The organism is Azospirillum rugosum (assembly GCF_017876155.1).
Classification (GTDB): Bacteria; Pseudomonadota; Alphaproteobacteria; order Azospirillales; family Azospirillaceae; genus Azospirillum; species Azospirillum rugosum.
On record NZ_JAGINP010000007.1, the window covers coordinates 227,879 to 285,549 of the forward strand.

A 57,671-nucleotide genomic window follows, 5' to 3' on the forward strand; every position below is an offset into this window, starting at 1 on the left:
GGAGATGGCGCCGCGCCTGCCGACCCTGTCCGGCGAGCGGGTGAGGGGCGAGCTGTCGCGCCTCCTGGCCGCGCCCGACCCCGGTTCGGCGTGGCGGCTGATGATCGAGCACGGAATCATGGCGCACCTGCTGCCGGAGGCGACGGAGACCGCGCGGCTGGACCGCCTCGTCCGGCTGGAGCATGACCTTGGCGAACCACTGGACGCCGTCCGCCGCTTCGCCGCCGTTCTGGCGATCGACCACGCGGGCGCTCTGCGGGTGTCGGAAGCGCTGCGCCTGTCCAACGCCGACCGCGACCGCCTCGCCGCCCTGGTCGAACCGCCCATGCCCGTCTCGCCGTCCGACGACCGGGTGAAGCACCGGCAAGCGCTCTACCGCGTGGGCGACGCGGAGCTTTACCGGGATCTGGTGCTGCTGGCGGCGGTGGACGCGCCCGGCCCGATGGCGCTGGGCGCCGTCAGGGACGCCCTCGCCACCGCCGACGACCTGCCGTCCCTGAAGCTCCCCATCGCCGGCCGTGACCTGCTGGAGATGGGCCTGCAGCGCGGCCCCGCCGTTGGCAAGCTGCTGAAGGAGGTGGAAGCCTGGTGGATCGCCGAGGACTTCCGGCCAGGACGGGAGGAGTGTTTGCGGGAGGCCACGCGTAGGTTGGGTGCAGCGTAAGCGAAACCCAACATCGCCCCATCACGGCCACTTCACCTCGGGCGGCATGCTCATCAGGATGGCTTCGGTGTTGCCGCCGGTCTTCAGGCCGAAGGTCGTTCCGCGGTCGTACAGAAGGTTGAATTCCACATAGCGCCCACGGCGGATCAGCTGGTGTTCGCGCTGCTCGGGCGTCCAGGGGTCGTTCATGCGGCGGCGGACCAGCGCCGGGTAGACCTCCAGGAAGGCCAGCCCGACGTCGCGGGTGAAGGCGAAGTCGGCCTCCCAGTCGCCCGAATCGAGGTTGTCGAAGAAAATGCCGCCGACTCCCCGCGCCTCGCCCCGGTGCGGCAGGAAGAAGTAGCGGTCGCACCATTCCTTGTAGCGCGCGTAGTAGGCCGGGTCGTGCCGGTCGCAGGCGTCGCGGAGTGCCGTGTGGAAGTCGGCGGTCTCCCGCTCGTCCGGGATCATCGGGGTCAGGTCGGCGCCGCCGCCGAACCAGCCGATGCTGGTGACGATGTGCCGCGTGTTCATGTGCGTGGCCGGCACCAGGGGGGAGCGCATATGGGCGACGAGGCTGATGCCGGAGGCCCAGAACCGGCCGTCGCCGGCGGCGCCGGGGATGTTGTTGCGGAACTCCGGGCTGAAGGTGCCGTGCACGGTGGAGACGTTGACGCCCACCTTCTCGAACACCCGCCCCTTCATCACCGACATGACGCCGCCGCCGCCCTCGCCGCCGCCCCCCTGTTCAGAATAAGGATCAGGTCGGGTCCAGGGCTTGCGCTCGAACCGGCCGGGGGGAAGGTCGGCGTGGGTGCCGGTCAGCTCGTCCTCGATCCGCTCGAACTCGGCGCAGATGCGGTCGCGCAACTCGGCGAACCACGCGGTGGCGCGGGTCCTCTGGTCCTCGGTGGGCACCGTGTGCGGAGCGGGGGCGGTCATCGGGCGCTGTCTCCAACCTTCATCGAACAAGTGTGGCGGTCTGTCGCAGGGCCTCACCCAACACCATGGCCGCGCTGAGCGCAACGTTCAGCGAGCGTGCGGGCGGCTTCAATGGTATGACGAGGCGGGCGTCCGCCGCCTCGTGCACCTCGTCCGGCACACCGGCGCTCTCGCGCCCGACCATGATCCGGTCGTCCGGGGCGAAGGCGAAGTCGGTGTAGGGCATGGCGCCGCGGGTGGTCAGCAGGACCAGCCGGCCGTTCTGCGTCCCGGATCGATAGGAAGACCAGGAGTTGTGCCGTGTCCAGTCGAGATGGTCGATGTAGTCCATGCCGGCGCGCCGCAGCTTGCGGTCGTCCAGGAGGAACCCGCAGGGCTCGATGAGATCGAGGGAGACGCCCAGCCCGGCCGCGAGTCGCATCAACGTACCCGTGTTCTGCGGGATGTCGGGTTCGAAGAGGACGAGACGCATGGCGAAGCCTTTTGAGGTTCAGAGGATTCTAATCTTGCGCCCGGGGGCGCGACAAGTTGTCCAACGACTAAGCCTTTTCAAGGCTATGCCGCGACTGTATACCGCACCCCATGCAACCGGGGCCACCCACCCCGGCAGACGTGGCGCGCCTACGCTCACCCAACGGGCGGACACGCCCGTTCAGTCGTGCTAATGATTGTTTGACGTCTCAACGGGCGCTTCGGCGCGCCGGGTATGCCTTGAGGAGAAACACGCTTATGGCTCAGACCACGCATCCGCCCGGGACGGGTGCCCACGCGGCCCCCGGCGGCGAGGGGACTTCCCGCCGTGACTTCCTCTACCTCGCCACCGGAGCCGTGGGTGCCGTCGGTGTCGCCGCCGCCGCGTGGCCGTTCATCGACAGCATGAACCCGGCCGCCGACACTCTGGCGCTCGCCTCGATCGACGTGGATTTGGCCCCGGTCGCCGAAGGTCAGGCGATCACCGTGACCTGGCGCGGCAAGCCGGTCTTCGTGCGCCACCGCACGGCCAAGGAGATCGACGAGGCCAAGAAGGTCAACCTGGGCGAGCTGCGTGACCCGGCCGCCGACGACGCCCGCGTGAAGAAGCCGGAATGGCTGATCGTCATCGGCATCTGCACGCACCTCGGCTGCGTGCCGCTGGGGCAGAAGCCGACCGACCCGCGCGGCGACTACGACGGCTGGTTCTGCCCCTGCCACGGCTCGCACTACGACACCGCTGGGCGCATCCGCAAGGGTCCGGCCCCGGCCAACCTCGTCGTTCCGCAGTACGCTTTCACGAGCGATACCGCGATCCGGCTCGGCTAAGCGGCCCTAAAGGTTCGGGAGACCCCAAGATGGCTCAGGCTCACGCCCCGCAGTTCAAGAACCCCGTCGTGAAGTGGATCGACAGCCGCCTGCCGATCTTCTCCATGCTGGATCATGAGTACAACCAGTACCCGATGCCCCGGAACGTCAACTACCTGTGGGCGTTCGGTGCGATTGCCGGCATCATGCTGGTGATCATGATCGCGACCGGCCTCGTGCTGGCCATGCAGTACGCCGCCAACACGAACATCGCCTTCGACTCGGTCGAGCGCATCATGCGCGACGTCAACTACGGCTGGCTGTTGCGCTACGTCCACGCCAACGGCGCGTCGATGTTCTTCATCGCCGTCTACATCCACATGTTCCGCGGCCTCTACTACGGCTCCTACAAGGCCCCGCGCGAAATCCTGTGGATCCTCGGCGTCCTCATCATGCTGGCGATGATGGCCACGGCCTTCATGGGCTACGTGCTGCCGTGGGGCCAGATGAGCTTCTGGGGCGCCACCGTCATCACGAACCTCTTCTCGGCCTTCCCGATCGTCGGCGACCCGATCGTCACCTGGCTGTGGGGCGGCTTCTCGGTCGACAACCCGACGCTGAACCGCTTCTTCGCGCTGCACTTCCTGCTGCCGTTCGTGCTGTTCGCGCTGGTCATCCTGCACACCGCCGCGCTGCACGTCTCCGGCTCCAACAACCCGCTGGGCATCGACCCGAAGGGCCCGCAGGACACCGTGCCGTTCAACCCGTACGTCACGATCAAGGACGGCTTCGCGGTCGTCGTGTTCCTGATCTTCTACGCGGCCTTCGTGTTCTTCGCGCCGAACTACCTCGGCCACCCGGACAACTACATCCCGGCCAACCCGCTGGTCACCCCGGCGCACATCGTGCCGGAATGGTACTTCCTGCCCTTCTATGCGATCCTGCGCGCGATCCCGGACAAGCTGGGCGGCGTGCTGGCCATGTTCGGCGCCATCGCGGTGCTGGCGGTCCTGCCGTGGCTCGACACCTCCAAGGTCCGCAGCTGCAAGTTCCGTCCGATCTACCGCCAGTTCTTCTGGATCCTGGCCATCGACGCCCTGGTGCTCGGCTACGCCGGCGCCATGCCGGCCGAAGGTGTCTGGCTGATGATTGCCCGCATCGGCACCGCCTACTACTTCTTCCACTTCCTGATCCTGCTGCCGCTGCTGGGCAAGCTGGAGCGTCCGCTGCCGCTGCCGGCCAGCATCTGCGAACCCGTTCTGAAGGGCGGCGGCCGCGTTGCCGCCGGCGCCCACGCCAAGCCGATGGAGAAGGCCTAATGCGCGCTCTGAAGTCTGCCATTCTCTCCGCGGCTCTCGCCCTGGGCCTGGCCGGCACCGCGCAGGCGTCGGAAGGGGTGCACATCCCCGAGCAGAGCTGGCCGCACAGCGGCGTCTTCGGCACCATCGACAAGGCGTCGGCGCAGCGCGGCTTCCAGGTCTACAAGGAAGTCTGCTCGGCCTGCCACTCCATGCGCCTGGTCCCGATCCGTACGCTGGGCGGCATCGGCTTCAAGGACGACGAGCTGAAGGCGCTGGCCGCCGGCTATGAGGTCCAGGCCGGCCCGAACGACGCGGGCGAGATGTTCATGCGTCCGGGCACCCCGGCCGACCGCTTCCCGTCGCCGTTCCCCAACGACAACGCCGCGCGTGCCGCCAACAACGGCGCCCTGCCGCCGGACCTGTCGCTGATCGCCAAGGCCCGCAAGGGCGGCGAGGACTACCTCTACGCCTTCCTCACGGGCTTCGAGGACACCCCGCCGGAAGGCGTGACCCTGATGCCGGGCATGAACTACAACAAGGTCTTCCCGGGCCATCAGGTGGGCATGCCCAACATCCTGCAGCCGGACGGCGTCTCCTACGCCGACGGCACCAAGGCCACGGTCGACCAGCAAGCGCGGGACGTCTCCACCTTCCTGACCTTCGCCGCGGAGCCGCACCTGGACGCGCGCAAGCAGATGGGCGTGAAGGTGATCCTGTTCCTGATCGTTCTGGCCGGCCTGATGTACGCCACCAAGCGCAAGCTCTGGAGCACGGTGCACTGAGCCCTCGCGGGTTTCGGTTGAGCATTTAGAGCTGGACAGGGCGCCCCCGGGCGCCCTGTTCTTTTTCGGGGCTGTACTTTCGGAGGGTCGGACATGGTGGACAAGCTGATCGACGAGATCGTCGATTTCTGGTTCGACGAGGCGATGAAGCCTTACTGGTTCAAGCCGTCGGCCAGCTTCGACCGCGCGGTGAGCGACACGCTGCTGCCCCATCACGAGGCCGCGGCGGCGGGCAAGCTCGACCATTGGATGGACGACGTGGACGGTTGCCTGGCGCTCTGCGTCCTGCTGGACCAGGTGCCGCGCAACGCCTTCCGCGGGTCGCCGCGCGCCTTCGCCACCGACGCCAAGGCGCTGGCGGTGGCGCGCCACGCCGTGGAGAACGGCTTCGACCTGGAGTGCAACGGGGACGAGCGGATCTTCCTCTACCTGCCCTTCGAGCACCAGGAGGATCCGGACTGCCAGCGCCTGTCCTGCGCCCTGTTCCGCGAGCGGGTCGGCGAGGCGGAGGTGGTGGATTACGCCGAACGGCACCGCGCGATCATCGAACGCTTCGGGCGCTTCCCGCACCGGAACGCCATCCTCGGCCGCGCCAGCACGGCGGAGGAGACGGAGTTCCTGAAGGAGCCGGGCTCGGCCTTCTGACGGCGCGCCCGAATGCGCTCGTCCAACCCGATGCGCTCGGCTATGGTCCGGTCCTCGTGACAGGCGCGGAGGAATGGCTCATGGGTGTGGTGGAGCGGATCTGGGTGGCGTTCGCGGCCCTGAACGGCGCCATGGCGGTGGGAACCGGCGCCTACGCCAGCCACGGCCTCGCCGGCGACCCGCGCGCCCAGGAGCTGTTCCGGCTGGCCGGCCAGTACCAGATGTGGCACGCGCTGGCCCTGGTCGGGCTGGTCGTCCTGGCACGCCGTGCCGGTGGCCCCGCCCGCTTTGCCCTGATGGCGGCCGGCTGGCTGTTCGTCGCGGGAATCCTGCTGTTCAGCGGAACGCTCTACGCGATCGCCCTGTCCGGGCCGCTTGCCATCGCCATGACGGCGCCGCTCGGCGGCACCGCCTTCATGCTGGGGTGGGTCGTGGTGGCCCTGGCGGCCCTGTTGTTCGGCCGCCGTTTCTTCGAGGAAGGCTGACCAAGCGTCAGGAGGCGGGCGCCGATTCCTCGGCGGTGGGCTCCGCCGGCGTGGCCTCGTCCTGGTTGCGGGCCGACGGGGCGCAGTACAGGCCGTGCAGCGTCGCCATGACGGTCTGCGCCTCGTGCCCGTTCAGCGAATAGTAGATGTTCTGGGCGGAACGCCGGGTGCGCACCAGCTTGTCGCGCCGCAGCCGGGCGAGGTGCTGCGACAGCGCGGACTGGCTGAGGTCGACCAAATCCTCCAACTCGCCCACCGACTTCTCCCCCTCCGCCAGATAGCAGAGGATGAGCAGCCGGCGCTCGTTGCTCATGGCCTTCAGCAGCGTGCTGGCGCGGCGCGCGTTGCTCAGAAGATCGACCGTGTTCATGAAGCTACCGTCGCTGTCGGAGTCCAGGCCTGCGTTCAACCGGAATGCGCAGGTCATCCCATGCATGAATGCGCATCGGCGTCCGCCGGCGCGTGTTCATTGCGCCCAACAGCCGGCCCGAATCATTCGTGTTCAATCATATTGAACGGTGGGCCGCGCTGTCTACCCGTGGATGTCCCGTAGGCGCAACTCTGTTCCCGGCGCGCGGAATGTTCTGTCGGCCCGGACTGCGGCGCCTTGTGCGCCTTGCCGATTGAGCCCGCCGCCATGCCGTCATAGAATCGCCGCAGACAGGGTAAGGAGACAGTGACCGATGACCGACCAGGGCGGCTCCCACCAGTTGGATGCCAAGGGTCTTCAGTGCCCGCTGCCGGTGCTCCGCGCGCGCAAGGCGCTCAAGGCCGTTCCGGCGGGCGGAACCCTCACCGTCGAAGCCACCGACCCGAGCGCGCCCAAGGATTTCGCCGCCTTCTGCGAAGCGACGGGCAACCGGCTGGTCGCCAGCACGGAGGAGGGCGGGGTCTACCGCTTCGTGATCGAGCGAGCCGCCTGATCCGTCAATCCCGTCGGGCGCGCAGAGGTGGTGCTCAGCACCCAAGGGGGGATGTGACGATAAGCCCCGGAATCAGCCTGTACTTTCATTAGCGAAGCGGGAACAATAGAGGCAGGAAATGCCTCGAACACGAACGAAAAAGACAGAAAAAGCATGTTCACCACCCTGTTCACCCACGCCGCCTGCCTGGAACACGACACAGGGCTGGGCCATCCGGAATGCGCCGACCGTCTGCGCGCCGTGCTGGCCGCGCTCGAAACCGAAGAGTTCTACATGCTCGACCGGCAGGACGCGCCGCGCGCCACCATCGAGCAGATCGCCCGCGCGCACCCGAAGGAGCATGTGGAGAGCGTCCTGGCCATGGTGCCGGAGCACGACCACGCGGGCGTCGACGCCGACACGGTCCTGTCGCCGGGGTCGGGGGAGGCCGCGCTCCGCGCCGCGGGGGCGGTGATCGCGGCGGTGGACGTGGTGGCCACCGGCCACTCGCGCAACGCCTTCTGCGCCGTTCGGCCGCCGGGGCACCACGCCGAATACGAGAAGGCGATGGGCTTCTGCCTGTTCAACAACGTCGCGGTCGGCGCCTACCACGCCCGCGCGGCGCACGGGCTGCAACGGGTGGCGGTGGTGGATTTCGACGTCCACCACGGCAACGGCACGCAGGACATCTTCCAGCGCGACCCGGACATGCTCTACTGCTCCACCCACCAGTCGCCACTCTACCCGGGCACCGGCGACGCGGCGGAGCGCGGGGAATACGGCAACTGCGTCAACGCCCCGCTGCCGGCGATGGCCGGCTCGCCGGAATTCCGGCACGCGATGACGCACATCATCCTGCCGGCCATCGACCATTTCAAACCGGACCTGCTGATGATTTCGGCCGGATTCGACGCCCATTCGCGCGATCCGCTGGCCAGCCTGCACCTGACCGACGACGACTTCACCTGGGCCACGCGCAAGCTGGGCGACATGGCGCGCACGCACTGCGGTGCCCGAATCGTGTCGGTGCTGGAAGGCGGGTACAATCTCCGTGCGCTGGCGTCGGCCTGCGCGGCCCATGTGCGCGAACTGATGTATTGTTGAAATCGCCTGTATTGTTGAAAACGGTGCGAGCTTGGCATTTCCATCCGGCTAGGCCCGTCTGTGAGCGTTCTACGCCCGCGGCGGGCCTTGCGCATTTGGGGAACGGGTCATAACTTCGGGTTTCGGCCCTCCGCGGGACCCCTTTCGGATTGACCATGGCTGACCACGCAAACATTCCCCCCGACATCGCCGCCCTCAGCTTCGAGGACGCGCTCGCCGAGTTGGAACGCATCGTGCGGCAGCTCGAGGAAGGGCGCGGCAAGCTGGACGACGCCATCTCCTCCTACGAGCGCGGCACGGCGCTGAAGCGCCATTGCGAAGCGAAGCTGCGGGAAGCGCAGGCGAAAGTCGATCGAATCACCGTCGCCGCCGACGGCTCCCTCGCCACCGAACCCGCCAGGATCGACTGACGTGCAGACCGACTTGAAAACCGCCATGGCCACCATGGCCGAGGATGTGGAACGGGCCATTTCCCACCTGATTCCCACCACCGACCTTCCCGAATCGCGGGTTCTGGAAGCGATGCGCTACGGCTGCCTGAACGGCGGCAAGCGGCTGCGCCCCTTCCTGGTCTGCCAGTCGGCGGCGCTGTTCGGGGTCAACCCGGACTGCGCGCTGCGCGTCGCCGCAGCGGTGGAGTTCGTCCATTCCTACTCGCTGGTCCACGACGACCTGCCGGCCATGGACGATTCCGACCTGCGCCGCGGCCGCCCGACCGCCCACCGCCAGTTCGACGAGGCGACGGCGATCCTGGCCGGCGACGGGCTGCTGACCTACGCCTTCGAGGTGCTGGCCGACCCGGCCACCCACGAGGATCCGAACGTGCGCTGCCAGCTCGTCTCCGCGCTCGCCAAGGCCGCGGGGCCGCACGGCATGGTCGGCGGGCAGATGCTCGACCTGATCGCCGAGCATGAGACCTTCGACCTCGGCACGACCACGCGCCTGCAGCGGATGAAGACCGGCGACATGATCGCCTTCTCCTGCGAGGCCGGCGGCATCCTGGGCAAGGCCCCGCCGCCGCAGCGCCAAGCCCTGCGCGCCTACGCCCACGACCTCGGGCTGGCCTTCCAGATCGTCGACGACCTGCTGGACGTCGAAGGGACGGAGGCCGAGACGGGCAAGTCCGTCGGCCGCGACGCGCAAGCCGGCAAGGCGACCTTCGTGTCCATCCTCGGGCGCGACCGCGCCCGCTCGCAGGCCGCGATGCTGGCCGCCCAAGCCGTGGCACACCTGGAGATCTTCGAGGGGCGTGCCGATATTCTGAAGGCGGTCGCCGACTTCGTCGTCGCGCGCCGGTCCTGAACGGAGGACGTGCAGAACGTGACCCCGACCACCAAGACGCCGCTACTCGACCTCGTCCACACCCCCGCAGACCTGCGCGCCCTTCAGCCCGAACAGCTTCGCCAGTTCGCCGACGAACTGCGCACGGAAACCATCAGCGCGGTTTCGGTGACCGGCGGGCATCTCGGGGCCGGGCTCGGCGTCGTGGAACTGACCGTGGCGCTCCATTACGTGTTCAACACGCCGGACGACCGCCTGATCTGGGACGTGGGGCACCAGTGCTACCCGCACAAGATCGTCACCGGGCGCCGCGACCGCATCCGCACCCTTCGCATGGGCGAGGGGCTGTCGGGCTTCACGAAACGGTCGGAAAGCGAATATGACCCGTTCGGCGCCGGCCACAGCTCCACCTCCATCTCGGCGGGGCTGGGCATGGCGGTGGCCCGCGACCAGCTCGGCCACAAGAACCACGTGGTCGCCGTGATCGGCGACGGCGCGATGAGCGCCGGCATGGCCTATGAAGCCATGAACAACGCGGGCTCGGCGAACACGAAGCTGATCGTCATCCTGAACGACAACGACATGTCCATCGCGCCGCCGGTCGGCGCGATGAGCGCGTACCTGTCGCGCCTGATCTCGTCGAAGCCGTACCTGTCGCTCCGCCATCTGGCCAAGGACATCGCCGACCAGCTGCCGCGCCCCCTGCGCACCGCCGCCCGCCGGGCGGAGGAGTACGCCCGCGGCATGGTGACCGGCGGCACGCTGTTCGAGGAGATGGGCTTCTACTACATCGGCCCGATCGACGGACACAACCTGGACCACCTGCTGCCCGTCTTGCAGAACGTGCGCGACGCGGAGGACGACAAGCCGGTCCTCATCCACGTCGTCACCAAGAAGGGCAAGGGCTACGGCCCGGCGGAGGCCTCCGCCGACAAGCTGCACGCCGTCGCCAAGTTCGACGTCATCACCGGGACCCAGTCCAAGCCCAAGTCCAACGCCCCCAGCTACACCCGCGTCTTCGCCAACGCCCTGATCAAGGAGGCGGAGGTCGATCCGGCGGTGCTGGCCATCACGGCCGCGATGCCGTCGGGCACCGGGCTGGACCTGTTCGGCCAGCGCTTCCCCAGCCGCTGCTTCGACGTCGGCATCGCCGAGCAGCACGCGGTCACCTTTGCCGCTGGCCTAGCGGCGGAGGGCTTCAAGCCGTTCTGCGCCATCTACTCCACCTTCCTGCAACGCGCCTACGACCAGGTGGTCCACGACGTGGTGCTGCAACACCTGCCGGTGCGCTTCGCGCTCGACCGCGCCGGGCTGGTCGGGGCGGACGGGGCGACCCACGCCGGGGCCTTCGACGTGGCCTATCTCGGCTGCCTGCCGGACATCGTCATGATGGCGGCGGCGGACGAGCTGGAACTGATGCACATGGTCGCGACCGCCGCGACCATCGAGGACCGTGCCTCCGCGTTGCGCTACCCGCGCGGCGAGGGCGTCGGGCTGGAACTGCCGGAGCGCGGCACGGTCCTGCCGATCGGCAAGGGCCGCGTGCTTCAGGAGGGCACCAAGGTGGCCATCCTGAGCTACGGTACGCGTCTGGCCGAGGCCATGAAGGCGGCGGCGGAACTGGGCGCGCGGGGGCTGTCGACGACGGTGGCCGACGCCCGCTTCGCCAAGCCGCTGGACGAGGATCTGGTGCGCCGGCTGGCGCTGGAGCACGAGGTGCTGATCACCATCGAGGAGGGCTCGGTCGGCGGATTCGGCAGCTTCGTGCTGCAATTCCTGGCGACCAAGGGGCTGCTCGACAACGGCCTGAAGATCCGTCCGATGGTGCTGCCGGACCGCTTCCAGGACCACGACAGCCCGGCCAAGCAGTACGAGGAGGCCGGCCTCAACGCCCGCCACATCGTCGCCACCGCGCTTCAGGCGCTGGGCATCGAGGCCACCGCCGCTCGGGCGTGAGCGGCGTTCCATCTGGCAGAGGATCGGTAGGAAGTGAACCGGGCGCCCGTCACCCGAGCGGTGGCGGGCGTCGGTGCCCTGTACGAAGGGCCTACCCCCATTTGAATAGCGCGCGGGGGGGTTCTTTCACTGGTGCGGCCGTTTCCTCTGTCTTACAATTCGAAAACAATAGAAAATTAACGAATTTCGCGGGGTCTGGTGTTGCGTAAGATGCCTCAAGTGTTCGCTGCGGGCGCGGGTCGCGTTCCCGAGGAGAACGGGGTGCGTCCGGCGAACGGGCTGTCGCAGGGCGGCCTGGACGGCAATCCGGATCTGCTGCGGGACATCATCGAGAATTCTCCCGCCCCCACCGCGGTGTTCGAGGGGGACGGCCTCCGGTGCGCCGTCGCCAACGCCGCGATGAGGGCCTTGGGCGCCAACGCGGGCCAGACCGAGGACGAACTTCTGGCAGGCCTGTTCCCCAGCGCCGATCCGGAAGCGGTGCGCGACGTCGCCCGGACCGGCCAGTCCCGCCACCTGCGCGTGACCGGCGTGGACCGCCGTTCCTGGGACATGGACGTCACGCCCCTGCGCGCTGACGGTGCAGGGGGCGGCGCGGGAACCGGCCGCGCCGTCATGATGGCGCTGCGCCCCGTCGTGATCGATTCGCCGGACTCGGTCGACCAGCAGGTGCGCGAGGTCAGCCACCGGGTCAAGAACACCCTTCAGCTCGTGTCCAGCCTGCTGACGCTGCAAACCCTGTCGGCCAAGGAACCGGAGATGCGCCGGGCCTTCCAGGAGGCGTGCGCGCGGATCGGCACGGTGACCCAGGCGCACCAGCGCATCCACGGCGCCACCCGCGGCAGCCTCGTCGACTTCGGCTCCTACCTGCGCGACACCGCGTCGGAGATGGAGGCCAACTTTGCGGCCGGTGGTGCCAACCGGCATGTGGTGGTCGCCGTGGAAAACGCGATGCTGCCGGTCGATTCGGTGATTCCGCTGGCGCTGATCGTCAACGAACTCGTCGGCAACGCGATCAAGTACGCCTATGCGCCGGGTGGACCAGGCATCGTGGAGATCAGCCTCCTACCGCTGCCGGAAGGCGGGCGGCGGCTGGTCATCGGCGACCACGGGCGCGGGTTGCCCCCCGGTTTCGAGGTGGCACGCGCCGACACGCTCGGCATGAAGGTGGCGCGGGCCTTCGCCGGCCAGCTGAAGGGCAAGCTGCGCGCCGAATCGAACGACCCCGGCACCCGCTTCATCATCGACCTGCCGTTCTAAGTCCTTCGCCTCTTGCCGAACGGCGCGTCCTGCGCCATGGATCATCCCGTTGATAATCGGGAGGGATCGCCATGGCGCGGGTGCGGGTGGATGTGGCGCTGGTGGAGCGCGGGCTGGCCGAAAGCCGGGCCAAGGCGCAGGCGCTGATCCTCGCCGGGCTGGTCTATTCCGACACCCGGCGCATCGACAAGGCCGGCGACCAGATCGCCGAGGACGCGCCGCTGTCCGTGAAGGGCCAGGACCATCCCTGGGTGTCGCGCGGCGGGCTGAAGCTGGTGAAGGGGCTCGACACGTTCGGCATCGACCCGACCGGCCTGACCGCCGTCGACGTCGGCGCCTCGACCGGTGGCTTCACCGATGTGCTGCTGACGCGCGGCGCTGCGAAGGTTTACGCGGTCGACGTCGGGCATGGGCAGCTGGCCTGGAAGCTGCGCAACGACCCGCGCGTCGTCGTCCTGGAAAAGACCAACGCCCGCCACCTGACCACGGCCGAAATTCCCGACCCCATCGACCTCGTGGTCTGCGACGCCAGCTTCATCGGGCTGGAGGTGGTGCTGCCCGCCGCCCTCGACCTGACGGTTCCGGGCGGGCGCCTCGTCGCGCTCATCAAGCCCCAGTTCGAGGTCGGCAAGGGCCGCGTCGGCAAGGGCGGCGTGGTGCGCGAGCCCGAACTGCACCAGGAGGTCTGCGACCGCATCCGCGCCTGGCTCGACGGGCTGCCGGGCTGGCGCGTTCTGGACATCACCGAAAGCCCGATCACCGGCCCGGAAGGAAACAAGGAGTTTCTGATCGGGGCGGTGAAGGACATCTGGATGGAACCATAAACTGTTACGAGAGCACCCATAGACCGCACTCCCGGATGAAAATTGGCCCTGCTTGCCGCCGGGGTCGCGAGCGGCATGGTGCTCGCTCTCGGGACCGCCTCCGCCGATCAGAAGTCGCCAGGGCGGCCGAGAACACACGCCGGGGCGGCGACAAGGATGACAACTGAACCGCCAGCCGGACGGAGCGCCGTATGGAAACGCGCTCCGTCCGGCCATCATCGGGGAACAGTGGCCTCCGGCGAAGAGCGTGATCCTCTCCGGAGTCGGCGGAACCTCGGGCGATGCCTCTCGTTCATTAGGGAAAGGCGATGTTCGGCGTGGGCCGTGAACGCACGCCGGATCCATTCAATGGGCGGCTCCATGGGTGGCCGGGGCGTCTCCCGGTCACCGCCCCAGCCGGAGGGAGGACCATCGTGACCTACCATGTCTCCAAAGTCGTCGATATGCCGTTCGATGACGCCGTCTCGGCTACCACCGACGCGCTCAAGGAGCACGGGTTCGGTGTGTTGACGGACATCGACGTGAGGGCGACGCTGAAGAAGAAGCTGGACGTCGACTACCGTCCCTACCGCATCCTCGGCGCCTGCAACCCGACGATGGCCTACCAGGCGCTTCAGGCGGAGGACAAGATCGGCACCATGCTGCCGTGCAACGTCATCGTCCAGCAGCGCGAGGACGGCAAGGTCGAGGTGTCCGCGGTCGATCCGGTCGCCTCCATGCAGGCCATCGACAACCCGACCCTGGCCGACGTCGCCCGTCAGGTTCAGGGCATGCTCCGGCAGGTCGTCGACGACCTCGGCAGCCGGGCATAGCCATCCAGACCCAAGAGGAGAAACGTCGTGATGGCTCATCGAGTTCGCAGCATCGTCGTCCCGCTGGCCGTGGCGACGGCCCTTATCGCCGGACCCGCGGCGGCCCAGCAGCCCCAGGCCCAACCGGCGCCGCAAGGCCAGACCACGGCGCCGATGGGCGGCCCGGGGATGGGCGGCCCCGGCATGGGCGCGAACCAGGGCATGATGCAGGGCCAGGGCATGCACCAGGGCCAGCGGGCGCAGGCCATGCCCAAGGATCCGGCCTCACGCGCGTACATGGAAAGCATGCGCAAGATGAACCGGGACATGCACCGCCCCATGACCGGCGACGCCGATCAGGACTTCGCGCGGATGATGGCGGCCCATCACCAGGGCGCCATCGACATGGCCCGTGTCCAACTCCGGTACGGCAAGGATCCAGACCTCAAGGCCATGGCCCAGAAGGTGGTCGAGGACCAGACCAAGGAGGTTCAACAGCTTCAGGATTGGATGAAACAGCATCCGGCCAAGCAGGCCAGCAGCAAGTAACGGCAGGGTTTTTCCGCGATGATGGGCGGCATGGACGGCTCGCGTTGGGCCATGGGCGGGATGGCGTCCTCTGGAGCCTGCTGCTCGTCCTCGTCGTCCTGGGGATCGCCACCCTCATCAAGTGCCTGAGACGCTGATGCCCGCGCCGCGGCATGAGCGCCGTCCCGAGCCCTCCCCGCCCGGCCTGGTCAGCCCCGGTGCGCTTTCCGGCCGACGGCGGCCAGCACCCAGGCGAGGACCAGGAATAGGACAGCCCCGCCGCCCCAGACCCGGACGTAGCCGGGCATGCCCAAACTGGGGACGAAGGCGTAGACGGCCGCAAGGACCGCCCACACGGCGGCGATGGCGACGACCAGCCAGAGTTCTTCGTTCATCTTCATGGTGGTTCTCCGGCGCTCAGTGCCCATGCCCGCCGCCGATGGCGATGATCGGCAGCGACTGGATCAGCTGGAACGCGACGATGGTGAAGACGTACATGGCGGCGACCAGCGCCGCGACCGACGCCGGACCGGTCCACGCGGGCGCAGCGCCGACGCCGCGCGCTCCGGCCCGCCAGTCGACGACCGGAGCCTCGACCGCGACCGGCGCGCAACGCGACAACAAGCTGCGCACGACGCCGTAGACGGTGACCGAAATGGCGACGGCGAAGACCGTCGCGCCGACGCCGACCAGCGCCATCAGCACCGGCCACGCCGCCGGGGCCATGCCGCCGTAGCTCACGTCGAACACCCGCCGCGGCACGCCCATGAACCCGGCGGCGATGCCCGCGGCGCCGAACACCAGCAGGCCCACGGTCACCAGCACCGGCATCCGCCGCAGCACCGTCGGACGCCAGAGCGTGCCGCCGCCGAGCGCGGGGAGGATCACCATCAGCGCCGCCAGAAAGGTCTGGGTCAGCACGCCGACCGCGAAGAAGTGGAAATAGCCGGGCACAAAGAAGGTGTCCGACAGCATCGGCGCCAGCTTCTCCTGGATCAGCACGAAGGCGAAGGTGATGCCGACCATCATGTTCACGACCGCCCAACCCATGTTCGCCATGGCCGGGTTGTCCCACGGCAGCCCGCGCATCCAGCCGAACAGGCCGGTGGCGCCGCGCGCCCGGGCGCTGGCTTCCAGCGAGGAGACGATGATGGCGAAGGCCGCCAGCGTCGGCACCGAGACGAACAGCGACAGCAGCGAGCCGACCACCCGCACGCCCTCGGACAGGTTCGGCTCCAGGAACATGTGGTACAAGGACGTCGGGGGCACGAAGACCAGGTAGGCGGCGAAGACGATCTTCGACATCCGCGCGCCGTGGATGGACGTCACGCCGGTCAGATGCTCGGTCAGCACGTACCACACCAGCACGGTGGCCATCAGCGGCAGGTAGTGCAGGTTGTGGAACAGGATGTGCCATTCCGTCCCGTGGTCGGCCGGGAACGGCCCGGCGCCGAGCGCCCACAGCACGCCCGGCAGGAAGGCGTTGGTGGCGGCGATGGCGCTGACCACCAGGAACCCCGCCCAGGCGAACAGCGCGAAACCGATCGAGGTGAACGCGTCGGCCTCGCCGCGCAGCCGGGGCTGGAGCACCGTGGCGATGCCGCTCGCCGCCGAGGCGACCAGGCCGCCGGAGAGCAGCAGGTAACCCAGCGCGAAGAACCCGACCGAACGCGGGTCGTCCGCGGCGAGTTCGGGGCTGCCGTCGTAGAGCAGCGGCGTGCCGGTGGTGGAGACCCACTCGCTGAACCCGAAGCCCGCCAGCATCAGGGCCGCGCCGAGCCACGCCAACGGGCGCAAGGCGAGGCCGCGCCCGTTCTCGGCGGCGGCGAGCACGAGCAGGAGGGCCGCCTGGATGAGGTAGAGCCAGTAGAAGAACACGGAGACGCCGTGCAGCGTCAGGATTCGGTAGGCGTCGTCGGGGAAAAGGCTGAGCGCGCGAGCGCGGGCGAGCGCGGTCACGAAGCCCCCGGCCAAGCCCAGCACCAGCGCCAGCAGGGCGGCGCCGAACAGCAGCTTGAGCAGGGCCTTGTCAGGCGTCGGCAGGGCCGTGACGCGCGCGGTCAGGCGCGAGGGAGCGCCGACGGGAGTGACGTTCGTCGAGATGGTGTCCATGATCGGTCCTCCCCGGGTCAGCCGACGACGATGCGGCCCTGCATGGCGTCGTGCGCCTGGCCGCAGTAGACGGTGCAGTACACGAGGTACTCGCCCGGCTTGGTGAAGGTGATCGTCTGCTCGGTGACGGTGTTGGGGCGCAGGCGGATGATGCGGCTGGCGGAGCCCAACTGGATCGAGGCGCCGTGCGTGATGTCGTCCGCCATCATGCGGAACCGGTACGCCTGTCCGACCTTGAGGCGCAGCACGTCGGGGCTGTAGGCGAACTTCTGCGCCATCAGGTACACGTCCACCGGCCGGCCGCCGGGTTCGTGGCTGTGGTCGTGCCCCCCGGCAGCGTGGCTGTGCGTGTCCTCGCTCCCGTGCGGGTTCACGCTGCCGTCGGGCTGCGCGTAGCGCTCGACGAAGTAGTCGTGCTCGAAGCGGAACTCCTCGGGCGCCATGCCCGCCGATCCTCCGTGGGCGCCATGACCTCCGGCCTCCGGGGGCGCCTCGGCGGTGCCATGGCCGCTGTGTCCGCCATGGGCGTCGGGTTCCGGCGTGGCGGCCTCCTTGTGGCCGCCGAAGGGGAGGGGGGCGGCGCCATAGGCCGCCCAGGCGCCGTACAGGGAGACGGCGCCGAAGCCCAGCGCGGCGACGAAGCCGCGACGGGTCGTGAAATGCCTCTCGGACATGGTGAGAGTCCTCTGATCGCGTGGTCGGAATCGCTCACGAACGCCGCCGGTCTGGCGGCGCTTGGCCGGACGTCCGACGCAGGCGTCGGGACGCTTGGCCGATCAGAGGCGGGTCTTCGGAGGGCGCGGTTCCGGCGCGATGTCCCGGGCGTTCGGGATGTATGCGGCCCACGGATGCCAGGACGTCTCGACCAACGTCATCGGGACGGCGACCGCATGGTCCGCCTGGGATTCGGCGGCCGGGCAGCATGTGGCGGCGACCGCCAGGGCGGCCTTGTGATGGTCGCCTGGAGACGGCGCCGACGGCGACGGAGCGTGATGGGAGCCGTGGTGCTCCGCCGAGCCGACCGGGGAGTCCACATGCGCCACGGCTCCGCCCGCCGCGCCCGTCAGGAGCGCGAAGGCGAACGCCAGGATGGCGAGGATGTGGCCCAACCGCTTCATGGTTTCCATCATGCCGAAGACCCGGGACCTTCCGGGCCGGCCCACTCTTAACCCACACCGTAGGTCCGGGCATTGACCCGCGTCAACCGGCTTTGCCCCTATCACACGCCCATATTACACGCCCATATCAGACGCAGGCGCCGACAGTTTCCGAACGGTCGATTTCCCCCTTGACCTTCCGGTGGCTGGAAGGTGGATCGTGAGGGGAGGCCTTCGGGCGAGGAGCGGGGCAGGGCGACATTCCGCCACACCCTCCCATCGCCCCCGGGCACGGGCGGCATCTTGTGGACCATGCCGTTGCGGACGCCGCGAAAAGCGCCTAGGTTTTCAGGAGAGGCTGGCGGGCACGGCGTGCCGCGTGGGTCTCGATCAAGGGTGAGGCAATCGCCATGTGGCGCGGAACGTGGTCGACGGCGAGGAGGGTGGTGGTGAGCCTGCTGATGCTGGCCACGCTGCTCGTCTATGCCGTGCCGAGCCACGCCTCCCTGGCGCAGCACCAGCCCCCGGCGCCCCACGAGCACGCCTTGGCCGCGGCCCACGACGATGCCGCCATCGATATGGCCGCCGATGTGGCCGGACCTGATGTGGCCGACCACGAGCACGACCCCTGCAAGGGTCGCGGCCTGCCCGACGACGGCGCCTGCTGCAGCGTGGCCCAATGCGCCACCATGCACGGCGGCCTGCCCGCGGTGTCGTTCGAACCGTTCGTCCCACACGCGGACAAGGCCAGCCATCGCGCCGCCTTCGCGACGCCGAAGGGAATCGACGTCGATCCCGCCCTGCGTCCCCCTCTCTGATCCTCTGACGCCACGAGTCCGTCCGCGCCCAACCTGAGCCTCGGCTCGGCGAAGGACGCCGGTTCCGGATTTCGTGCGCGTGGCCTTCGCGTCCCCGGCGCTCCCGCGCGGAGTCCGGCCGGGGTCGGCTCGACCCAGATGATCAGGAGGACGCCATGTCGTCTCTCACCCGCAAGATGCTTCCGGCCTTTGCGCTCGCCGCCATGATATCGGTCGCCCAGGCCCAGACCGCCCCCCAGACCGCCCCCCAAACCGCCGCCAGCCCGGACCAGGGCCAGGACCATCAGGCCCACCACCCCGGCGGCGCCACCACCACCCAGGCCCAGCCCGCTCCCGCTCCGACGCCTGCCCAGCCGCCTCAAGGCCCCCAACCCGGGATGCCCGGCAATGCGCCCATGATGGGCCATGGCATGGGCCATGGCATGGGCGGCGGCATGATGGGCCAGCCGGGCACGCAGGCGCAGGGCGGCCAGCCCGGCATGATGATGAACATGGACCAGATGCGCTCGATGATGGGGGGCATGATGGGCCAGCAGAGCGGGCAGTCTGGCATGATGGGGCCAGCCATGACGGGCACGATGATGCCCATGATGCGTCCGATGATGGGCCAGCCGGGCGGCATGGGGGCCATGGGGCTGCCGTTCGAGCACGTCGAGGGCCGCATCGCCTTCCTCAAGGCGGAGCTTGGGATCACCGACGCCCAGGCGCAGCCGTGGAACGCCTTCGCCGACGCCCTGCGGGCCAACGCCAAAGCCCACCAGGCTCAGCACGAGCGGATGGTCAAGGGGGGCATGCCCTCCTCGTGGCCGGACCGTCTGGCGCTCCAGCAGACGGCGCTGTCCGCCCATCTCGACGCCTTGAAGGCTCTCGACGCCGCCGCCAAGCCGCTCTACGCGGTGCTGACCGACGACCAGAAGAAGGCCGCCGACCGGCTTCTCTCCGGCCCCATGGGCATGATGTGAGGAGGCGGCCATGACGCACGACCACGCCCATCACAGAACGGACTCCCACACGCCGGAACCGCAGGCACGTCTGCCCTGGTACCGGACCTGGACCGGACTCGGCGCCGATCGCCCCCGAGTGGGAGGGGCGTCCGGTGCGTGAGTTCGGCTCCAGGCGCATGTGGCGGGCGGCGGCAACCGTGGTTGCCGTCTGCCTGCTGGCACTTCCGGCCGGGGCACAGACCCTGCGCGACGCGGTGGAGGGGGCGTGGCGGCTCAACCCCGAGATCCGGACTCTGGAGGCGAGGCGAGGGCAGGCGGTCGCCCAGCGTGGCGCCGGGGAGTCGCTGGTCCCGGCCGCTCCGGCCGTCACGCTGCGGAACATCACCGACGTCCTGGGCCGGAACGTCGGGCGGCGCGAGTACGAGGCCGAACTCGGCGTCCCGCTGTGGCTGCCCGGCCAGGGCACGGCGACCGTCCGCGCCGCCGACGCGCTGCTGGCGCGCACCGACGCGGAGATCGCGGCGCGCCAGTTGGCGGTGGCCGGGGAGGTCCGCGCCGCGCTGTGGCAGATCGCGCTCCTTGATCGGCGCGTCGAGCTCGCGCGCCAACGCCTCGCTGTGGCGCGCCGCCTGGAGGCCGACACGCAACGGACCTCCAGGGCCGGGGAAACCTCCGAGGCCGACCACCAGCTGGCCCGTGGCGAGGCCCTCGCCGTCGCGGCGGACGTCCGTGACGAGGAACTAACCCTGGAGGAAGCCCGACAGGCGTTCCGCGCCCTGACCGGCACCACGGTGCCGAAGGCCACGCCGGAGCCCCTGATCGGCGAGCAGCCGCTTGACCGGCACCCGACGCTCCAGGCCGCCCGCCTGGGGGTGCGGTCGGCGCAGGCGCAGAAGCAGTTGGTCGACCTCTCCACCCGCGACTACCCGGAGGTCGGCGTGCTGGCCCGCAAGGAGCGGGATGTCCGCGACGAGCGCTTCGGCACCATCGTCGGCCTGTCGCTGCGCATCCCGTTCGCGGTGGAGGCCGTGAACGCGCCGAAGCGGGCCGAGGCGGCCACCGAACTCGTCCGTTCCGAGGCCGAGCAGGCCAACGCGGAGCGCACCGTCGAGACGGAGATCCGCCAGGCCCGCCTGGCCCATCAGGCGGCCAGCGAGCGCCTGTCCATCGCCCGTGACCGCGCGGCCGCCCTGAGGGGGCGCCTGACCAACGTCGAACGCGCCCGAAAGGCGGGCGAGATCAGCCTGATCGAGTTCGTGCGCGCCCAGGAAGCGGCCTTCGCGGCCGACCTCGCCCGCACCACCGCCGAAGTCCAGGTCGGCGCCGCCCGCGCCCGTCTGAACCAGTCCCTTGGAGTTCTGCCATGATCCCCCGACGCCGTCTCGCCGCGATCGCCGTCGCCGCGAGCCTTGCCGCGCCGGTCGCGTTTCCGGCCCTCGCCCCGGCCCTCGCTCACGAGGGGCATGACCATGGCGACGCCCCAACGCCGGTTATCGCCACCATGGCCCCGACCATGGAGACGTCCTCGTCGGACTTCGAACTGGTGGCGGTCGTCCAAGGCAAGACGCTGCTCGTCCACCTGGACCGCTTCGCCACCAACGAACCCGTGTCCGGCGCGACCGTCGAGGTCAGCGCCGATGGGGAAGCCGTGACCGCCGCCCCCGTCTCCGGCGAGGAGGGCGTCTACCGCCTCGACGCCGCGTGGCTGTCGAAGCCGGGGCCGCACGAGTTGACCGTGTCGGTGACGACGGCCGACGCCGCCGACCTGCTGATCGGCACGTTGGAGGTGCCGGCGTCCGCGGTCGACGCACAGCCCGGCGGTGCCCGCGGCGTCTCCGGCGTCCTCGGTCAGGTCCGGTACGATCCCGGCCTGCTGCTGGGGGCCGTGATGGTCTTCCTGCTCGGGGTGCTGACCACCGTCGCCCTGACCCAGCGGGGCCGGGCGCGCACGGTCGCCGGGGCGGCCCTGATCGGTCTCGGCCTGCTGCTGGCCAGCGGCGCCGCCTTCGCCCACGGCGGCGAGGACCACAGCCACGGCGATGAGGCGAAGGACAAGACTCCGGGAGCAGCGGCCGCGCCGACGGCGCTGACCGGCGCCCCGGACAGCCCGCGCCGCCTGCCCGACGGCAGCCTGTACGTGCCCAAGCCGTCGCAGCGCCTGCTGTCCGTGCGCACCGCGGTCGCCAAGCCGCAGGAGGCCGCGCAGACGGTCCAGCTGATCGGCCAGATCGTCGCCGACCCGAACGGCGGCGGCAATGTTCAGGCCACCCAAAGCGGCCGCATCGAGCCGGGCGAGAGGGGGCTGCCCTATGTCGGCCAGCGGGTCGAGGCGGGCCAGGTCCTGGCCTATATCGCGCCCGCCGTGAACGTGGTCGACCGCAGCGGCATCCAGCAGCAGATCGCCACGGTCGAGCAGGAGCTTGTCATCGCCGAGTCCCGCGTCCAGCGCCTGCGGCAGCTTCAGGGCAGCGTGCCGCAGCGCGACATCGACGAGGCGGAGGCCAACCTGAACGGTCTGCGCAAGCGCCGCGCCGCGCTGTCGCCGACCCTGACCACCAAGGAAGCCCTGCGCGCGCCCATCGCCGGGGTCGTCACGGCGAACAACGTCAAGGCCGGTCAGGTCATCGAGGCGCGCGACCAGGTCCTGTTCGAGATCGTCGACCCGTCGCGCCTGATGGTCGAGGCGGTCGCCTTCGACCCGCGCGTGGCCAATGCCATCAAGGCCGCCACCGCGACCACGGCGGATGGCGTCAACCTGTCCCTGGAACTCCTCGGCTCCAGCCTGGCTCTGCGCCAACAAGCCATCCCGCTGCTGTTCCGGATCAGCAATTCGCCCCAGGGGCTCGGTGTCGGCCAGCCGGTGCGGCTCGTCGCCCAGGTGCAGGGCAAGGCGTCGGGCATCGTCCTGCCGCGGCAGAGCGTGGTGCGCAGCGCCAGCGGCCAGCCCATCGTCTGGCAGCACGAAGCGCCGCAGCGCTTCGTCGCCCGTCCGGTGCGCACGCAGGCACTGGACGGCAACACGGTGCTCGTGCTGGCGGGCGTCGAGCCGGAGGCGCGCATCGTGACCGACGGCGCCGGTCTCCTCAACCAGATCCGGTAAGGAGGCCTCCTGATGTTCAATGTTCTCGTCAACACGAGCTTGCGCAACCGGCTGCTCGTCCTGGCCGCGGCGACGCTCCTGGTGGTCTACGGGTCGTTCGTGCTGCGCGACCTGCCCATCGACGTCTTTCCGGACCTGAACAAGCCCACCGTCACCTTGATGACCGAGGCCGAGGGGCTGGCGCCGGAGGAGGTCGAGCAGCTGGTCACCTACCCGCTGGAAACCTCGATGAACGGCATGCCGGGCATCACCCGCGTGCGCTCGGTCTCCGGGGTCGGCCTGTCCATCGTCTTCGTCGAGTTCGACTGGGGCACGGACATCTACCGCAACCGCCAGCAGGTGGCCGAACGCCTCGCCATCGTCCAGGGGCAGCTGCCGCCCAACGTCCGGCCGCAGATGGGGCCGATCTCGTCCATCATGGGCGAGATCATGCTGATCGCCATGAGCGGCGACGGCGTCGGCCCGATGGAGGTCCGCGAGCTTGCCGACTGGGTGGTGCGGCCCCGGCTGCTCGCCATCCCCGGCGTCAGCCAGGTCATCCCGATCGGCGGCGAGATCCGGCAGTACCGCATAGCACCCGACCCGGCGCGCCTGCACGACCTGGAGATCGGCACGGACGTGCTGGTGGCGGTGCTGCGGCAATTCTCGGCGAACACCGGCGGCGGCTTCATCGACCAGCACAGCCAGGAGTACCTGATCCGCAACATCGGCCGGACCACCCGGCTGGAGGACCTGCGCAACCTCGTCGTCGCCTACAAGGCCGGGCAGCCGATCCTGCTGCGGCAGATCGCCGACGTGGACTTCGCCGCGCGCGTGAAGCGCGGCGACGCCGGGGTCGACGGCAAGCCAGCGGTCATCCTCTCCGTCCAGAAGCAGCCCGGCGCCGACACGACGACGCTGACGGCCGAGGTCGAGAAGGCCCTGGCCGACCTGACGCAGTTCCTGCCGAAGGGGGTGAGGGCGAACGAAATCCTGTTCAAGCAGGCCAACTTCATCGACACGTCGATCCACAACGTCACGAAGGTGCTCCAGGAGGCGGTCGTCGTTGTCGCCGTCATCCTGTTCCTGTTCCTGCTGAACGTCCGCACCACGCTCATCTCGCTGACCGCCATCCCGATCTCGATCCTGATCACCGTGCTGGTGTTCAAGGCGTTCGGCATGTCGATCAACACCATGACGCTGGGCGGCCTTGCCATCGCCATCGGCGAACTGGTGGACGATGCGGTGGTGGACGTGGAGAACATCTTCCGGCGGCTGGGCGAGAACCGCCGGGCCGCCAACCCGCGGCCGGTGCTGGAGGTGGTGGCGGGCGCCTCGCAGGAGGTCCGGTCGGGCATCGTCTACGCGACGGTCATCATCATCCTGGTGTTCGTGCCGCTGTTCGCGCTGTCCGGCATCGAAGGGCGGCTGTTCGCGCCGCTGGGCGTGGCCTACATCGTCTCCATCCTGGCGAGCCTCGTCACCGCGATCACCGTCACGCCGGTGTTGTCCTACTATCTGCTCCCGAAGCTGAAGCGGCTGGATGAGCACGACAGCTGGCTGGTGCGGCGCCTGAAGGCCGGGAACGCGCGCCTGCTGGGCTGGGCCTTCGGCAACCCGCGCACGCTGTTCGCCACCGTCGGCGTCGCCGTGGTGATCGCCGCGGCCACGGTGCCGAGCCTGCCGCGCGCCTTCCTGCCGCCCTTCAACGAGGGCACGCTGACCATCTCCATGGTCCTCAACCCCGGCATCTCCCTGGCGGAGTCCAACCGGGTCGGGCTGGCCGCGGAGAAGCTCATCATGCAGGTGCCGGAGGTGAAGTCGGTCGGGCGCCGCACCGGCCGCGCCGAGCTTGACGAGCACGCGGAAGGCGTCCACTCCAGCGAGATCGACGTCGACCTCGTGCCCTCCGCCCGCAGTCGCGCCGAAGTGCTGGCCGACGTGCGGACGCGGCTGGCGGCCCTGCCGGTGTCGGTGAACATTGGCCAGCCGATCTCGCACCGGCTCGATCACATGCTGTCCGGCGTCCGCGCCGAGATCGCTCTGAAGATCTACGGCGAAGACCTGGACACCCTGCGCAGCCTGGCCGGGCAACTCCAGCAACGGCTGGAGGGCATCCCCGGGCTCGTCGACCTCCAGATCGAGAAGCAGGTCCGCATCCCGCAGGTGCAGGTCGTCGTCGACTACGAGCGCGCCGCGCTCTACGGCGTCACCCCGGCCATGGCGACGGAGGCGCTGGAGAGCCTGTCCAACGGTCGCGTGGTGTCGGAGATCGTGGACGGCACGCGGCGCTTCGACGTCGTTCTGCGCCTGTCGGACGAAGACCGCACCACCAGCGGCCTGGCGAACCTGCTGGTCGAGACCCCGGCGGGCCGGGTGCCGCTCAGCCTTTTCGCCTCGGTCGAGGAGACCGACGGCCCGAACCAGATCCTGCGTGAGAACGGCAAGCGGCGCATCGTCATCCTCGGCAACTCCGACGGCAAGACCGACATGGCGGCGATCGTCGCCGGCATCCGCGACGTGGTCGCCCGCTCGTCGCTGCCGCCGGGCACCTTCACCAGCCTGGAGGGCACCTTCCAGGCGCAGGAGGAGGCGTCCAAGACCATCGCGGCGCTGTCGATGGTGTCGCTGGCGATGATCTTCCTGGTGCTGTACAGCCGCTACCGCTCGGCGGTTCTGGCGCTCATCATCATGGGGAACGTCCCGCTGGCGCTGATCGGCAGCGTGACGGCGCTGTGGATATCCTCTCAGCCGCTGTCGGTCGCCTCGATGATCGGCTTCATCACGCTGACCGGCATTTCGACCCGCAACGGCATCCTGAAGATCAGCCACTACATCAACCTCGTCCTGCACGAGGGCGAGAGCTTCGGCAAGGCGATGGTGGTGCGCGGCAGCCAGGAGCGGCTGACCCCGGTGCTGATGACCGCCCTGTCGGCGGGCGTGGCGCTGGTGCCGCTGATGATCGGCGCCGACGCGCCGGGCAAGGAGATCCTGCACCCGGTCGCCGTCACCATCTTTGGCGGCCTGGTCAGCGCCACCTTGCTCGACACAGTCCTGACCCCGGTCCTCTTCCTCAAGCTCGGCCGCAAGCCGCTCGACCGTCTCGTCGAGGCGCGCGACGGCTCGCTGCGCCCGGCCGAGGCGTACTGACCCACCTGTCGCCGATCCAACAAAGGAACCCGCATCGTGAAGTTGTCGACTTTTCTCCTCGCCGCCGCCCTGTTCGCCGCACCGGCCACGGCCTTCGCGCACGGGCCGAGCGTCGGCCCGCACGGCGGCCCGATGACCGACGCCGGGGCGTACCACACCGAGCTCGTGCTCAAGGGCAACGATGTCGTTCTGTACGTGACCGACGGCTCGGACCAGCCGGTAGACGTGACCGGCGCCAAGGCCGAGGCGACCATCCTGGCCAACAAGCAGACCCAGAAAGTTCCGCTTCAGCCCGCGGGCGCCAACGCCCTCAAGGGACAGGCGGCCCTGGGCGGGTCCCACGACAGCGTGAAGGTGGTCACCGCGCTGACCATGCCCGGCCAGAAGACCGTCCAGGCCCGGTTCGAAGTGGGCCACGCGGGCCACTGACCGGCACACCGCCGCTGAATCCTTGAAGAAAGGAACCGTTCCATGAAACCGAAATCCAAGAAGCCCCTGATCGTCGCCATGGGCGCTGCCCTCGTTGGGGGCGCGCTGCTCGGTGCCCCCGCCTTGCTGGGCAGCGCACCGGCGGCCGCCCAGGAGGTCGAGGTCTGGAAGTCGCCGTACTGCGGCTGCTGCGAAGGCTGGGTGAAGCACATGCAGTCGGCGGGCTTCTCCATGAAGGTCCACACCGTCGAGGATGTCGATGCGGTAAAGGTCGCCAAGGGTGTGCCGGACAACCTCGTTTCCTGCCACACCGCGGTCGTGGATGGCTACGCGATCGAGGGGCACGTGCCCGCCGGCGATGTCCGGCGCTTGCTCACCGAACGGCCCAAGGTCAAGGGATTGTCCGCTCCGGGCATGCCGCAGTCCGCGCCCGGCATGGACATGCCCGGCCAAGCCTACGACGTCATCGCCTTCGGCGCGCCGGACGGCAACAGGGTCTACGCGCACCACTGAACCGGGAGTGTGAGCCCGATCCCCTGATGAGACGACTATGCAGGCTTCCACAAAGCTGAAGGTCGGCGTCGGCGTGGCCATGGCAGCGGCGATCGCCGTGGCTGGCGTCGTCATGTTCGCCGGTCCGAAGGCGGGCGCCGACCCGACCGACGCCGCGCAGGTCGCCCGCGGCAGGGCGGTCTACGCCGAACGGTGCGCGTCGTGCCATGGGCCTCGGCTGGAGGGCCAGCCGAACTGGCAGAGCCGCAAGCCGGACGGCCGCCTGCCCGCGCCGCCCCACGACGCCTCCGGACACACGTGGCATCACCCGGACGAGGACCTCTTCAAGATCACCAAGGACGGCGTTGCGGCGTTCGCCCCGCCTGGCTACGTGAGCGACATGCCCGCATTCAGCGGCGTGTTGAGCGACGCCGACATCTGGGCCGTCCTGGCCTTCATCAAGAGCTCCTGGCCGGAAGAAACCCGGCGCCGTCACGCCGCCATGAGCGCGCGGGCGGGTAAGTGAGGAGAGGAAGGGATCGGCCTGCACCACGGACTTGACCTTCCAATCGCTGGAAGGCGGAGCATGGGTTCCACAGTCGCCGCCACACCGTGATGCCGGGTGGCGCCACGCAACACCGGGGCACCGACGCCGGGCATGCGAAGGGAGAAGCGAACATGAACGACCTGCACCACCGCCATGAGCACCCGCATCATCATGCCGGTCCCGACGACCGGGCCAAGGTGAAGGATCCCGTGTGCGGCATGATGGTCGACCCGGAGCGGACCGCGCACCACGCAGAGCATAATGGGCACACATTCCACTTCTGCTCGGCGCGCTGTCACGACACGTTCGTCGCTGCCCCGGAGCGATACCTGAAGCCGGAGGCCAGGCCCGCGGCCCCGGAGCAGGCCGGGCGGGCCTCGCCCCAGAAGGGCGTCATCTACACCTGCCCGATGCACCCGGAAATCCGCCAGGAGGGTCCGGGCAACTGCCCCATCTGCGGCATGGCCCTGGAGCCCGTCGGCGCGAGCGTCGAGGAGGGCCCCAACCCCGAACTCGTCGACATGACGCGGCGGTTCTGGATCGGCTTGGCGCTCAGCGTGCCGCTGCTGGTCCTGGAGATGGGCAGCCACATTCCGGCCCTTGGACTCCATGACCTGGTGCCGCCGCGAATCTCCGTCTGGATTCAGTTCCTCCTCGCGACGCCGGTCGTGCTGTGGGCGGGCTGGCCGCTGCTGGAGCGCGGCTGGCGGTCGGTGGTCAACCGCAGCCTGAACATGTTCTCGCTGATCGCGCTGGGCGTCGGCGTCGCCTACGTCTTCAGCCTGGTCGCCACCGTCCTGCCGGGCCTCTTCCCGCCGTCGTTCCGCGGCATGGGCGGGGTGGTGGCCGTCTACTACGAGGCGGCGGCCGTCATTACGGTGCTGGTGCTGCTGGGGCAGGTGCTCGAGCTCCGCGCCCGCGAGCAGACCGGCGGCGCCATCCGCGCCCTGCTGAACCTGGCGCCCAAGACCGCGCGCCGCGTCCGGGAAAACGGCGAGGACGAGGAGGTCCCGCTCGACCAGGTGCATGTGGGCGACCGGCTGCGCGTCCGCCCGGGCGACGGCGTTCCGGTCGACGGCGAGGTGCTGGAGGGTCGCAGCGCCGTGGACGAATCGATGGTCACCGGCGAGAGCATGCCGGTCGGGAAGGAGCCCGGCGCCAAGGTGATCGGCGGCACCGTCAACCAGACGGGTGCGCTGGTGATGCGGGCGGACAAGGTCGGCTCCGACACCATGCTGTCGCGCATCGTGACCATGGTCGCCGAGGCCCAGCGCTCGCGGGCGCCGATCCAACGCATGGCCGATGTGGTCTCCGGCTATTTTGTGCCGACGGTCATCCTGGTCGCCATTCTGGCCTTCATCGGCTGGATGATGTGGGGGCCGGAGCCCGCCTTCGCCTACGCACTGATCGCGGCGGTGTCGGTGCTCATCATCGCGTGCCCCTGCGCGCTCGGGCTGGCGACGCCGATGTCGATCATGGTCGGGGTCGGCAAGGGCGCGACCGCGGGCGTGCTCATCAAGGACGCGGCGTCCCTGGAGCGGTTCGAGAAGGTCGACACGCTGGTCGTCGACAAGACCGGCACGCTGACCGAGGGCAAGCCCCGGGTGACGGCGGTGGTCCCGGTGCCGGACGTCGACGAGGCGACGCTGCTGTCGCTGGCGGCCAGCCTGGAGCGGTCGAGCGAGCACCCGCTGGCCGCCGCCATCGTCGCGGCGGCCAAGGAGCGAGGGCTACCCATGCATGAGGTCGCCGGCTTCGGATCCGTGACCGGCAAGGGTGTGCATGGCAGCGTCGGCAGCCATCTCGTCTTCCTGGGCAACGCCGCGATGATGCGGGACCAGGGCATCGCGCTGGGCGACCTGGAGGCGCGCGCCGATGACCTCCGGCGCGAAGGCGCCACGGCGCTGTTCGCCGCCATCGATGGCCGCCCCGGCGGCGTCATCGCGGTGGCCGACCCGATCAAGGCGAGCACGCCACAGGCCCTGGAGACGCTGCGGGCCGACGGCGTGCGGATCGTGATGCTGACCGGCGACAACCGGACCACGGCGGAGGCCGTGGCGCGCCGCCTGGGCATTGACGAGGTCGAGGCCGAGGTGCTGCCGGACCAGAAGCACCGTGTCGTCCGCAAGCTGAAGTCGGAGGGCCGCGTGGTGGCGATGGCCGGCGACGGCGTGAACGATGCCCCGGCGCTCGCCGAGGCCGATGTCGGCGTGGCCATGGGCACCGGGACGGAGGTGGCGATCCAGAGCGCCGGGGTCACGCTGGTGAAGGGCGACTTGGCGGGGATCGCGCGGGCGCGGGTCCTGAGCCGGGCGACCATGGGGAACATCCGGCAGAACCTCTTCCTGGCCTTCGTCTACAACGCCCTCGGCGTGCCGGTTGCGGCGGGCGTCTTCTACCCGCTGTTCGGCTGGACGTTGAACCCGATCATCGCCGCCGCGGCGATGGCCTTGAGTTCCGTCTCGGTGATCGGAAACGCCCTCCGGTTGCGCGGGCAGACGCTGTGATCGTACGTGTGCCTGCGCCATGCAGCGCCGTCACCCCTGGGTCTCGGAAGGCGGGGCCCTGGCGGGCCCTCGACGCGCTAGACTCGCAACGTGGAAGAAACTTGGGGCGATTCCGGTTGCCGCCGGGGGCGACCCGATCTGTCAGCTTGTCTATGATTGGAAAGCTTGAAATTCGTAGGTTGGGTGGAGCGCAGCGCAACCCAACAGCGTTGCCATGTGGCGTGTGTTGGGTTGCGCTGACGCTCCACCCAACCTACGGATCCGTTTAAGCTTTCTCCTCAACCCGCCCAGCTTGCGTGAAGAGGTACGGCACGAAGCTGCGGTGCGATTCGTCCACCGAGAGTTGGCTGCCGATGGGCGGGAAGGCGCGTTGCTGGCAGTCGGTGCGCTCGCAGATGCGGCAGTTCACGCCGATCGGAACAGCGGCGGCCTCGTTCGAGGTGTCGATGCCCGCGGCGTAGACGATCTCGTTGGCGTAGGTCGCCTCGCAGCCGAGCCCGACGGCGAACTGCCGTGACGGCTTCAGGTAGGCGCCGCCGCGCTTGGTCACCGTGCGGGCGATGCCGATGTAGGTGGTGCGGTCGGGCATGGTGGCGAACTGCACCAGGATCTTGCCGGGCTGGGCGAAGGCCTCGTGCACGTTCCACAGGGGGCAGGCGCCGCCGAAGCGGGCGAAGTGGAAGCGGGTGGCCGAGTGCCGCTTGGTGATGTTGCCGGCCATGTCCACCCGCACGAAGTAGAAGGGCAGGCCGCGCGCCCCCGGCCGCTGCATGGTGGACAGGCGGTGGCAGACCTGCTCGAAGCTGGCGCCGAAGCGGCTTTGCAGCTGCTCCACGTCGTGGCGGAGCGCGCGGGCCTGGGCGGCGAAGGCGCGGTAGGGCATGACCAGCGCGCCTGCGAAGTAGTTCGCAAGCCCGACCCGGCAGATTGACTTGGCGTCCTCGCTGGAGAATTTCGCCTGGGCGACCAGCTCCTCGATGGCGTCGCCGAAGCCCAGCAGAGCGATCTGGTGGGCCATGTGGAAGGCGCGGCTGGGGCCGTTCAGCAGGGCGGACAGGCGCAGCGTGCCGGTCGTCTCGTCATAGCTGCGCATCGCCGTGTCGCCGTCGTCGGCGACGATCTTCACGCGCACGTCGTGGCGGCGCTTCAGCAGGGCGGCCAGCTCGTTCAGCAGGGCGCCGTTGTGGATCTTCTCCCGGTCCCACAGCTGCTCCGCCGCCTCGTCCAGCGGGCCGATGTAGTTGTTGCAGTAGTGGAAATAGTCGCGGACCTCCTCATAGGGAAACTGGGGACCGGCGAAGGCGTCGCCCCGTTCCTGGTTCGACAGGCTGTCGGCCAGCGACTGCACCCGCTCGTGCAGCTTCTGGTACGCCTGATGGAGGCTGAGCACCCGGCGCGCCAGTTCCGGGCTGGATCCCACGGCGCTGCGAAGTTCCGCGTTGGTCAGGGGTGCGCCCGCGAACAGCGGGTCGGCCAGGGCCTCGCGCAGGTCGGCGACGAGCCGGCTGTCCTCGTCCTCCACGAAGTTGGACAGGTCCACCTCGAACACGGCGGAGATCTTCAGCAGCACCGGCAGGGTCAGCGGGCGCTGGTTGTTTTCCAGCTGATTCAGGTAGCTGGGCGAAAGGTCCAGCGTCTTGGCGAGCGCCGCCTGGGTCAGGCCGCGCTGCTCGCGCAGGCGGCGCAGCTTGTAGCCGAGATAGAGCTTCTGCATCGAACCGTTCTACCACCCGCGGGTTAGGCTGAAGTGCATATTCGCAACCTTGGCAAACTATGCCCTGTGTTTGCAAAGATGTTCGCAACTTCGCACATTTTTCCCCGACGGCCAATTGCCCTCTTGCGAATCTTGTGAATAATCCACGCATTCCGGCGCGGGGACGCCTCGCAAACTCCGCATCCCCGCCGCACGCCAAAGTGGGAAACGCCTGATGCAAGAAATTCTGGCCAAGTTGGAGTCCATGCGCGCTGGCGCGCGGCTGGGCGGCGGTGAAAAGCGCATCGCGTCCCAGCACGCCAAGGGCAAGCTGACCGCACGCGAACGTATCGAACTGTTCCTCGACGAAGGCTCGTTCGAGGAATTCGACATGTTCGTCCAGCATCGCTGCAACGACTTCGGCATGGAAGACCAGAAGGTGCCGGGCGACGGCGTGGTGACCGGCCACGGCACCGTCAACGGCCGGCTCGTCTTCGTCTTCAGCCAGGATTTCACCGTGTTCGGCGGCTCCCTGTCGGAAGCGCACGCGGAAAAGATCTGCAAGATCATGGACCAAGCCATGAAGGTCGGGGCGCCCGTGATCGGCCTGAACGATTCGGGCGGCGCCCGCATCCAGGAGGGCGTGGCCTCGCTCGGCGGCTACGCCGAGGTGTTCCAGCGCAACGTCAACGCCTCGGGCGTCATCCCGCAGATCTCCCTGATCATGGGGCCGTGCGCGGGCGGTGCGGTGTACTCCCCGGCCATGACCGACTTCATCTTCATGGTGAAGGACAGCTCCTACATGTTCGTGACCGGTCCGGACGTCGTGAAGACCGTCACGCACGAGGTCGTCACGGCGGAGGAACTGGGCGGTGCGGTCACGCATTCCAGCAAGTCCGGCGTCGCCGACATGGCCTTCGAGAACGACGTGGAGGCGCTGCTCCAACTGCGCCGCTTCATCGACTTCCTGCCGGCCTCCAACCGCGAGAAGGCGCCGGAGCGCCCCTGCGCCGACCCGATCGACCGCGACGACCTGTCGCTCGACACGCTGGTGCCGGAGAACCCGAACAAGCCCTACGACATGAAGGAGCTGATCCTCAAGACGGTCGACGAGGGCGACTTCTTCGAGCTTCAGCCCGACTACGCCAAGAACATCATCATCGGCTTCGGCCGCATGAACGGTTCCACCGTCGGCATCGTCGCCAACCAGCCGATGGTGCTGGCCGGCTGCCTGGACATCGACAGCTCCAAGAAGGCCGCGCGCTTCGTGCGCTTCTGCGACGCCTTCGAGATCCCGATCCTGACCCTGGTGGACGTCCCCGGCTTCATGCCCGGCACCAGCCAGGAATACAACGGCATCATCAAGCACGGCGCCAAGCTGCTGTTCGCCTACGCCGAGGCGACCGTGCCGAAGATCACCGTCATCACCCGCAAGGCCTACGGCGGCGCCTACGACGTGATGTCGTCCAAGCACCTGCGCGGCGACATCAACTACGCCTGGCCCACGGCGGAAATCGCGGTGATGGGGCCGAAGGGTGCCGTGGAGATCATCTTCCGCGGCGACATCGGCGACACCGCCAAGATCGAGGCGCGCACCGAGGAGTACCGGCAGAAGTTCGCGAACCCGTTCGTGGCGGCGTCGCGCGGCTACATCGACGACGTCATCATGCCGCACGGCACGCGCCGGCGCGTCATCAAGGCGCTGTCCATGCTGAAGAACAAGCAGCTCCAGAATCCCTGGCGCAAGCACGACAACATCCCGCTCTGAGGGCGCCGCGCCATGACGACCATGTTCTCCAAGATCCTGATCGCGAACCGCGGCGAGATCGCCTGCCGCGTCATCCGCACCGCGCGCCGCATGGGCATCAAGACGGTCGCCGTCTATTCGGACGCCGACAAGAACGCCCTGCATGTGGAGATGGCCGACGAGGCCGTCCACATCGGTGCCGCCCCGTCGGCGCAGAGCTACCTGCTGATCGACCGCATCGTCGACGCTTGCCGGAAGACCGGCGCCCAGGCCGTCCACCCCGGCTACGGCTTCCTGTCGGAAAAGCGTGAGTTCCAGGAGGCGCTGGCCGCCGCCGGCATCGCCTTCATCGGCCCGGACGCCCACGCCATCCAGGCCATGGGCGACAAAATCGAGTCGAAGAAGCTCGCCAAGGCCGCCGGCGTCAGCACGGTGCCGGGCTATCTGGGCGTGATCGCCGACGACAGCGAGGCGGTCTCCATCGCCCGCGACATCGGCTATCCGGTGATGATCAAGGCCTCGGCCGGCGGCGGCGGCAAGGGCATGCGCGTGGCCTGGAACGACGAGGAGGCCCGCGAAGGCTTCCGCTCCGCCCAGAACGAGGCGCGCTCCTCCTTCGCCGACGACCGCGTCTTCGTCGAGAAGTACATCCAGCAGCCGCGCCACATCGAGATCCAGGTGCTGGCCGACGGGCAGGGCACGGCCCTGTATCTGGGCGAGCGCGAATGCTCGATCCAGCGCCGCCACCAGAAGGTCATCGAGGAGGCCCCGTCGCCGTTCCTTGACGCCGCCACCCGCAAGGCGATGGGCGAGCAGGCCGTGGCCCTGGCGCGCGCCGTGGACTACAAGTCCGCCGGCACGGTCGAGTTCATCGTGGACGCGGAGCGCAACTTCTACTTCCTGGAGATGAACACCCGCCTCCAGGTGGAGCATCCGGTCACCGAGCTGATCACCGGCTTCGACCTCGTGGAGCTGATGATCCGCGTCGCCGCCGGCGAGAAGCTCACCATCAAGCAGGAAGACGTCCGCCTGCACGGCTGGGCCATCGAGGCGCGCGTCTACGCCGAGGATCCGTTCCGCAACTTCCTGCCCTCCACCGGCCGCCTGACGCACTACCGTCCGCCGTCGGAGGACCCGCACGTCCGCGTCGACACCGGCGTGTACGAGGGCGGCGAGATCTCCATGTTCTACGACCCCATGATCGCCAAGCTGTGCAGCTGGGGTTCGACGCGCGACGCGGCCATCGCCCGCATGCGCGAGGCGCTGGACCAGTATTACATCCGCGGCGTCAGCCACAACATCCCGTTCCTGGCCTCGCTGATGGCGAACCAGCGCTTCGTGGACGGCCGGCTGACCACGAACTTCATCGCCGAGGAATACCCGAACGGCTTCCACGCCTCCGACCTGCCGCCGGAGGATCCGGCGGTCCTGATCGCCGTGGCCGCCGTCATCCACCGCAGCCTGAACGACCGCGACATCCTGATCAGCGGCAAGATGCCGGGCAACAAGGTCAAGGTGCGCGACGACTGGGTCGTGGTCATCGACGGCACCCAGCACCCGGTGCACCTGCACCCGTGCGACGGCAGCCCGCAGCGCATCGGCTACACCGTCGACATCGCCGGCAAGCACCACACGGTGTGGAGCGACTGGACGCTGGGCGAGCCGCTGTTCCGCGGCACGGTCAACGGCGAGCATGTCTGCCTCCAGGTCGACCGCGTCGGCGTCGGCTATCGCCTGTTCCACGCCGGGTCGCAGGCGGTCGTCAAGGTGCTGACGCCGAAGGCGGCGCAGTACGACGCGCTGATGCCGGTGAAGGCGCCGCCGGACATGTCCAAGTTCCTGCTGTCGCCGATGCCCGGCCTGCTCGTCTCGGTCGCCGTGTCCGAAGGGCAGGAGGTCAAGGCCGGCGAGGTGCTGGCCGTGGTCGAGGCCATGAAGATGGAAAACATCCTGCGCGCGGCGCAGGATGGCGTGGTGTCCAAGGTGCACGCGACGGCGGGATCCAGCCTGGCCGTTGACCAGAAGATCCTGGAGTTCGCGTAAGCAACGCGGGCTCCGGACCAAGAACGAGACACATAGGGAAAAGGGAACGCAGGATGGCTTACGGAACCACGCTTACGCAGCGCGCCACCTCGTTGCTGGACACGGTCGCCCCGAAGGGCGGCTTGGTCACGGCAACGGCGGCGGCGGTGCTCGGCAGCGCGCTGCTGGCCGTCTCGGCCAAGGTGCAGGTGCCCTTCTGGCCGGTGCCGATGACGATGCAGAGCATGGTCGTCATCCTGCTCGGCATGGCCTACGGCAGCCGCCTCGCCATGGCGACGGTGCTGCTGTACCTGCTGGAAGGCCTCGCCGGCCTGCCGGTCTTCGCCGGTGCGGGCGCCGGTCCGGCTTACATGGCGGGGCCGACGGCCGGCTACCTGCTGGGCTTCGTCCTGGCCGCCGGCGCCACCGGCTGGCTGGCCGAGCGCGGCTGGGACCGCAGCCCGCTGAAGGCGGTCGCCGCCCTGGCGCTTGGGCACGCGCTGCTGTTCGTGCCGGGCGTGGCGTGGCTGGCGGTGCTGTTCGGGGGTGAGAAGGCGGTCGCCGTCGGCCTGACCCCGTTCCTGGCCGCGACGGTGCTGAAGACCGCGCTGGGGGCCGCGATCATGCAGGCCGCCTGGACGGTCGTCGCGCGCCGGTCGCGGGTGTAAGAGCGCAAGAGTATTGCCCCCACCCTAACCCTCCCCCGCTTCGCGGTGGAGGGGACCAAACTCCCTCTCCCGCGCAGCGGGGGAGGGCCGGGGAGGGGGCAAAACGTCTTTCCACATTGATCATTCCAAGAATTTCCATACCAAAGCCGTGTCGAGGAGGCGTCCCATGAGCGATTTCCCGAAGAAGACCCTGGCCGACTGGCAGGCGCTGGCGGGCAAGGACATCGGTGCCGGCGGGAAACTGGACGACCTGGTCTGGCAGACGCCGGAAGGTCTCGACGTCAAGGCGCTCTACACGGCCGCGGACCTGGAGGGGCTGGAACTCGACAGCCTGCCGGGCTTCCCGCCCTTCACGCGCGGGCCCCGCGCGACGATGTACGCGGTGAAGCCCTGGACCATCCGCCAGTACGCCGGCTTCTCCACCGCCGAGGAGTCGAACGCCTTCTACAAGGCGAACCTGAAGGCCGGCCAGATGGGCCTGTCGGTCGCCTTCGACCTCGCCACCCACCGCGGCTATGACAGCGACCACCCGCGCGTCGTCGGCGACGTCGGCAAGGCCGGCGTGGCGATCGACAGCGTCGAGGACATGAAGATCCTCTTCGACGGCATCCCGCTCGACAAGATGTCGGTGTCGATGACCATGAACGGCGCCGTGCTGCCGATCCTCGCCGGCTACATCGTCGCGGCGGAGGAGCAGGGCGTCTCCCAGGACAAGCTCAGCGGCACCATCCAGAACGACATCCTCAAGGAGTTCATGGTCCGCAACACCTACATCTATCCGCCCGAACCCTCGATGCGAATCATCGCCGACATCATCGAGTACACGGCGCACAACATGCCGAAGTTCAACTCGATCTCCATCTCCGGCTACCACATGCAGGAGGCCGGCGCGACCGCGGTGCAGGAGCTGGCCTTCACCATCGCCGACGGCCTGGAATACGTCCGCGCCGCCATGTCGAAGGGCCTGCCGGTCGACAAGTTCGCGCCGCGCCTGTCCTTCTTCTTCTCCATCGGCATGAACTTCTTCATGGAGATCGCCAAGCTGCGCGCCGCGCGCCTGCTGTGGTCGACCCTGATGAAGCAGAAGTTCGACCCGAAGGACGCGCGCTCGCTCGCCCTGCGCACCCACTGCCAGACCTCGGGCGTCTCCCTGACGGAGCAGGACCCCTACAACAACGTCATCCGCACCACCATCGAGGCGATGGCCGCGGTTCTGGGCGGCACGCAGTCGCTGCACACCAACGCCTTCGACGAGGCGCTGGGCCTGCCGACCAAGTTCTCCGCCCGCATCGCCCGCAACACGCAGCTGATCATCGCCGAGGAGTCGGGGGTGACCAACGTGGTCGATCCGCTCGGCGGCTCCTTCTACATCGAGCATCTGACCCACAGCCTCGCCAACGCCGCCCTTGAGCTGATCAACAAGGTCGAGGACATGGGCGGCATGACCAAGGCGGTGGAGGGCGGCATGCCCAAGCTGCTGATCGAGGAGGCCGCGGCCCGCCGCCAAGCCGCCGTCGACCGCGGCGAGGAGGTGATCGTCGGCGTCAACAAGTACCGTCCGGAGAACCCGGAGATGGTCGACGTGCTGGACATCGACAACACCGCCGTCCGCGAGTCGCAGATCGCCCGCCTGAACCAGGTCCGCGCCAGCCGCGACGAGGCCAAGTGCCGCGCGGCGCTGGAGGCCCTGACCAAGGCCGCGGCCGAGAAGACCGGCAACCTGCTGGCGCTGTCGGTCGAGGCGACCCGCGCCCGCGCCACGGTCGGCGAGATCTCCGACGCACTGGAGAAGGCCTTCACCCGCCACGTGGCGGTCATCCGCTCCGTCTCCGGCGTCTACGGCGCGGCCTATGAGGGCGACGAGGGATTCCGGAAGATCCAGGAGGAGGTGTCGGCCTTCGCCGCCGAGGAAGGCCGCCGGCCGCGCATCCTCGTGGTGAAGATGGGCCAGGACGGCCACGACCGCGGTGCCAAGGTCATCGCGACCAGCTTCGCCGACATCGGTTTCGACGTGGACATCGGGCCGCTGTTCCAGACCCCGGAGGAGGCCGCCCGTCAGGCGGTGGAGAACGACGTGCACGTCATCGGCGTGTCGTCCCAGGCCGCCGGCCACAAGACGCTGGTGCCGCAGCTGGTCAACGAGCTGCGCAAGCAGGGCGCCGGCGACATCCTGGTGGTGTGCGGCGGCGTGATCCCGCCGCAGGACTACGATTACCTGTATCAGGCGGGTGCGGCCGCCATCTACGGCCCCGGCACCAACATCCCAAAGGCTGCCTCGGACATCCTGGCCATCCTGCGCAAGCAGAAGGCCGCGGCGTAAGCATGGGCGAGGGGGCGCCGCCCCCTCGCGCTCTCCCTCGCGCTCTCCCTCGCGCTCTCCACCGGGGGGCCGAACGGTCCCTGGACACCGATCGGTCTTATACGCATATTGCGTGCGCATGAATGCTGTGGGGGAGACGACGGATGTCCCGTGGAGCGGCGCACAGGAAACCGACCAACGTCTCCGCAAAGCCTGTTGAGCAATCCGTCGCCGAAGCCAAAAGGCAAGGATGGATCGAGGAAAATCGCCCCGCTTTCGATGCCTACGACGCCTTTGTTGAAAGGCATGGCGTCTTCAGCGATGGAAAGCGCCTGTTCTGATGCGGTTTCTCAATTTTTGCCGCAATCCTCAACGCCGCCTTCCGTGTTGATATCCGCCGAAACCGACCTCTACGCCCCCGTCAAAGCCTTCCTGGAAGTCCAGGGCTATGACGTCAAAGCCGAGATCCACGGTTGCGACCTCGTCGCCGTGCGCGGCGGGGAGCCGCCGCTGATCGTTGAGCTGAAAAAGCGCTTCACCCTGGACCTGCTGCTCCAGGGCGTCGATCGGCTGAGCCTCACCGACACCGTCTACCTCGCCGTGCCCCAGCCCGGCCGCAAGGCCACCGGGGCGTCGCCCTACGACAACGGCGTGCGCAAGCTGTGCCGGCGGCTGGGCGTCGGCCTGCTGGTCGTGGACACCGGGCGGGCCGAGGGGCATCAGGTGGAGGTGCTGCTCGATCCCGTCCCCTACAGCCCGCGCAAGGACAAGAAGCGCACGGTCCGGCTGCTCGGCGAGCACGCACGGCGCAAGGGGGATCCCAACCGCGGCGGTTCGACGCGTGTGCCCATCGTCACCGCCTACCGCCAGGACGCGCTGCGTTGCGCGCGTCTGCTCCAGGACGGGCCGATGACGCTGAAGGCGCTGCGGGCTGCCGGAGCGCCGAAGGACGTGTCAGCCATCCTTCAGCGCAATGTCTATGGGTGGTTCGAGCGGGTGGTGAAGGGCACCTATGGGCTGACCGATGCCGGCCGGACCGGGTTGGAAGCGTTCGCCCATGGTCTCGCCGCCGAGTGATTCCGGCCAAATCCTGAAAATGATAAGTACACGATACAATTTTATCGCGTGATCCAACTCAATATTTTCCAGCGTCAGGCAAAAGGATTTCCGTCTCAGTTGCAGCACTGATAAAACAGGGCACCCGGATACTCCCAAACAGGATGCCTGCCGCAGTGAAAGCCGCATCGGAACCGTTAAGCTCTGGCTTATTGTCGCACTCGCGCCGTGTTCGGACTTGGCTTGTTCTGCTCGCAGCAGCCTGCGCTCTACCCCTCGTTCTGCTGTCCACCGCGTTGTTGCTGTGGAATGGCACTGTGGAAACGGAACAGACCGCACGACAGGTCAGCGACCGCGCCCGTCTTCTCGCGGACGACGTGGATCGTGAAGTGTCCCGGATTGTCGCATCCGCAGAGGTTCTGGCCACGAGCGAGAGTCTGACGAACGGCGATTTCGCCAATTTCTATCGGCGCGCGGCCCAGGTGCGGGATCTGCTCGGCACCAATGTCCTCGTGCGCGACCTGTCGAGCCAGCAGCTGCTCAACACGCGCGTTCCCTGGGGGACGGCCCTTCCCAGGAATCCGCTGTTCGACGTCGACCGCCGGGTGCTCGAGACACGGGAGGTGCAGGTCTCCGGGTTGCTGGCCGGCGCCGTGGCGCGGACGCCCCTGCTGATCGTCGTAGTGCCGGTCATCCGTGCCGGCGACATCGTCTATCTCCTGAGCCTGACGATTTCGCTGGAGCGGTTGCAGAACATCCTGTCTCCGGACCGCATGCCGCCCGGTTGGCTCGCGGGAATCGTCGATCGTGACGGCATAATCGTTGCCCGGTCGCGAAGTCCTGCGCAGTTCGTCGGCACCCGCGTGGACGCGGATCGCTGGAACGCGATCAAGGACGCGCCGGACGGAGTTCATCACACGACGGACCTGGAAGGGCTGGCCTCGGTTCAAGCCTACAGCCGGTCACCAATCTCCGGATGGCTGGTCGGCGTAAGCGTGCCGGAGTCGCTGCTGGCCGCCCCATCCCACCGGTCGCTGCAACTCTTCGCCGGCGGCGGCTTGGTGCTGGTCCTGTGCGGTGTGGCGGTGGCAATCCTGCTTGGGCGCCGCCTGACGCGATCGATCATGCAATTGTCCGCACTGGCCCAGGCGCTCGGCGACGGGCAAGCCATGCCGGTCCGGCCGATGGGCGTGGCCGAGATGGACGCCGTGGCCGGCGCCCTGCGCGACGCTGCGGACCTGATCCGGACGCGCACGGCGGCCCTGGCGGAGAGCGAGGCGCGGCTGAGGCGCGTGGTGGACGGCGCGCCGTTCCCCGTCATCGTGCACGCGGACGACGGCGAAATCGTGCACATCAGCCGGTCGCTGGTGGACATGACGGGCTATGGCCGGCAGGAAGTCGCCACCATGGACCAATGGCTGGAGCGCGCGGTCGAAAGCGGGCAGGAGGCGTCGGCCTTCGACATCGATCGGCTCTACGCGCTCGACCGCCCGATCGACGAGGGGGAGTTCGCCATCCTCACCGCCGACGGCCAACGGCGCCTCTGGTCGTTCCGCTCCGCCCCCATCGGCCGGGACGAGCGCGGGCGCCGGCTGGCCGTCAGCATGGCCGCCGACCAGACCGACCGGCAGGAGGCGGAAAAGCGGATGCGCCTGCTGATGCGGGAAGTCGATCATCGGGCGAAGAACGCGCTGGCCGTCGTCCAATCCATCGTGCAGCTGAGCCGCGCCGAGGATCCCGCCACCTTCGCCGGGGCCGTGCAAGGGCGGGTGTCGGCCATCGCGCGCGCCCACACATTGCTTTCCGAAACGCGCTGGTCCGGCGCCGATCTCGCCACCATGGTGCGGTTCGAGCTGGAGGCCTTCTCGGCGGGCCACCGGACGGCCATGTCGGGGCCACCCGTGTCCATCGTGGCGGAAGCGGCGCAGGCCGTGTCGATCGTGCTGCATGAACTGTCCACCAACGCCGCGAAGCACGGCGCCCTGTCGGTTCCGGACGGGCGCGTCGCGGTGTCCTGGTCGGTGAACCGGGCGACCGGCCAGCTGGTCCTGCGCTGGGACGAGAGCTGCGGGCCGCCGGTCAGCCCGCCGACGCGCTTCGGCTTCGGCAGCTTCATCATCGAGCAGACGGTGACGGGCCAGCTGCACGGCGACCTGAGCCACGACTGGGACGAGTCCGGCCTGCGCTGGCGCATGACGATCGCCTCCGAATGTTACGTGACCAGCGGCGTCCGCGATCCGGGCGCCGCGGCTCTGACGCCGGCGAACGACGAGCCGCGACGGGCGGCCGCGGGCGCCCGCGTGCTGGTGGTGGAGGACGAGGCGCTGACCGCGATCGCTCTGTCGCACCTGCTCCAGGACCGGGGGTTCCAGGTGATCGGTCCGGTCGGCCGCGTGCAGGACGCCATCGACCTGGCGCGCTCCGACCGCCCGGACGTCGCTGTCCTGGACGTCAACCTGTTCGGCCAGCTGTCCTTCCCCGTGGCGGAAGTGCTGGACGGCATGGGCGTCCCTTTCCTGTTCTGCACCGGCTACAGCAACCTGGACGTGCCGAACGAGCGCCTGCGCCACGCGCCTGTGCTGCGCAAGCCGGTCGGCGCGGAACAGGTGACGCGCACGCTCTACGATCTGCTGGAACAGCGGCCGGGCACCGCGACGGCGTAAAAGGCAACTGCGTAGGGGGCTGCCCGGCCTACTCCACGAAGTCCTCGCGGCTCAGGCCGTACCGCTTCAGCTTGTCGTAGAAGGTCTTCCGCGGGACGTTCAGCGCCTCGATGGTGGCCTTCACGCTGCCCTTGTGGCGGGCCAGTTCGCTTTCGATCAGGCTTTTCTCGAACAGGTCCACCTGCTCCGCCAGCGACAGGCCGCCGGAACCGGCGGGGGCGCCCGACGCGGCCAGCGCGTCGTCGAGGCCCAGCACGAAGCGGTCGGCGGCGTTGCGCAGCTCGCGGACGTTGCCGGGCCAGTCGTGGGCCATCAGGCGCTGGGTCTGCGCCGGGGTCGGCGCGCGCGGGTCGCGGTTGTAGCGGGCGGCCGCCTGAAGGACGAAGTGCTGGAACAGCAGCGGGATGTCGTCCCGGCGCTCGCGCAGCGGCGGGATCGTCACAACGACCACGTTCAGGCGGTAATAGAGGTCCTCGCGGAAGCTGCCCGCGCTGGACGCCTGCCGCAGGTCCACCTTCGTCGCGGCGACGACGCGCAGGTCCACCGGGGTCTGGTCGTTGGAGCCCAGCGGCTCGACGATCCGCTCCTGGATCACGCGCAGCAGCTTGACCTGGAGCGACAGCGGCATGCTCTCGATCTCGTCCAGGAACAGGGTGCCGCCGCTGGCGTGCTCGATGCGGCCGACGCGGCGCTTGGCGGCACCGGTGAAGGCGCCGGCCTCGTGGCCGAACAGCTCGCTCTCAATGATGGATTCGGGCATGGCGCCGCAGTTCAGCGCCACGAAGGGGTGCTTGCGGCGCGCGCTGCCGGCGTGGAGCGCGCGGGCGACCAGCTCCTTGCCCGTCCCGGTTTCGCCCAGCACCAGCACGTCGGCGTCGGTGTCCGCCACCGCGGCGATGGTCGCGCGCAGCCGCTCAATGCCCGGCGTGCGGCCGATGATGGGGTAGCCGTCGCCGCCATGGGCGCCGGCCAGCTGGTCGCGCAAGCGCCGGTTCTCCAGCACCAGCCGCCGCTTCTCCACCGCGCGCCGCGCCACCTCCACCAGCCGGTCGGACGGGAAGGGCTTTTCCAGGAAGTCGTAGGCGCCGCGCCGCATGGCCTCCACCGCCATGGGCACGTCGCCGTGGCCGGTGATGAGGATGACCGGAAGCTCCGGGTCCAGCGCCAGGGCGCGCTCCATCAGCTCCAGCCCGTCGATCTGCGGCATGCGCACGTCGGTGACGAGGCAGCCGGGCCAGTCGCGGCCGAGCAGGCGCAGCGCGCGCTCCGCCCCGTCGCAGGCGGTGACCTCGAAATCGGCCAGTTCCAGCGCCTGTTGGCCGGCCAGACGGACGGCGCGCTCGTCGTCCACGAAGAGGACGCTGCCGGCGCTGGTCATGCGGGGGACTCCGTTCGCTTGAGGCGGATGGTGAAGACGGCGCCGCCGTCCGGGTGGTTGGCCGCGGTCAGGCTGCCGCCGAAATCCTCCACGATGCCGTGGCTGATCGACAGGCCGAGCCCCAGACCGTCCCCGGCCTCCTTCGTGGTGAAGAAGGGCACGAACAGGCGGGGCAGGTCGGCCTCGGCGATGCCGGTGCCGACGTCGCGGACGCTCAATACCGCCTCGCCGCCCTCCGGCGCCAGCGTGACGGTGATCGCGCGGTTGGGGACGGTGCGCATGGCGTCCGCGGCGTTGCCGATGAGGTTGACCAGCACCTGCTGGAGCCGCACGTCCTCGCCCGTCACCCAGACGGTGGCGTCCGGCAGATCGGTCTCGACCTCGACGGAGTCGCGGCGCAGGCGCGATTCCAGCAAGGCCAGGGCCTGCCCGACCGCCGCCTGCGCCGAGACGGGGCCGAGCGTGCCGGAGGCACGCCGGGCGAAGCCCTTCAGCTGCCGCGTGATGGCGGCCATGCGGTCGGTCAGGTCGGCGATTTCCGCGAGGTTGTCGCGCACGGCCTCCCGCCGGTCGCGGTCCAGCAGCACCACGGCGTTGTCGGCGAAGCTGCGGATGGCGGCGAGCGGCTGGTTGATCTCGTGCGCGATGCCCGCCGACATCTGGCCCAGCGCCGCGAGCTTGGCCGCCTGCGTCAGCTCGTTCTCCGCGGCGCGCAGCTCGGCGGTGGCGTCGGCGACGCGCCGCTCCAGTTCGGTGCGGGTTTCCTCCTGGAAGGACAGGCGCTCCATCAGCACGACGCGCCGCTGGGCCAGGGCGTAGCCGGCGAGTGCGGCCAGCGCCACCACCGTGGCCGCCAGAAGCCCGGCCTGCTGGGCGCGGGTGCTGGCCGGCTCCAGGCTGGTCAGCGCGTGGATGGTCCAGTCGCCGCCGGGCACGGCCTCCGACAGGTGAAGATACCGCATCTCGACCCCGTTCTCCCGCAACGCGATGCGGTCCGCCCCGCCGCCGAAGCCCCAGGGCAGGGTGGGCACGCCCTCCGTCGGTGGATCGGGTGTGGTCGGCAGGGTGACCGGCAGGCGCTGGGGCAGGGCGTTGTAGCGCCAGCCCGGCACGTTGGTGATGAAGACGATCCCGTCGCGGTCGGTGACCAGCACCTTCTCCCCACCGTGCGACCAGGCTTCCTCCAGCGTCTGGAAACCGACCTTCAGGACGACGACGCCGAGCGGCGTTTCCTCTGTGCGGTTTTCCGCACTCACCCTCTGGGCCGTGTAGTAGCCCGGCACGAAGGAGGTGGTGCCGAGCGCGAAATGGTGTCCTTCGCCCCGTTCTATCGCCGAGCGGAAATAGGGACGGTAGGCGAAGTTCTGCCCGACGAAGCTGGCCGTGCTGTTCCAGTTGCTGGCCGCGATGGTCGTGCCCGATGGGTTCATGATGTAGAGGGCCAGCGCGCCCAGCGCCCGCGCGAAGCCCTCCAGCTTGCGGTTCATGCGCTCCACGCGCTCGGGCGTCGGCGCCGCCAGCAGGGCCGCGACCTCCGCGTCGCGGGCGATCACCATGGGCACGGCGGCGTGCCGCTCCAACTCCGCCCGCAGGTTGGCCTCGTAGAGGGCCAGACGGGCCCGCCCCTGCTCCTGCAAGGCTTCGTGGGCCACCGACGCGGTCCAGCCGGCCGCCAGCGCGGCGGCGAGCGGCATCCCAACGATGAAGGCCAGCAGCAGAAGCCGACGGGGACGCGCGGCGAGCGCCGCGATCAGCCCCGCGAAGGGGCGGCCCGGGAAACGACGGGAGTCCGGCGGCGGGGTTTGCGCGCGCTCCGCAGCGTTCGAAAATGTCCGTTCGATGGGACGTATCCTAAGCAACGGTCAGGTTACTCGTGTTGCGCCGCAACATACGGTCGCCCAAGGGCGTGTCGTGTGTGGATTTTCGCACATCCATTTCCGCCCTGTCGTGCGGTTTTTCGCTCATGCCGGGCGTAAGAGCGCTGCGAATCCTCGGGTCATACGTTGGCACACGTCTTGCTGATAGGGGGCTCATGACGGGGCCGACCGCCGAACTCGCACAAGAGCGGACGCCCATTCCAGGAAAACGCCACGAGGAGACGACAATGCCTGCTCACGGGCAAGCGACGAAGAAGCCTTTCTACACGAACCTGACGGTCCAGGTGCTGACGGCCATCACCATCGGCATCCTGCTCGGCCACTTCTACCCGGCCATCGCCGTGGAGATGAAGCCGCTGGGCGACGTCTTCATCAAGATGATCAAGATGGTCATCGGCCCGATCGTCTTCTTGACGGTCGTCACCGGCATCTCCTCGATCGGCGACATGAAGAAGGTCGGCAAGGTCGGCGGCAAGGCGATCCTGTATTTCGAGATCGTCACCACCTTCGCGCTGGGTCTCGGGCTGCTGGTCGTCAACCTGCTGAAGCCCGGCGCCGGCATGAACATCCAGGTCGGTTCGCTGAAGGCTGACGCGGTCGCCAAGTACGCGACCGAGGCGCAGCACCACACCACGGTGGACTTCCTGGTCAACATCGTCCCGGACAACGTCGTCGGCGCCTTCGTCAAGGGCGACATGCTGCAGATCCTGTTCTTCGCGGTGATCTTCGGCGTCGCGCTGTCGGCCATGGGCCAGAAGGGCAAGCTGGTCGAGGACGTGTTCGAGAAGGTGTCGCACGCGCTCTTCGGCGTGATCGGCATCCTGATGCGCGTCGCCCCGCTGGGTGCCTTCGGCGCCATGTCCTTCACCATCGGCAAGTACGGCGTCTCCTCGCTGACCGCGCTCGGCCAGCTGATGGCCGGCGTCTACGTCACGATGGCGCTGTTCGTCTTCGTCGTGCTGGGCGGCATCGCCCGCATGTACAACTTCAACCTGCTGACCTTCCTGCGCTACATCAAGGACGAGCTGCTGATCGTGCTCGGCACCTCCTCGTCGGAGTCCGTGCTGCCGCGCATGATGGAGAAGATGCAGAAGTTCGGCTGCTCCAAGCACGTCGTCGGCCTGGTCATCCCGACCGGTTACTCCTTCAACCTGGACGGCACCTCCATCTACCTGTCGATGGCCGCGATCTTCATCGCCCAGGCCTTCAACATCGACCTGACGATCTGGCAGCAGCTGACCATCCTCGGCCTGCTGATGCTGACCTCCAAGGGTGCGGCGGCGGTGACCGGCGGCGGCTTCGTGACGCTGGCCGCCACCCTGTCGGCGACCGGCCACCTGCCCATCGAAGGTCTGGCCCTGCTGCTGGGCGTCGACCGCTTCATGTCGGAAGCGCGCGCCATCACCAACCTGATCGGCAACGGTGTGGCCACCGTGGTTGTTGCCAAGATGGAAGGCGAGTTCGACGAGTCCAAGGCGGTCGCGGAGTACCAGCAGCACTTCAAGGAGCCGGCGCTGGCCCGCATCTGATGCGGACGATGATCCTGTCCTGACAGGACAGCGACAGGATCTTGCGGAAAAGAAGGGGGCGACTCACCATGAGTTGCCCCTTTCCCCATTCCGGTGCCCGGACAATTCGGGTATAAGCCGGAGGGCAGGTTAGGGTAATCGAACAAATTAACTGGAATCAGGTTAAAGGGGAGAGGACGTATGTCCGGCGACTTCGACGCCATGGCGCTTGAGTACCACCGGAACCCGAAGCCCGGTAAGCTGGCGATCGTTGCCACGAAGCCCATGGCGAACCAGCGTGACTTGGCGCTCGCCTATTCACCGGGCGTGGCCGCGGCCTCCAGCGCCATCGCCGCCGACCCGAGCCTGGCGGCGGAGCTGACGTCCCGCGCCAACCTCGTGGCGGTGGTCACCAACGGCACCGCGGTGCTGGGTCTGGGCGACATCGGCCCGATGGCCGCCAAGCCGGTCATGGAGGGCAAGGCCGTCCTCTTCAAGAAGTTCGCCGGCATCGACTGTTTCGACCTTGAGTTGAACGAGAAGGACGTCGACGCGCTGGTCGACACCATCGTCCGGCTGGAGCCGACCTTCGGCGCCATCAACCTGGAAGACATCGCCGCCCCCGCCTGCTTCGAGGTGGAGCGCCGCTGCCGCGAGCGGATGAAGATCCCGGTCTTCCACGACGACCAGCACGGCACCGCCATCGTGGTGGGCGCGGCCGTCCTGAACGGCCTGAAGCTGGTCGGCAAGGACATCTCCACGGTCAAGGTCGTCTCCACGGGCGGCGGTGCCGCCGGCATCGCCTGCCTCGACCTGATGGTCAGCCTGGGCGTCAAGCGCGAGAACGTCTGGCTGGTGGACCGCATCGGCGTCGTCCACAAGGGCCGCAACGAGGAGATGAACCCCTACAAGGACGCCTACGCGCAGGAAACCGACGCGCGCGTCCTGGCCGACGTCATCGACGGGGCGGACATCTTCCTGGGCTTGTCCGGCGCCAAGGTGCTGAAGTCGGAGATGCTGGCCCGCATGGGCGACAAGCCGCTGATCCTGGCGCTCGCCAACCCGGAGCCGGAGATCATGCCGGACCTTGCGCGCCAAGCGCGCCCGGACGCGATCATCGCCACCGGGCGGTCGGATTTCCCCAACCAGGTCAACAACGTCCTCTGCTTCCCCTTCATCTTCCGCGGCGCGCTGGACGTGGGCGCCACGACGGTGAACGAGGAGATGAAGATTGCCGCCACCCATGCGATGGCGAACCTGGCGCAGGCGGAGCCGTCGGACGTGGTGGCCGCGGCCTATGTGGGTGAGAACCTGCGCTTCGGCCCGGACTACATCCTCCCCAAACCCTTCGACCCGCGCCTTGTGATCGAGGTGTCGTCGGCGGTGGCCAAGGCGGCCATGGACAGCGGCGTGGCGACGCGCCCGATCGCCGACTTCCGCGCCTACCGCGACCAGTTGGGCCAGTACGTGTTCCGCTCCGGCCTCGTCATGAAGCCGGTCATCAGCAAGGCGAAGGCCGCGCCCAAGCGCGTGGTGTACGCCGAGGGCGAGGATCCGCGCGTCCTGCGTTGCGCCCAGGTGGTGGTGGACGACGGCATCGCCCAGCCGGTCCTGCTCGGCCGGCTCGATGTCATCGAGCGGACGATCGCCGACATGGGCCTGCGCATCCGCCCGGGCAAGGACGTGGAGGTGATCGAGGTCATCCGCGACCTGCGCTATCACAACTACGCCGAAGTCTACCGGCAGCTGATGGGCCGCCGCGGCGTGTCCCCGGCGAACGCGCTGAACATCGTGCGCACCCAGCCGACCGTCTTCGGCGCGCTGATGGTCCGCCGGGGCGAGGCCGACGCGATGGTCTGCGGCACGTCCGGCCGCTACGGCGACCACTACGCGCACGTCCTGGGCGTGATCGGCCTGCGCAAGGGCGTGAAGGTCGCGGCGGCCATGAACGGCCTGATCTCGCAGAAGGGCACGCACTTCATCTGCGACACCTACGTCAACAGCGACCCCACCGCCGAGCAGGTGGCCGAGATCGCGCGGCTGGCGGCGGAGGAGGTGAAGCGCTTCGGCATCGAGCCGAAGGTGGCCCTGCTCTCCCACTCCAACTTCGGCACCGCCGACACGCCGTCGGCGCGCAAGATGCGGACCGCCTACGAGCTGGTTTCCGCCGAGATGCCGGATCTGGAGGTCGACGGCGAGATGCACGCCGACGCCGCCCTGTCGGAGGTCCTGCGCAAGGGGCTTCTGCCGGACAGCAAGCTGAAGGGGGAGGCGAACCTGCTGGTGATGCCGACGCTGGACGCAGCCAACATCGCCTTCAACATGCTGAAGATCCTGGCCGACGCGCAGAATGTCGGGCCGATGCTGCTGGGCGTCGCCCGCCCCGTGCACATCGCGACCCCGTCGGTGACCACGCGCGGCCTGGTCAACCTGACGGCCGTGGCCGTGGTGGACGCCCAACTCGCCGCCCCGGTCAACGCCGCCCCGAGCCCGGCCCCGGCCCAGGCCGGGGAGGGCTGACCGAGGAGCCTGCCGTAGGTCGGGTGGAGCGCAGCGAAACCCGACGCTCCTCGCGGGGGAGAGGATGTCCATGGCTCACGACGACCTCCTCTCCGCCGCCCTGCGGCACCATCGGGCCGGCGACCTCGATGCGGCGGAGGCGCTTTACCGCCGCATCCTCCTGGCCGACCCCAGGCGCCACGCCGCACGCCACCTTCTGGGCGTGCTGGCGCACCAGCGCGGACGATCCGGCGAGGCCGCGTCACTGATCGCGGAGGCCATCCGCGCCAACGGCACCATCGCCGAATACCACGGCAACCTGGGCCTCGCGCTGGCCGCCCTCGGCCGCCACGTGGAGGCGGAGGCTTGCCAGCGCCGCGCGCTCGCCCTGCGCGCCGACTATCCGGAGGCGCACCACAACCTTGGCCTCGTCCTCGCGGCGCTCGGGCGGCACGGCGAGGCGATCGGTCACTTTGCGGACGCCCTCCGGCTGCGGCCCGGCTTCGCTCCCGCCGTCCGGGCGCTGGCCGGCGCGCTGCACAGCGACGGACGCCTCGCCGATGCGGCGGAGGCCTACGCGGAAGCCCTGCGGCTCGATCCGCGGAACCCGGTCCTGCTCAACGATTTCGGGCTGGCGCTGCGGGATTTGGGCCGCGACGGCGACGCGGCCCGCTGCTTCGACGCAGCCCTCGCGCTACATCCGGACTTCGCCGAGGCCTGGGACAATCTCGGCGCGCTCAAGGCGGCGCAGGGCCACATGGAGGAGGCCGCGGCCTGCCATCGCGCGGCGCTGGCCCGGCGCTGGGACTCCGCCGCGGCCTGGAACAACCTGGGCATCGCGCTGAACGCTCTTGGGCGCGGGGACGAAGCCATCGCGGCGTGGCGGCAGGCGGTGATCCTGGAGCCCGGCCAGACGGAGGCCTGGTCCAACCTCGGCAATGGGCTGCGCGACCGGGACGGATTCGACGACGCCATCGCCTGCCACCACCGCGCCTTGCGGGTGGTGCCGGCGCAGCCGGCGGCGAACAACAATCATGGGCACGCCTTGCAAGGCATGGGCCGCCATGGGGAGGCGGCGCGCTGGTTCCGCCGCGCGCTCGCGCTCGATCCCGCCTATGCGGAGGCGCTGAGCAACCTGGGTCTTGCCGTGCAACGGTCGGGGCGCACGGCCGACGCCGAACGGCTCTACAACCGCGCCCTGGCGTTGCAGCCCGGCCTGGCGCTGGCACGCTTCGACCGGTCGCTTTTGCGGCTGGAGCGCGGCGATCTGGCCGGGGGATGGGCGGATTACGGCGCGCGCTTCGCCTCCGGACGAATTGGGGCCGGGCAGTCGCCGCCCCTCCCGCCGTGGCGCGGGGAAGATCTCGCCGGCAAGCGCCTGCTGGTCTGGGGGGAGCAAGGGGTGGGCGACACCATCCTTTTCGCCTCGCTGATCCCGGAGGTCGTCGGCTGGGCCACGGCCGTGGTGGTCGAGGTCGACCCGCGGATGGTCCCCTTGTTCGCCCGCTCCTTCCCCATGGCGACCGTGCGCGCCCCGGCGGACGACGCGGGCGGCTGCGATGTCCAGGCACCCGTCGGGTCCCTGGCGGGCTGGTTCCGCACCACGCTGGCCGACTTTCCCGGCCGGCCGGCCTGGCTCACGCCCGACCCCGCCCTGGTGGAGCGGTGGAGGGACCGGCTGGCGGCGCTCGGGCCCGGCCTTCGGGTGGGCATCGGCTGGCGCAGCCAGGTCATGACGGAAGAACGGCGCGCCGCCTACACGGCGCTGGAGGCGTGGGAGCCCGTGTTCGCGCTGCCTGGCCTGCACCTCGTGAACCTGCAATACGGCGACTGCGCGACCGAACTGGCGGAGGCGGAGTCCCGTTTCGGTCGGGCAATCCATCGCTGGGACGATCTGGACCTGAAGGACGACTTCGACGGCATGGCGGCGTTGGTCGCCAACCTGGACCTCGTCCTGTCGCCCGCCATGTCGGTGGGTGAACTGGCGGGGGCGCTCGGCGTGCCGGTGTGGCGGGTCGGGCGGCGCGACTGGACCCAGCTGGGCACGGGGGTGCGTCCCTGGTTCCCGGCGCAGCGGCTGTTCCAGCCCGCACCAGAGGAGACGCTCGGCGACGTTCCCGCCCGTGTGGCGCGGGCGCTGGCCGCAATGGCCCGTTCCCGCAATTTCGGGTAAGAAATTAATCGCCAGTTAACGCAGGAAGGGGTAGGGTACCTGCGTATAACTCTCCGAATGCCGGTTGAGGGAGTGGGTGCCATGTCGGACGCAATGAGCGGCGTCAACCAGATGGTGTCGGACCTTAACAAGTCCATCACCGCCGCTGTTGATCGCGTGAAGGCCCAGCAGGAGGCGCAGGCCGCCGCGTCCGCCAACGTGCAGGAATTCCGCAAGGACGTCCGCAAGTCCGCCTCCAACACCATCGGCGCAGCCACCGACATGGGCGTGCTGGCGAAGAACGTCACGCGGCTGAACGTCGTCGGGGCGCTTGGCGCCAACGATCCGGTCGATTTCTACAAGTTTCGCGTCACCACGAAGGGTGAAGTCACGCTCGGCCAGATCGGCGACGAGGGAACCCGCGTCCAGGTGATGTCGAAGCTCGGCACCGTCATCGCCGACAGCAGCAAGGACGCCGGCAAGCAATACGACAATTTCAAAGGCATGATGCAGGGCGACTTCTCGCTCGACAAGGGCGACTACACGCTGCGCATCACGCGCGACAAGGGACAGTCGCCCAAGGACACCAAGAACTACGCCATCCAGCTCAGCATGGGCTCCTACACCCAGGATTACGACACGGTGGCGAAGGCCCCGCTGAAGGGGCAGAGCGCCTACAGCCTGTCCACCGGCCAGCAGGCGATGCTGGACGGGCTGAATTCCGCCATGTCCAGCCTGAACTCGATCCCGACGGGACAGTCCGGCACCCAGAAGCTGATGGGCAGCTTCAACCTGTTCGTCTAAGGAGCCCCCGCCCGGGGCAAACGGGCGAACGCAGTTTCGAAGGTTCGACTCATCCCAAAGATGCGCCCCGTCCGGGCGCGCCGCGGGGGCGAACCTTTCCGGTCGGAAAACGTTAAGTCAACGCTATGACCGTTTCCGACCACCCACTCATCCTGTGCCCGGACTGCGGGGCCGCCCATGCGTTGCCGCCGCCCAGCCCCGGCCATCGGGCGGAATGCACCCGCTGCGGCAGCGTTCTCCGGCAGTTCCGCTCCGGCAGCCTGGAGCATGCGGCGGCGCTGACCATCGCCGCGCTGATCCTGTTCGTCGTCGCCAACCTGTTCCCCGTCCTGACCTTCGAGCTGGAAGGCCGGGCGCAGTCGGCGACCCTGCTCAGCGGGTCCGCGGCCTTGTGGATGGGGGGGTATGAGGGGCTGGCGGCGCTGGTCTTCTTCGTGCTGTTCGTGGCGCCGGCGGCGGAGTTGCTGGGAACGCTCTACGTCGTGCTGCCGCTTGCCGCCGGGCGGAGGCCGTTTCGCCACGCGGCCTGGGCCTACCGCATGGTGACGCGCCTGCGGCGCTGGGCGATGGCCGAGGTGTTCCTGCTCGGGCTGATCGTCGCCTATGTGAAGCTGTCGGACCTCGCGACGCTGGAGCCCGGGGCGTCGCTGGCGGCGCTGGTCGGTTTCATCCTGGTCCAGGTGTGGGGCGAAGCGTCGCTCAGCGCCTTCCAGGTGTGGGAGCGGGTGGCGCCGCAGACCCGCGTGTCCCAGGCGGCTCAGTCTCCACGGGAGGAGCTGACCGCCTGCCACGACTGCCGGCAGGTGGTGGCGGGAAGCGAGGGGGACTGCCCCCGCTGCGGCGCCGGCCTGCACCGGCGCAAGCCCGGCAGCGTGCGGCGCAGCTGGGCGCTGGTCGTCTCCGCGGCCGTGCTCTATGTGCCGGCCAACCTGTTGCCCATCATGACGGTCATCTATTTCGGGGCGGGCCAGCCGGACACCATCCTGTCTGGCGTCGAGGCGCTGATCAAGGCGGAGATGTGGCCGGTCGCTCTGCTCGTCTTCTTCGCCAGCATCACGGTGCCGGTGCTGAAGCTCGTCGGCCTCGTCTACCTTCTCGTGTCGGTCCAGCGCGGCTCCCCGCACCGGCAACGGGATCGGACGCGGCTCTACCGCCTGATCGAGGGTGTCGGGCGCTGGTCAATGGTGGACATCTTCATGATCTCGCTGCTCGCCGCGCTCGTCCAGCTCGGCGCCATCGCCACCGTCGAGGCGGAATTGGGCTCGATCGCCTTCGCCTCCGTCGTCGTCATCACCATGCTGGCGTCGGAGTCCTTCGACCCCCGCCTGATCTGGGACGCGCCCCACCTGGGTGCAAAAGGCCGGGAGGCGTCGCATGGATGACCCTCGCCCGATGCCGGAGCCGCAAAGGCCGTCCCCGGCGGAGCCGCCCACCCCGGTGATCCGCAAGCGGCGCGGCCTGCCGCTGGTCTGGCTGGTGCCGCTGGTCGCCGCGCTGATCGGCGGCTGGCTGGCCTGGAGGACGCTCAGCGAGCGCGGCCCGTCCATCACCATCACCTTCGACACGGCGGAAGGGCTGGATCCCGGCAAGACCAAGGTGCGCTACCGCGACGTGGACGTCGGGACGGTACAGGGGGTGGAGGTGTCCGAGGACCTGAGCAGCGTCGTCGTCACCGTGCGCATGGTGAAGGGGGCGACGGGATACCTGAACCAGGGCACGCGCTTCTGGGTGGTCCGGCCGCGGCTGGGCTTCGGCGGCGTGTCGGGCTTGGGGACGCTGGTCTCCGGCGCCTACATCGGCATCGATCCGGGGCAGGGCGACCGCGTGTCGGAGTTCCGCGGGCTGGAAGAGCCGCCGCTGATCCGCTCCAGCTCCCCCGGACGGCGCTTTTCCCTGAACGCCGACCGGTTGGGCGGCCTCGGGCCGGGGTCGCCGATCTACTACCGCGGCATCCAGGTCGGCGAGGTGGTCGGCTACGAGTTCACCCGGGATTGGCAGGCCTTGACGCTGCCGGTCTTCATCCACGCGCCTTACGACAGCATCGTGCGGCCGAACACGCGCTTCTGGAACGCCAGCGGCGTGTCGGTGTCGGTCGGGGCCAGCGGGCCGACGGTGTCGGTCGAATCCCTCCAGGCGCTGGCGACCGGCGGCGTGTCCTTCGAGACGCCGGGCCTCGGCGGCCCTCAGGACGCCGGCAAGGCGGCGGAGGAGGGCACGAACTTCCCGCTCTACGAGAACCGCAACGCCGCCAACGAGGCGCGCTACACCCGGCGCATCCCGTTCCTGGTGCATTTCGACGGCTCGGTGCGGGGCCTGCACCCAGGCTCCTCGGTCGAGTTCCGCGGCATCAAGATCGGCGAGGTGACCGATATCCGCCTGGACGTCGATCCGCAGACCGGGGCCGCGCGCATCCCCGTGACGATGAACCTGGAACCGGAACGGCTCGACACCGGGCAGGGGGCCCCAACCGACGCGGACACGTCCTACGCGGCCATGCGGGTGATGGTCGAGCAGGGGCTGCGCGCGCAGCTGAGCACCGGCAACCTGCTGACCGGGGAGCTGATCGTGACGCTCGACTTCTTCCCCGACGCGCCGAAGGCGACGCTGGAGTCCGGCGGCCCCTATCCGGAGCTGCCGTCGCGGCGCAACGTGCTCGACACCGCGACGAAGACGGCCACCGACCTGATGGAGGAGCTGGCCCGCGCCCCCATCGCGGAAACGGTGAGCGACCTGCGCGCCACCATCCAGAAGGCTGGCGCGCTGCTCGGGTCGCCGGAGGTTGCGCAGTCGCTGGTGTCGCTCAGCCGCTCGCTGGGCGAGTTGGAGAAGACCACCCAGGCGCTCGGTTCTGAAGGGGCCCCGACCATCCGCGCGCTGCGCGACGTGGCGGAGAACACCAGCAAGCTGGTCGAGCAGGCTCAGAAGACGCTGAGCACGACGGGCGAGGTGGTCGCCTCGACCAAGCCGGTCGCCTACGACCTGCAAGGCCTCGTCCGCGAACTGACCGCCACGGCCCGCTCGATCCGCGGCCTGACCGACTATCTCGAACGCCACCCCGAAGCCCTGATCCGAGGCAAACGCGGATGATACGCCTGATTCCCCTCGCCATCCTGGCCGGTCTTCTGGCCGCCTGCAGCACCGAGCCCAGCCGCTTCTACCATCTCAGCGCGGCGCCGATGGCGACGGCGCCCGCGCCCGCCGCACCGTCCGCGCAGACGCGGCGCGTGGTGGGCATCGACACCGTCGACGTCCCCGGCTACCTCGACCGGCCGGAAATCGTGCTGCGCGCGGCCGGCAGCCGGCTGGTGGTCAAGGAGTTCGACCGCTGGGGCGGCCCGCTCGACGAGATGGTGACCCGCGCCCTGGAGAAGGACCTGGAGGCGGCGTTGCCGGAGATGGAGGTCGTCTCCCTGCCGCTGACCCGCGACGTGCCGCTGACCCAGGCGGTGGAGGTGGCGCTGGATCGCTTCGACGCGTCGGAGGATGGACCGGCCGTGCTGGAGGCGCGCTGGCGCATCTTCGACCGGGGCGGCGAACGTCTGAAGCGCATGGGCCGCACGGCGGTGCAGGAGGCCGTCGCAACCCCGGGCGATCCCGGCGCCATTGCCGACGCGCTCAGCCGAACGCTCACCCGACTCGCTGCGGACATCGCGGCGGCGCTGCGCTAGGCAGGTCTTTTGTACATCCTAATACGCGAAACATGCAATTTTCGGTCAATTGAGTGTGATGCGGTGAAATGCTGCACCGCGTCACACTTGTGTCTCCATTCGACGAGATGCCCGCAATGATTTGAACGGTGCGTTGCGTGTTTCGCGCAACTCGCTTGATCGGAATCAATGTGGCTGCGGGGTGATTTCGCGCTTACTGGACGGGCAAGCTCGATGCTTGGTTTGGCATCGGGCGCCGTGGCCGGCCCGTTTGGGGGAACGGGCCGGCTGCCGACCGAAAAAGAGGCGCGTCATGGACACCCTGATGATCGACCAGAAATCCCTTGCGACCGAAGCGGCGGCCTTGGAGCCCTGGCGGGGCTTTGCGCCCGGCGTCTGGCGGACCGAGGTGAATGTGCGCGACTTCCTGGTGAAGAACGTGGCCTCTTACGAAGGCGACAGCGCCTTCCTGGCTCCGGTCAGCGCGCGCACGGCGGCCCTCTGGGACAAGGTCCGCGATCTGCTGGCCTCTGAGCGTGCTGCGAAGGGCGGCGTGCTCGACGCCGACACGGAGCTGGTGTCCTCCATCACCAGCCACGCCCCCGGCTACATCGACCAGAGCCTTGAGGTCATCGTCGGCTTGCAGACCGACAAGCCGCTGAAGCGCGCCATCATGCCCTTCGGTGGGCACCGCATGGTCAAGACTGGGCTGGAAGCCTACGGCTTCACGCCGTCGCCGAAGCTGGACGAGGTCTTCCCGAACCTGCGCAAGACGCACAACGACGGCGTCTTCGACGTCTACACCGACGAGGTCCTGCGCTGCCGCAAGTCCGGCGTCATCACCGGCCTGCCGGACGCCTATGGGCGCGGCCGCATCATCGGCGACTACCGCCGGCTGGCGCTCTACGGCGCGTCCACGCTCATCGACGACAAGAAAGCGCAGCTGAAGAGCCTGGAACTCGACCAGCTCGACGAGAACACGCTGCGCCTGCGCGAGGAGATCTCGGAGCAGATCAAGGCGCTGAAGGAATTGGTCGCGATGGCGAAGTCCTACGGCTTCGACGTCACCCGCCCGGCGGCGAACGCCCAGGAAGCCGTGCAGTGGACCTACCTCGCCTATCTGGCGGCCGTTAAGGAGGCCAACGGGGCGGCGATGTCGCTGGGGCGCACCTCCAGCTTCCTCGACGTCTACATCGAGCGCGACCTGCGCGAGGGGCGGCTGGATGAGGCCGGCGCGCAGGAGCTGATCGACCAGTTGGTCATGAAACTGCGTCTGGTGCGCTTCCTGCGCACGCCGGAATACGACCAGCTCTTCTCCGGGGACCCGACTTGGGTGACGGAGTGCGTCGGCGGCATGGCGCTGGACGGCCGCACGCTGGTCACCAAGAACAGCTTCCGCATCCTCAACACGCTGAACAACCTCGGCCCGGCGCCGGAGCCCAACCTGACCGTCCTGTGGTCGGAGGCGCTGCCCGATGGCTTCAAGGCCTTCTGCGCCGAGACCTCCATCAAGACCTGCTCCGTCCAGTACGAGAGCGACGACCTGATGCGCCCTTACTGGGGTGACGACTACGGCATCGCCTGCTGCGTGTCGGCCATGCGCATCGGCAAGCAGATGCAGTTCTTCGGCGCCCGCGCCAACCTCGCCAAGACCCTGCTCTACGCCATCAACGGCGGCCGCGACGAGCTGTCGGGCGAGCAGGTCGGCCCGGCCACCGCGCCGATCACCGGCGACGTGCTGGATTACGACGAGGTGATGGC

Annotated in this window: 49 protein-coding genes (2 of these 49 running past the window's edge); 39 read left to right on the forward strand and 10 right to left on the reverse strand. The window is 68.9% G+C overall.

Annotated elements, in window-relative coordinates; all coding sequences use genetic code 11:
* Positions 1 to 664: the 3' portion of a CCA tRNA nucleotidyltransferase gene (locus tag J2851_RS12175; protein ID WP_209766538.1), read on the forward strand. Its footprint begins 581 nt before the window's first position; 664 of the gene's 1,245 nt are visible here — the last part of the coding sequence; its start codon lies beyond the left edge, outside the window; the stop codon is at positions 662 to 664.
* Between the two features lie 21 nt (positions 665 to 685).
* Here the strand turns inward: J2851_RS12175 and hemF are convergent, their stop codons facing one another.
* Positions 686 to 1,585: an oxygen-dependent coproporphyrinogen oxidase gene (gene hemF / locus J2851_RS12180; protein ID WP_209766539.1), complete on the reverse strand. Its 900-nt coding sequence runs from the start codon at positions 1,583 to 1,585 to the stop codon at positions 686 to 688.
* Positions 1,586 to 1,604: 19 nt separating this feature from the next.
* Entirely contained in the window at positions 1,605 to 2,057 is a 453-nt protein-coding gene (locus J2851_RS12185; RefSeq protein ID WP_209766540.1) for a tRNA (cytidine(34)-2'-O)-methyltransferase, read from the reverse strand.
* A 257-nt stretch (positions 2,058 to 2,314) separates the two neighbouring features.
* On the opposite strand from J2851_RS12185, the gene petA reads away from it, so the two are divergent.
* The 5 genes from petA to J2851_RS12210 all read left to right on the forward strand — a co-directional run bounded on the left by petA (position 2,315) and on the right by J2851_RS12210 (position 6,076).
* Positions 2,315 to 2,884 (forward strand): ubiquinol-cytochrome c reductase iron-sulfur subunit, encoded by a 570-nt coding sequence (gene petA / locus J2851_RS12190; protein ID WP_209766541.1) that lies wholly within the window; start codon positions 2,315 to 2,317, stop codon positions 2,882 to 2,884.
* 29 nt (positions 2,885 to 2,913) lie between these two features.
* Positions 2,914 to 4,182 (forward strand): cytochrome b, encoded by a 1,269-nt coding sequence (locus tag J2851_RS12195; protein WP_209766542.1) that lies wholly within the window; start codon positions 2,914 to 2,916, stop codon positions 4,180 to 4,182.
* Positions 4,182 to 4,946, forward strand: a complete 765-nt coding sequence (locus tag J2851_RS12200; protein ID WP_209766543.1) for a cytochrome c1 — start codon at positions 4,182 to 4,184, stop codon at positions 4,944 to 4,946. The genes J2851_RS12195 and J2851_RS12200 overlap by 1 nt, the downstream gene beginning before the upstream one ends.
* Positions 4,947 to 5,039: 93 nt before the next feature.
* Positions 5,040 to 5,591: a DUF924 family protein gene (locus J2851_RS12205; protein WP_209766544.1), complete on the forward strand. Its 552-nt coding sequence runs from the start codon at positions 5,040 to 5,042 to the stop codon at positions 5,589 to 5,591.
* A gap of 80 nt (positions 5,592 to 5,671) precedes the next feature.
* The gene (locus tag J2851_RS12210; RefSeq protein ID WP_209766545.1) at positions 5,672 to 6,076 is read left to right on the forward strand and encodes a DUF423 domain-containing protein; all 405 of its coding nucleotides are present in this window, start codon (positions 5,672 to 5,674) and stop codon (positions 6,074 to 6,076) included.
* 7 nt (positions 6,077 to 6,083) lie between these two features.
* Here the strand turns inward: J2851_RS12210 and J2851_RS12215 are convergent, their stop codons facing one another.
* Entirely contained in the window at positions 6,084 to 6,446 is a 363-nt protein-coding gene (locus tag J2851_RS12215; RefSeq protein WP_209766546.1) for an ArsR/SmtB family transcription factor, read from the reverse strand.
* A gap of 313 nt (positions 6,447 to 6,759) precedes the next feature.
* Between J2851_RS12215 and J2851_RS12220 the strand changes: the two genes are divergently transcribed.
* From J2851_RS12220 to copM, 9 genes are all read left to right on the forward strand, one after another.
* Positions 6,760 to 6,999: a sulfurtransferase TusA family protein gene (locus tag J2851_RS12220; protein ID WP_209766547.1), complete on the forward strand. Its 240-nt coding sequence runs from the start codon at positions 6,760 to 6,762 to the stop codon at positions 6,997 to 6,999.
* A gap of 153 nt (positions 7,000 to 7,152) precedes the next feature.
* On the forward strand, positions 7,153 to 8,082 hold the full coding sequence (locus tag J2851_RS12225) for a histone deacetylase family protein (protein WP_209766548.1): 930 nt from the start codon (positions 7,153 to 7,155) through the stop codon (positions 8,080 to 8,082).
* Positions 8,083 to 8,237: 155 nt separating this feature from the next.
* A complete protein-coding gene (locus J2851_RS12230) occupies positions 8,238 to 8,492 on the forward strand; it encodes an exodeoxyribonuclease VII small subunit (protein WP_209766549.1) in 255 nt (84 codons plus the stop codon).
* 25 nt (positions 8,493 to 8,517) lie between these two features.
* Positions 8,518 to 9,384, forward strand: a complete 867-nt coding sequence (locus J2851_RS12235) for a polyprenyl synthetase family protein (RefSeq protein WP_209766598.1) — start codon at positions 8,518 to 8,520, stop codon at positions 9,382 to 9,384.
* An 18-nt stretch (positions 9,385 to 9,402) separates the two neighbouring features.
* Positions 9,403 to 11,319: a 1-deoxy-D-xylulose-5-phosphate synthase gene (gene dxs / locus J2851_RS12240; protein ID WP_209766550.1), complete on the forward strand. Its 1,917-nt coding sequence runs from the start codon at positions 9,403 to 9,405 to the stop codon at positions 11,317 to 11,319.
* Between the two features lie 261 nt (positions 11,320 to 11,580).
* Positions 11,581 to 12,579 carry a sensor histidine kinase gene (locus tag J2851_RS12245; RefSeq protein WP_307419453.1) on the forward strand — a complete coding sequence of 333 codons (999 nt, stop codon included), beginning with the start codon at positions 11,581 to 11,583 and terminating at the stop codon, positions 12,577 to 12,579.
* A gap of 71 nt (positions 12,580 to 12,650) precedes the next feature.
* The gene (locus J2851_RS12250; RefSeq protein WP_209766551.1) at positions 12,651 to 13,403 is read left to right on the forward strand and encodes a TlyA family RNA methyltransferase; all 753 of its coding nucleotides are present in this window, start codon (positions 12,651 to 12,653) and stop codon (positions 13,401 to 13,403) included.
* 413 nt (positions 13,404 to 13,816) lie between these two features.
* Positions 13,817 to 14,215, forward strand: a complete 399-nt coding sequence (locus J2851_RS12255; RefSeq protein WP_209766552.1) for a DUF302 domain-containing protein — start codon at positions 13,817 to 13,819, stop codon at positions 14,213 to 14,215.
* A gap of 30 nt (positions 14,216 to 14,245) precedes the next feature.
* Positions 14,246 to 14,743: a CopM family metallochaperone gene (copM, locus tag J2851_RS12260; RefSeq protein WP_209766553.1), complete on the forward strand. Its 498-nt coding sequence runs from the start codon at positions 14,246 to 14,248 to the stop codon at positions 14,741 to 14,743.
* Between the two features lie 188 nt (positions 14,744 to 14,931).
* Here copM and J2851_RS12265 read toward each other — a convergent pair whose 3' ends face one another.
* The 4 genes from J2851_RS12265 to J2851_RS12280 form a co-directional block, all read right to left on the reverse strand.
* Complete coding sequence (locus J2851_RS12265) at positions 14,932 to 15,123, reverse strand: hypothetical protein (RefSeq protein ID WP_209766554.1); 192 nt, start codon at positions 15,121 to 15,123, stop codon at positions 14,932 to 14,934.
* A 16-nt stretch (positions 15,124 to 15,139) separates the two neighbouring features.
* Positions 15,140 to 16,834, reverse strand: a complete 1,695-nt coding sequence (locus tag J2851_RS12270) for a cbb3-type cytochrome c oxidase subunit I (RefSeq protein WP_209766555.1) — start codon at positions 16,832 to 16,834, stop codon at positions 15,140 to 15,142.
* A 17-nt stretch (positions 16,835 to 16,851) separates the two neighbouring features.
* Positions 16,852 to 17,508, reverse strand: a complete 657-nt coding sequence (locus tag J2851_RS12275; protein WP_209766556.1) for a cupredoxin domain-containing protein — start codon at positions 17,506 to 17,508, stop codon at positions 16,852 to 16,854.
* A gap of 102 nt (positions 17,509 to 17,610) precedes the next feature.
* Positions 17,611 to 17,952, reverse strand: a complete 342-nt coding sequence (locus tag J2851_RS12280) for a hypothetical protein (protein WP_209766557.1) — start codon at positions 17,950 to 17,952, stop codon at positions 17,611 to 17,613.
* Between the two features lie 428 nt (positions 17,953 to 18,380).
* Between J2851_RS12280 and J2851_RS12285 the strand changes: the two genes are divergently transcribed.
* From J2851_RS12285 to J2851_RS12325, 9 genes are all read left to right on the forward strand, one after another.
* Positions 18,381 to 18,749 carry a hypothetical protein gene (locus J2851_RS12285; RefSeq protein ID WP_209766558.1) on the forward strand — a complete coding sequence of 123 codons (369 nt, stop codon included), beginning with the start codon at positions 18,381 to 18,383 and terminating at the stop codon, positions 18,747 to 18,749.
* 155 nt (positions 18,750 to 18,904) lie between these two features.
* The gene (locus J2851_RS12290; protein WP_209766559.1) at positions 18,905 to 19,711 is read left to right on the forward strand and encodes a Spy/CpxP family protein refolding chaperone; all 807 of its coding nucleotides are present in this window, start codon (positions 18,905 to 18,907) and stop codon (positions 19,709 to 19,711) included.
* A gap of 134 nt (positions 19,712 to 19,845) precedes the next feature.
* Positions 19,846 to 21,060: a TolC family protein gene (locus J2851_RS12295; RefSeq protein WP_209766560.1), complete on the forward strand. Its 1,215-nt coding sequence runs from the start codon at positions 19,846 to 19,848 to the stop codon at positions 21,058 to 21,060.
* Positions 21,057 to 22,793, forward strand: a complete 1,737-nt coding sequence (locus tag J2851_RS12300; protein ID WP_209766561.1) for an HlyD family efflux transporter periplasmic adaptor subunit — start codon at positions 21,057 to 21,059, stop codon at positions 22,791 to 22,793. Before J2851_RS12295 ends, J2851_RS12300 begins: the two co-directional genes overlap by 4 nt.
* 12 nt (positions 22,794 to 22,805) lie before the next feature.
* Entirely contained in the window at positions 22,806 to 25,922 is a 3,117-nt protein-coding gene (locus tag J2851_RS12305; protein WP_209766562.1) for an efflux RND transporter permease subunit, read from the forward strand.
* A gap of 36 nt (positions 25,923 to 25,958) precedes the next feature.
* Positions 25,959 to 26,351, forward strand: a complete 393-nt coding sequence (locus J2851_RS12310; RefSeq protein WP_209766563.1) for a hypothetical protein — start codon at positions 25,959 to 25,961, stop codon at positions 26,349 to 26,351.
* Between the two features lie 42 nt (positions 26,352 to 26,393).
* The gene (locus J2851_RS12315) at positions 26,394 to 26,864 is read left to right on the forward strand and encodes a DUF411 domain-containing protein (RefSeq protein ID WP_209766564.1); all 471 of its coding nucleotides are present in this window, start codon (positions 26,394 to 26,396) and stop codon (positions 26,862 to 26,864) included.
* Between the two features lie 37 nt (positions 26,865 to 26,901).
* Positions 26,902 to 27,369: a c-type cytochrome gene (locus J2851_RS12320; RefSeq protein WP_246500596.1), complete on the forward strand. Its 468-nt coding sequence runs from the start codon at positions 26,902 to 26,904 to the stop codon at positions 27,367 to 27,369.
* Positions 27,370 to 27,521: 152 nt separating this feature from the next.
* Positions 27,522 to 29,897, forward strand: a complete 2,376-nt coding sequence (locus J2851_RS12325) for a heavy metal translocating P-type ATPase (protein WP_209766565.1) — start codon at positions 27,522 to 27,524, stop codon at positions 29,895 to 29,897.
* Between the two features lie 265 nt (positions 29,898 to 30,162).
* On the opposite strand, the gene J2851_RS12330 is transcribed toward J2851_RS12325, so the two are convergent.
* Complete coding sequence (locus tag J2851_RS12330) at positions 30,163 to 31,611, reverse strand: helix-turn-helix domain-containing protein (protein WP_209766566.1); 1,449 nt, start codon at positions 31,609 to 31,611, stop codon at positions 30,163 to 30,165.
* A gap of 214 nt (positions 31,612 to 31,825) precedes the next feature.
* Here J2851_RS12330 and J2851_RS12335 point away from each other — a divergent pair, with 214 nt between their 5' ends.
* The 7 genes from J2851_RS12335 (at position 31,826) to J2851_RS36535 (ending at position 42,045) form a co-directional block, all read left to right on the forward strand.
* Positions 31,826 to 33,358: an acyl-CoA carboxylase subunit beta gene (locus J2851_RS12335; protein ID WP_209766567.1), complete on the forward strand. Its 1,533-nt coding sequence runs from the start codon at positions 31,826 to 31,828 to the stop codon at positions 33,356 to 33,358.
* A gap of 21 nt (positions 33,359 to 33,379) precedes the next feature.
* On the forward strand, positions 33,380 to 35,380 hold the full coding sequence (locus J2851_RS12340) for an acetyl-CoA carboxylase biotin carboxylase subunit (protein WP_209766601.1): 2,001 nt from the start codon (positions 33,380 to 33,382) through the stop codon (positions 35,378 to 35,380).
* 53 nt (positions 35,381 to 35,433) lie between these two features.
* Positions 35,434 to 36,027: a biotin transporter BioY gene (locus J2851_RS12345; protein ID WP_209766568.1), complete on the forward strand. Its 594-nt coding sequence runs from the start codon at positions 35,434 to 35,436 to the stop codon at positions 36,025 to 36,027.
* Positions 36,028 to 36,193: 166 nt separating this feature from the next.
* A complete protein-coding gene (scpA, locus tag J2851_RS12350; RefSeq protein WP_209766569.1) occupies positions 36,194 to 38,347 on the forward strand; it encodes a methylmalonyl-CoA mutase in 2,154 nt (717 codons plus the stop codon).
* A 143-nt stretch (positions 38,348 to 38,490) separates the two neighbouring features.
* Positions 38,491 to 38,667: a type II toxin-antitoxin system CcdA family antitoxin gene (locus J2851_RS12355; RefSeq protein ID WP_209766570.1), complete on the forward strand. Its 177-nt coding sequence runs from the start codon at positions 38,491 to 38,493 to the stop codon at positions 38,665 to 38,667.
* Between the two features lie 43 nt (positions 38,668 to 38,710).
* Positions 38,711 to 39,403, forward strand: coding sequence for a DUF2161 domain-containing phosphodiesterase (locus J2851_RS12360; RefSeq protein WP_209766571.1), 693 nt, complete (start codon positions 38,711 to 38,713; stop codon positions 39,401 to 39,403).
* A gap of 368 nt (positions 39,404 to 39,771) precedes the next feature.
* Positions 39,772 to 42,045 (forward strand): HWE histidine kinase domain-containing protein, encoded by a 2,274-nt coding sequence (locus J2851_RS36535; RefSeq protein WP_209766572.1) that lies wholly within the window; start codon positions 39,772 to 39,774, stop codon positions 42,043 to 42,045.
* Between the two features lie 28 nt (positions 42,046 to 42,073).
* Here J2851_RS36535 and J2851_RS12370 read toward each other — a convergent pair whose 3' ends face one another.
* Both J2851_RS12370 and J2851_RS12375 read right to left on the reverse strand, forming a co-directional pair.
* Positions 42,074 to 43,423, reverse strand: a complete 1,350-nt coding sequence (locus tag J2851_RS12370; RefSeq protein WP_209766573.1) for a sigma-54-dependent transcriptional regulator — start codon at positions 43,421 to 43,423, stop codon at positions 42,074 to 42,076.
* On the reverse strand, positions 43,420 to 45,282 hold the full coding sequence (locus J2851_RS12375; RefSeq protein ID WP_246500597.1) for a sensor histidine kinase: 1,863 nt from the start codon (positions 45,280 to 45,282) through the stop codon (positions 43,420 to 43,422). Before J2851_RS12375 ends, J2851_RS12370 begins: the two co-directional genes overlap by 4 nt.
* A 245-nt stretch (positions 45,283 to 45,527) precedes the next feature.
* Between J2851_RS12375 and J2851_RS12380 the strand changes: the two genes are divergently transcribed.
* From J2851_RS12380 to pflB, 8 genes are all read left to right on the forward strand, one after another.
* Entirely contained in the window at positions 45,528 to 46,829 is a 1,302-nt protein-coding gene (locus J2851_RS12380; RefSeq protein ID WP_209766574.1) for a dicarboxylate/amino acid:cation symporter, read from the forward strand.
* Positions 46,830 to 47,009: 180 nt separating this feature from the next.
* Positions 47,010 to 49,328: an NADP-dependent malic enzyme gene (locus J2851_RS12385; RefSeq protein ID WP_209766575.1), complete on the forward strand. Its 2,319-nt coding sequence runs from the start codon at positions 47,010 to 47,012 to the stop codon at positions 49,326 to 49,328.
* 70 nt (positions 49,329 to 49,398) lie between these two features.
* Positions 49,399 to 51,480, forward strand: coding sequence for a tetratricopeptide repeat protein (locus J2851_RS12390; RefSeq protein ID WP_209766576.1), 2,082 nt, complete (start codon positions 49,399 to 49,401; stop codon positions 51,478 to 51,480).
* An 81-nt stretch (positions 51,481 to 51,561) separates the two neighbouring features.
* Positions 51,562 to 52,263 carry a hypothetical protein gene (locus J2851_RS12395; protein ID WP_209766577.1) on the forward strand — a complete coding sequence of 234 codons (702 nt, stop codon included), beginning with the start codon at positions 51,562 to 51,564 and terminating at the stop codon, positions 52,261 to 52,263.
* 125 nt (positions 52,264 to 52,388) lie between these two features.
* Positions 52,389 to 53,645 carry a paraquat-inducible protein A gene (locus J2851_RS12400; RefSeq protein WP_209766578.1) on the forward strand — a complete coding sequence of 419 codons (1,257 nt, stop codon included), beginning with the start codon at positions 52,389 to 52,391 and terminating at the stop codon, positions 53,643 to 53,645.
* Positions 53,638 to 55,350 carry a PqiB family protein gene (locus tag J2851_RS12405; protein WP_246500598.1) on the forward strand — a complete coding sequence of 571 codons (1,713 nt, stop codon included), beginning with the start codon at positions 53,638 to 53,640 and terminating at the stop codon, positions 55,348 to 55,350. Before J2851_RS12400 ends, J2851_RS12405 begins: the two co-directional genes overlap by 8 nt.
* Positions 55,347 to 55,931 (forward strand): PqiC family protein, encoded by a 585-nt coding sequence (locus tag J2851_RS12410; RefSeq protein WP_209766579.1) that lies wholly within the window; start codon positions 55,347 to 55,349, stop codon positions 55,929 to 55,931. The genes J2851_RS12405 and J2851_RS12410 overlap by 4 nt, the downstream gene beginning before the upstream one ends.
* Before the next feature lie 292 nt (positions 55,932 to 56,223).
* Positions 56,224 to 57,671 carry the 5' portion of a formate C-acetyltransferase gene (gene pflB, locus J2851_RS12415; RefSeq protein WP_209766580.1) on the forward strand. It continues 835 nt past the right edge of the window, so 1,448 of the gene's 2,283 nt are visible here — the first part of the coding sequence; the start codon lies at positions 56,224 to 56,226; the stop codon falls past the right edge of the window.

Coding starts and splice junctions, on each gene's coding strand:
- hemF (WP_209766539.1), bottom strand. CDS start 1,585: ATGACCGCCCCCGCTCCGCACACGGTGCCCACCGAGGACCAGAGGACC.
- J2851_RS12185 (WP_209766540.1), bottom strand. CDS start 2,057: ATGCGTCTCGTCCTCTTCGAACCCGACATCCCGCAGAACACGGGTACG.
- petA (WP_209766541.1), top strand. CDS start 2,315: ATGGCTCAGACCACGCATCCGCCCGGGACGGGTGCCCACGCGGCCCCC.
- J2851_RS12195 (WP_209766542.1), top strand. CDS start 2,914: ATGGCTCAGGCTCACGCCCCGCAGTTCAAGAACCCCGTCGTGAAGTGG.
- J2851_RS12200 (WP_209766543.1), top strand. CDS start 4,182: ATGCGCGCTCTGAAGTCTGCCATTCTCTCCGCGGCTCTCGCCCTGGGC.
- J2851_RS12205 (WP_209766544.1), top strand. CDS start 5,040: ATGGTGGACAAGCTGATCGACGAGATCGTCGATTTCTGGTTCGACGAG.
- J2851_RS12210 (WP_209766545.1), top strand. CDS start 5,672: ATGGGTGTGGTGGAGCGGATCTGGGTGGCGTTCGCGGCCCTGAACGGC.
- J2851_RS12215 (WP_209766546.1), bottom strand. CDS start 6,446: ATGAACACGGTCGATCTTCTGAGCAACGCGCGCCGCGCCAGCACGCTG.
- J2851_RS12220 (WP_209766547.1), top strand. CDS start 6,760: ATGACCGACCAGGGCGGCTCCCACCAGTTGGATGCCAAGGGTCTTCAG.
- J2851_RS12225 (WP_209766548.1), top strand. CDS start 7,153: ATGTTCACCACCCTGTTCACCCACGCCGCCTGCCTGGAACACGACACA.
- J2851_RS12230 (WP_209766549.1), top strand. CDS start 8,238: ATGGCTGACCACGCAAACATTCCCCCCGACATCGCCGCCCTCAGCTTC.
- J2851_RS12235 (WP_209766598.1), top strand. CDS start 8,518: ATGGCCACCATGGCCGAGGATGTGGAACGGGCCATTTCCCACCTGATT.
- J2851_RS12250 (WP_209766551.1), top strand. CDS start 12,651: ATGGCGCGGGTGCGGGTGGATGTGGCGCTGGTGGAGCGCGGGCTGGCC.
- copM (WP_209766553.1), top strand. CDS start 14,246: ATGGCTCATCGAGTTCGCAGCATCGTCGTCCCGCTGGCCGTGGCGACG.
- J2851_RS12265 (WP_209766554.1), bottom strand. CDS start 15,123: ATGAAGATGAACGAAGAACTCTGGCTGGTCGTCGCCATCGCCGCCGTG.
- J2851_RS12270 (WP_209766555.1), bottom strand. CDS start 16,834: ATGGACACCATCTCGACGAACGTCACTCCCGTCGGCGCTCCCTCGCGC.
- J2851_RS12275 (WP_209766556.1), bottom strand. CDS start 17,508: ATGTCCGAGAGGCATTTCACGACCCGTCGCGGCTTCGTCGCCGCGCTG.
- J2851_RS12280 (WP_209766557.1), bottom strand. CDS start 17,952: ATGAAGCGGTTGGGCCACATCCTCGCCATCCTGGCGTTCGCCTTCGCG.
- J2851_RS12290 (WP_209766559.1), top strand. CDS start 18,905: ATGTCGTCTCTCACCCGCAAGATGCTTCCGGCCTTTGCGCTCGCCGCC.
- J2851_RS12300 (WP_209766561.1), top strand. CDS start 21,057: ATGATCCCCCGACGCCGTCTCGCCGCGATCGCCGTCGCCGCGAGCCTT.
- J2851_RS12305 (WP_209766562.1), top strand. CDS start 22,806: ATGTTCAATGTTCTCGTCAACACGAGCTTGCGCAACCGGCTGCTCGTC.
- J2851_RS12315 (WP_209766564.1), top strand. CDS start 26,394: ATGAAACCGAAATCCAAGAAGCCCCTGATCGTCGCCATGGGCGCTGCC.
- J2851_RS12320 (WP_246500596.1), top strand. CDS start 26,902: ATGCAGGCTTCCACAAAGCTGAAGGTCGGCGTCGGCGTGGCCATGGCA.
- J2851_RS12325 (WP_209766565.1), top strand. CDS start 27,522: ATGAACGACCTGCACCACCGCCATGAGCACCCGCATCATCATGCCGGT.
- J2851_RS12330 (WP_209766566.1), bottom strand. CDS start 31,611: ATGCAGAAGCTCTATCTCGGCTACAAGCTGCGCCGCCTGCGCGAGCAG.
- J2851_RS12335 (WP_209766567.1), top strand. CDS start 31,826: ATGCAAGAAATTCTGGCCAAGTTGGAGTCCATGCGCGCTGGCGCGCGG.
- J2851_RS12340 (WP_209766601.1), top strand. CDS start 33,380: ATGTTCTCCAAGATCCTGATCGCGAACCGCGGCGAGATCGCCTGCCGC.
- J2851_RS12345 (WP_209766568.1), top strand. CDS start 35,434: ATGGCTTACGGAACCACGCTTACGCAGCGCGCCACCTCGTTGCTGGAC.
- scpA (WP_209766569.1), top strand. CDS start 36,194: ATGAGCGATTTCCCGAAGAAGACCCTGGCCGACTGGCAGGCGCTGGCG.
- J2851_RS12355 (WP_209766570.1), top strand. CDS start 38,491: ATGTCCCGTGGAGCGGCGCACAGGAAACCGACCAACGTCTCCGCAAAG.
- J2851_RS12370 (WP_209766573.1), bottom strand. CDS start 43,423: ATGACCAGCGCCGGCAGCGTCCTCTTCGTGGACGACGAGCGCGCCGTC.
- J2851_RS12380 (WP_209766574.1), top strand. CDS start 45,528: ATGCCTGCTCACGGGCAAGCGACGAAGAAGCCTTTCTACACGAACCTG.
- J2851_RS12385 (WP_209766575.1), top strand. CDS start 47,010: ATGTCCGGCGACTTCGACGCCATGGCGCTTGAGTACCACCGGAACCCG.
- J2851_RS12390 (WP_209766576.1), top strand. CDS start 49,399: ATGGCTCACGACGACCTCCTCTCCGCCGCCCTGCGGCACCATCGGGCC.
- J2851_RS12395 (WP_209766577.1), top strand. CDS start 51,562: ATGTCGGACGCAATGAGCGGCGTCAACCAGATGGTGTCGGACCTTAAC.
- J2851_RS12400 (WP_209766578.1), top strand. CDS start 52,389: ATGACCGTTTCCGACCACCCACTCATCCTGTGCCCGGACTGCGGGGCC.
- J2851_RS12405 (WP_246500598.1), top strand. CDS start 53,638: ATGGATGACCCTCGCCCGATGCCGGAGCCGCAAAGGCCGTCCCCGGCG.
- J2851_RS12410 (WP_209766579.1), top strand. CDS start 55,347: ATGATACGCCTGATTCCCCTCGCCATCCTGGCCGGTCTTCTGGCCGCC.